Below are 57,671 nucleotides of genomic sequence, written 5' to 3' on the forward strand. Positions count from 1 at the left end.
AAAGGCGGCTATCAGGCGAAAGATATCTACCAGACTGATGACAGGCTGAAGACGATTTTAAATGGCCTGAAAGATGGCAGCTATGCAAAAGGTGAGACGTTCAGCGATATTTATTACCGCATACTGACGAATAACGATCCTTACTTCATTCTGAAAGATTTCACCTCTTATCTTGAGACGCACATTAAAGCAGTGACGTTGTACGAAGAGCAGAAGCAGTGGAATAAGATGAGTCTCGTCAATATCGCGCAATCTGGTAAGTTCTCAAGTGACCGTACAATCAATGAATATGCAACCGATATCTGGAAACTGATATAAATTGACTAGACAGTCTATGGACTGTCTTTTTTATTAGAGAGGAGGCGGACATGCGAATCTTTTTAGTAATAGTCGGTCTGATCGCAATGGTACTCGGACTCGCCGGGGTCATCCTGCCGCTTCTACCGACAACGCCGTTCCTGCTGCTTGCCGGTGTCTGTTTCGCAAGAAGTTCTGAACGATTTCATGACTGGCTTATTTCAACGAAGGTCTACCAGGCTTACGTGCTTGAATTTCAGAAGAGACGTGGATTTACGCTGAAGCAGAAATTCAGAGTGCTGCTCAGTCTCTATATCATAGTCGGATTTTCCATCTGGATGGTTGATCACCCCTATATCAGATTGGGACTTCTAGTCATGGTCATCTGTCAGACAGTGGTGCTTCTCGGCTGGGTCAGAACTCTGCCGGATGAACGTTAAACAAGCATCTCCTTTATAAAGGAGATGCTTGTTTATATCCTATTTCACTCTCATTTTATCGACCGATGCTTTATCAGGGTCCACAAAGATAGTCGACTGATCAGTATAGGTCACAAAGCCGGGTTTGGCGCCGCTTGGTTTATGAACGTGTTTGATCAGCGTATAATCCACCGGTACGGTCGCTGACTGTCCTGCCTTTGAATAGTAGGCAGCGAGAAGTGCCGCGTCCATCAGGTCCTGGTCAGACGGCTCCTTTGACATGATCACCACGTGAGAGCCGGGTATGTCCTTCGTATGGAACCAGGTGTAGTCCTTACGGGCGACCTTATGGGTCAGATAATCGTTCTGCAGATTATTTTTGCCGACTAGGATCTCTATCCCGTCAGATGACCGGTATTTCTCGAGTGTGATCTTATTCGCTGCTTTATTTCTGTGTTTCTGACGTTTTCTGAGGAGACCTTGCGCCATCAGTTCCTCGCGCATGCCTTCAATATCGTCATAAGTGATATAGGAGAGCTGGCCTTCCAGGTTCTCCAGATAATCGATCTCCCGTTTCGTCTCTTCTATCTGGCTGGCCGCATGGACTTTACGGGTTTTCAGCTTATTATACTGTTTGTAGTAGTACTGTGCATTCTCTGCGGGCGATTTACGTGGATTCAGCGGAATCGTCACATGCTCGTTCGTATAATAGTTGAATGCTTCAAACTCTGACATCCCTGACTTCAGCTGATACATATTTGCAGTGATCAGTTCGCCGAAGAGCCGGGTATCCTCCATCGAATCCGTCTCCTCCAGCTCATTGATCAGTTTCGCGAGCTTCTTTCTGTCCTTCTGCAGCAGCTGTGAGATATGGCGGCTGAGGTCAATACTTCTTGATTTAATCCGTTCACGGTCACCGCGTTCATTGAAGTAATCATCGACCAGGGCGGATAATGTATCGAATGTCTTAACCGGCTCGCCGAGTGTCTCGAGCGGCATGAAGTAGAAATATTCCTTCGGCCCCTGGTTATAGTAGACAGGCGTCACGTCCTCAGCTCTCTGCATGAACTTGCGGAAGGCTTGATCGATATCATCATCTGCTGCGAGCAGTTCGTCTATGGCGAGGGGACTGAAACCTTCAAGCAGGTTCTGCAGCTGCCGTCTGACGGGATGGGCCTCCAGCAGGTCAGAGATGGTCTCCAGCTCATATGGATTCTTTTTCTTTGCTGTCGGCGGTTCCTCATATGTGAAGCCCGGCATGATGGTTCTGGCCGCATTCGTATTGGGCGTCAAGTGCTTCATGCTGTCCAGTATTCTGTTATCATGGTCGGTCAGGATGACGTTGCTGTGCTTACCCATCAGTTCGATGAAGAGGCGACGTTTGACGGGGTCACCGATTTCGTCCGTATTATCGATATCCATTCTGATGATCCGGTCGTTGCCTTTCTGGCTGAAAGCTTTGACGATGCCCCCTTCCAGATGCTTACGCAGGACGCGCAGGAACATGGGCGGTTCGAATGGGTTCGGCGCTTTGTTCTCTGTTAAGTGTATTCTAGCAAAATTCGGGTGGGCAGAAATCAGCAGCTGCTGATTCTTTCTGTTTGCACGGACAGTCAGAATGATGGTCTGTGTATCCGGCTGCGTAATTTTATTGATACGTCCTGAGACGAGAAATTCCAGTTCTTCGAGCATCTTGCCCGTAAATAATCCATCAAAAGCCATGTCATTCACCTCATTATTCTATTTACCTAGTTTAACACTTGAACATCATAATATGAAATGAAGCATGTATTTTTGAAAATATTTGTGTTACTCTTAATAATAATCAATTTAATGTAGAAAGGTCGTAACAATGGATATTGAAAAAGGTTTACTAATCGTTCTATCTGGCCCTTCCGGTGTGGGGAAGGGTACTGTCAGGAAAGCTATATTTGATGACCCGGAAACGGATTTCGAGTATTCTATATCTATGACGACACGCACGATGCGTCCGGGGGAAGTTGATGGACGCGATTATTTCTTCAAAAGCCGGGATGAATTTGAACAGCTGATAACCGATGATGAATTCATCGAATATGCTGAATATGTCGGCAACTACTACGGCACGCCTGTGCAGTACGTCAGACAGACGATGGATGCCGGTAAGGATGTCTTCCTCGAAATAGAGGTGGAAGGTGCAAAACAGGTCCGGAAGAAATTCCCGGAAGCGCTTTTCATCTTCCTTGCGCCGCCGACACTTGCTCATCTTGAAGAGCGTCTGATCGGACGTGGCACTGAATCGAAGGACGTCATCGCTTATCGTATTTCAGAGGCACGTAAGGAAGTGGAGATGATGAATCTCTATGACTATGTAGTAGTCAATGATCAGATTGAGCAGGCGAAGAAACAGATTCAGACGATTGTTGAAGCGGAACACCTGAAACGTGAGCGCATTGAAGCGCGTTTCAGAAAAATGTTACTGGAGGCTAAAAAATAATGTTATATCCACCCCTTGATAAACTTAAGGAACATGTCAATTCAAAATATCTTATCGTGACCCTTGCAGCAAAACGTGCGCGTGAACTTCAGGATTATCCTGATTCTAATTTACTTGAACGCTACGTTTCATACAAACCGGTCGGCCAGGCTTTAGAAGAGGTAGCTGCCGGACGTATCCACATTGAAGAATAAGTCGGCTGCTGCCGGCTTTTTTGTTTGACGAAATTTAAGGTATAATGGAGATATTATTTATTAGGAGGCAATCATGAAGATTCTATTATGTGTAACGGGTGGTATAGCAGCCTATAAAGCAGTCGACCTGACAAGTAAGCTTGTCCAGAGCGGGCATGAAGTGAAAGTAATCATGACGCCTTCTGCCAGAGAATTCATTACACCGCTGCCGTTCCAGGCGCTCAGCCGGAATGAAGTCCACATCGATGTCTTTGATGAGACGAATCCTGCAGTCATCAAGCATATCGACCTTGCAGACTGGGCAGACATCAACATCATCGCCCCGGCGACAGCATCGACCATCGGCAAGCTGGCGGGCGGCATTGCGGACAATATGGTGACGACGACTTTAATCGCTTCAGTGAAGCCGACGTTCATTGCGCCTGCCATGAACAGCAATATGTACCGTCATCCTGCAGTTCAGCGCAATATGCAGCTGTTAAGGGAGATGGGGTATCATTTCATCGATCCGGGCAGGGGTTTCCTGGCATGCGGCTATATTGCTGAGGGCCGAATGGCTGAACCGCTAGAAATCATCGATGTCATTCTGCAGTTTCAAGCAGCTGAACATTATCAGCATGACTTTGCAGGTGAAAAGATTCTTGTCACGGCAGGACCGACGGTTGAGCGTATTGATGCGGTGCGCTATCTGACCAATAACTCAAGCGGCCGCATGGGTTATGCGCTTGCTGAAGCGGCCCAGCTGCGCGGTGCCGACGTGACGCTGATTTCTGGACGTCTTGAGATTGATGTGCCTGAAGGTCTGACGTATGTACCGGTTGAGAGTGCTGCAGAGATGTTTGAGGCGGTGACGTCACGCATGGAAGAGCAGGATATCATCATCAAGGCAGCAGCCGTCGCAGACTATACAACGGAACAGATTGCAGGCAAAATGAAGAAAAAGGACGCTGATCTGACCCTGACTTTAAGCAGGACTCAGGATATTCTGAAATATCTCGGGACGCATAAGACGCACCAGTACCTCGCGGGCTTTGCAGCCGAAACAGATCATGTCGAAATGTATGCGCGCGGGAAACTTGAGAAGAAAAATGCCGACGTCATCATTGCCAACAATGTAGGTGATAAATCGATCGGCTTCAAATCAGAGGACAACGCGGTGGAGATGTTCTTCAAGGACGGTACATCCCACGTCATTCCTAAAATGCCGAAGAAAGAAGTCGCGCATGAGATATTAAGTCAGATTAAGCGTGACCGGCATGTACGCTAGTGTAGTCGTTGATGTCAATGCAAAACGCGTTGACAAGTTGTTTGATTACGAGGTACCCGCTGAGCTCGCTTCGATTATGAAAGTCGGCATGCGAGTCGTTGTGCCTTTCGGTCCCCGTAAGATACAGGGCTATATCATTGAGCTGGTGGACAGGAACCACGAGAAGGCATTGAAACCTATTCTCCATATCCAGGATATGACGCCTGAACTGAATACGGAACTCATCAGGCTCAGTGAATGGATGCAGACGACCCATATCGCCAAACGGATTGCTGTCCTTGATATTATGCTGCCACGCGCCGTGAAGGGCAAGTATCATAAGGTGTACCGGCTGGAGGAGCCTGAGGAGGTCAGTGATGAACTGTATCAGCTGTTCAGCCAGAACAGGGTCCGCATCAGTTCACTGTCAGCTGATCAGCTTGCGGCACTTAAGCCTTATGTGGAAGCGGGCGTCATCACTGAAGACGTGGAGGTCAGACAGCAGCAGAAAGTGAAGACACAAAAAGCAGTGGAACTGTGTGATATCAACCTGGATACAGCGCTTGAAGCTCTGCGCAGCGATAAGCAGAAAGCCTGTTTATTGATGCTCGCAGACGAGGGTGTTCTGACGCTGAAAGAACTGAAGGAACGTGATTTCTCAGCTGCAGTGGTGAACGGCCTCGTCAAGAAGGAACTGGTAAGAAAAATCGATATCGAAGACACCCGCGACCCTTACCAGCACCGTGAATTTCTGCAGGACGGGAAAAAGGTCTTAAGAGACGAGCAGCAGACCGCCTATGATGAAATCAGCGGTGCGGTAGCTGCCGGGAAAAATGAGGTCTTTCTGCTGCACGGTATTACGGGCAGCGGTAAGACGGAAGTCTATCTGCAGACGATTGCGGATGTGCTGGACAATGGGCAGACGGCCCTGATGCTGGTACCTGAGATTGCACTGACACCGCAGATGGTCGAGCGTTTCAAAGCACGTTTCGGTGACCGGGTCGCTGTTATGCATTCAGGTCTTAGTATGGGAGAACGCTACGATGAATGGCGCAAGATCAGAAAAGGCGAAGCACGTGTCTGTGTCGGTGCCCGCTCCAGTGTCTTTGCGCCGTTTGAGAATCTCGGCCTGATCATCATCGACGAGGAACATGAGGCAAGCTACAAGCAGGAGGATTACCCCCGCTATCACGCCAGGGACATTGCAATGTGGCGCGGCGAATATAACAGCTGCCCGGTTATCCTGGGGAGTGCAACACCGTCACTCGAGAGTTATGCCCGCGCAGAAAAAGGGGTCTATCGACTGTTGACCCTGTCCAGACGTGCCAATCAGTTTCCGGTGCCTTCTGTCAATGTCGTCAATATGCGTGATGAACTGGCAGCGGGCAACCGTTCCATGTTCTCAGCGGAACTCACGCAGGCGATCAATGACCGGATACAGAAAGGGGAGCAGATTGTGCTGTTTCTGAACAGACGGGGGCATGCTCAGTTCCTGCTCTGCCGTGACTGTGGTCATGTGCCGAACTGTCCGAACTGTGATATCAGTCTGACCTATCATAAAGTCACTGATGAACTGAAGTGCCACTACTGCGGGCATAAGGAATATAAACCGGTCACCTGTCCGAACTGTGACAGCGAGCATATTCGTGAGATGGGGGTCGGTACGCAGAAAGTAGAGGAACTGATCTATCAGCACTTCGACGGCGCGAAGGTCATCCGTATGGATAATGACACAACGTCTCGCAAGGGTGCCCACGAGCAGCTCCTGGATAAGTTCAGGGATCAGGAGGCGAATATTCTCCTCGGTACACAGATGATCGCCAAAGGACTGGACTTCCCGAATATCACACTTGTCGGGGTACTGAATGCGGACACGATGCTGAACCTGCCTGACTTCAGAAGCAGCGAGCGGACGTTCCAGCTGCTGACACAGGTTGCGGGCCGTGCGGGACGGGCTGACAAAGAAGGACACGTCATCATCCAGACCTATAACCCTGAGCATTATGCCATACAGTACGCGAAGAACAACGATTACACCGGTTTCTATAAGGAAGAGATGAACTACAGAAGAATCGGTAAATATCCGCCTTACTATTATCTCGTCAATCTGATCTTCAGTCATACAGATATGAAGGAGGTACTGCTGGAGAGCAAGCATATTCATCAGACGCTGCTCCATCATCTGTCCCCCTCCAGCTATGTTCTCGGTCCGGCACCGTGCGCCATAGCAAGAATCAACAACCAGTACCGGTTCCAGATCATCATCAAGTTCAAGAGTGAGCCCGAACTGCTGCAGGCACTCACTTATCTGGATGACTATTATTATGAGAAGTTCGTCAAAAATAAATTCAATTTAAGCATCGATATCAATCCTCAGATGCTGATGTAAGAATGCCTTGTTCATAGAACAAGGTGTTTTTGTTTACTTGCTATCGTGCTGCACTTTACCTTATACTAATATGATGCATATATAACGGTAGGAGGTCATAAGATGACTATTAAAAAAATGATCGATCAGAATCATCAATTACTGCACCGGGAAGTGAAGGATGTCACGAAATTTGATCACTCTCTTCGTCAGCTGATCACAGATCTGGAAGACACGATGTTCGATAAGGACGGTGTAGGGATTGCAGCGCCTCAGATCGGTGTCGACCTGAAAGTGGCGCTTGTTGATATGGAGGAGGACGGCATTCTGCAGCTGGTGAATCCGGTCATCACTTTCTACTCAGAGGAGATGGAGACGGACATTGAGGGTTGTCTCAGCCTGCCTGATGTTTTCGGAGAAGTACCGAGAAGTGTTAAAATAGAAGTGAGAGCAAATGATCTGCATGGCAACATAGTGGAAATGACGGCATTCGATGATATCGCCCGTGTGATTCAGCACGAGGTCGACCATCTGTATGGACACCTGTTCACGGAGAAAATGACCCGCACCGTCAGTCTTGAGGAACTGGAGGAGATGTATAATGACTAGAATCGTCTTTATGGGAACACCTGATTTTTCATGTCCGATACTTGAAGCAGTAGCACGTGCCTATGAGGTGACAGCCGTTGTGACACAGCCTGATAAACCCGTGGGCCGCAAAAAAATCATGACGCCGCCGCCGGTCAAGCAGACAGCTGAGAAGCTTGGTCTTGAAGTACTGCAGCCGGTGAAACTGAATGGTTCAGAGGAGATGGAACGGATTATCGCCTTGCAGCCTGACCTGATTATTACAGCTGCTTACGGACAGCTGCTGCCGGAACGGCTTCTGGAGGCGCCTGAACTCGGCTGTATCAATGTTCATGCGAGTCTGCTGCCGAAATACCGCGGCGGGGCACCGATTCATTACTCCATCATACAGGGAGAAGAGGAGACCGGCGTCTCCATCATGTATATGGCGAAAAAACTGGATGCAGGCGACGTCATCAGTCAGCGTGCTATTCCGATTGAAGAAAAAGATAATGTCGGGACGATGCATGATAAACTGTCATCTTTAGGTGTTGAGCTGCTGCTTGAGACATTACCGAGTATTAAAGACGGCACAAACGAACGTACAGAGCAGGATGACAGTCAGGCTACATTTGCGTCCAACATCAGCCGTGCCGATGAACGGGTGACATTCGACCGTCCCACAGCCGTTGTTCATAACCACATCCGAGGACTGTCACCGTGGCCGGTCGGTTATGCAAAGCTGTGCGGCCAGAATATGAAATTCTGGGCGGCAGAGCGGGCAGAGGGACACGGAGAACCGGGTGTCATTCTTGAAGCGAATAAAGAAGGACTGCTCGTTGCAACAAGCGACGGCGCTGTGCGGCTGACGGAGATTCAGCCCGCCGGTAAGAAGCGGATGCGTGCCGGAGATTTTGCTGCCGGCCGCCAGGACCTGAGAGGAATGGTGTTCAATGGATAAGAACGTCAGATATGTCGCACTGGAGATTCTGGATGATGTCCTGACAGAAGGCGGCTACAGCAATCTGCTGATCAACGATGCCATCAAGCATGACAAAGTGGAGGAGAAGGATAGAGCTCTGCTCACTGAACTGGTCTACGGCACGCTGCAGCACAAACTGACACTTGAATACTATATCGAACCGTTCATCAAAGCGAATGTGAAAGGATGGATGAGACGACTGCTGATGATGAGCGTCTATCAGGCCATCTTCCTCACTAAAATTCCGGACCATGCGATCATCAACGAAGCGGTGGAGATCACAAAAAGACGGGGCAGTGTCACGGGTGCGAAGACGATGAACGCAATTCTGCGCAACTTTCAGCGCAGTGAGCTGCGTCCGCTGAGTGATATCAAGGATGACTTGAAACGCCTCAGCATTGAGACGAGTACACCGCTCTGGCTGGTCAAGCACTGGAAGACGCATTTCGGTCTGGAAGTGACCGAGAAGATCTGTCGTAATCTGCTGGAACGTCCTGATACAAGTGTCCGCGTCAATACGACCCGGCTGTCAGTGGACGATGCCATCAATCGTCTTGAAGCTGATGGCTACCAGGTGACACAATCCGCTGTCGTTCCTGAATGTCTCTTTATCGAGGGACCGCCGATTGTCCAGACGAGACTGTTCAAAGATGGTCTCGTGTCGATCCAGGATGCATCGAGTATGCTTGTGGCCCATATCATGGCGCCTGAGCCGGGAGACGAGATTCTTGATACCTGCAGCGCACCGGGCGGTAAGACCTGTCATATGGCGGAGAAGCTGAATGGCACCGGCCATATCGATGCGCATGATATACATGAACATAAGCTGGATCTGATCGACTTCAATCTGCGCAAGCTGCGTCTTTATAATGTCGATATCTCGCTGCATGATGCAAGGGCGCCGTTTGAAAAGGTGTACGACAAAGTCCTGGTCGATGCACCGTGCTCCGGCCTCGGCGTCGCGAAACGCAAACCTGAGATCAAATATGAGAAAACAGCGAAGGATATCGATAATCTGTGGCCGCTGCAGCTGGATATTCTGAAAAATGCAGCTGCAGCAGTTAAACCAGGTGGCCTGCTTATCTATTCGACGTGTACAATAGAACAGATGGAAAATGAAAATGTCGTCTACTCATTCATTAAGGAAAACAAGGACTTTGAAATAGAACCGATCGAGCTCGGAGGAGAAACGCATAAGACGCTGCAGATATTGCCGCATGACTTCAATGCTGATGGTTTCTTTATCGCGAAGCTCAGAAGAAAGGACGTGTCATAATGGCATTGCTTGAAAAAAAGAAAAATAAGTTTTTACCGAATTTTGAAAAACCGTCCATCTACTCTCTGCAGCTGGGTGAGCTGAAAGACTGGCTCGCTGATCACAGCCAGCAGGGCTTCCGTGCGAAGCAGATCTTTGACTGGCTTTACGTCAAACGTGTCTCTTCATTTGAAGAGATGACGAACTTATCAAAGGAACTGCGTGAATTACTGGCGGACAACTTCGTGATGACAACACTGAAAACTGTCGTCAAACAGGAAAGTAAGGACGGGACGATTAAATTCCTGTTCGAATTACAGGATGGTTATACGATTGAGACCGTACTTATGCGCCATGACTACGGGAACTCAGTCTGTGTGACGACTCAGGTCGGCTGCCGTATCGGCTGTACATTCTGCGCAAGTACGCTAGGGGGACTGAAACGTAACCTGGAAGCGGGGGAAATCGTCGCGCAGGTCCTGAAAGTGCAGATGGCACTTGACGAGACAGAAGAACGTGTCAGCCATGTCGTCATCATGGGTATCGGCGAACCTTTTGAGAACTACGATGAGATGATGGACTTTCTGAAGATCATCAATCATGATAACGGGCTGAATATCGGGGCACGTCATATCACTGTATCGACTTCAGGTGTCGTACCGCGTATCTATGACTTCGCTGATGAGGAGCTGCAGATCAACTTTGCTCTCAGCCTGCATGCAGCGGATAACGATGTGCGTTCAAGACTGATGCCGATCAACCGTGCCTATGACCTGGATAAGCTGATGCCTGCCATTGAGTACTATACTGAGAAGACCGGCCGCCGTATCACATTTGAATACGGTCTGTTCGGCGGTGTCAATGACCAGGTGCATCACGCCCGTGAACTTGCGAAGCTGATTAAACATCTCAACTGTCACGTCAATCTGATTCCGGTCAACCATGTACCCGAACGTGATTATGTCCGTACACCGAAGGAAGATATATTCAAGTTTGAGAAAGAACTGAAGCGTCACGGTATCAATGCAACCATCCGACGTGAGCATGGATCAGATATCGATGCAGCATGTGGACAGTTAAGAGCGAAAGAACGTCAGGAAGAAACGAGGTAGAGAGGATGGAGGCACGCTTTTTTACAGAGCTCGGATATGCACGTGACCGCAATGAAGATGCAGGGGGTGTCTTCATCAATCATACGGGTCAGAAAATGCTCGTCATCTGTGATGGGATGGGCGGTCATAACAGCGGCGATATTGCGAGTCAGTTTGTTGCCGCGCGACTGAAGCAACATTTTGAAAGTGAGAATCTGATTGAGTTTCCTCAGGCAGAGGATTGGCTGAAACGGCATATCGCAGACATCAACCGTGAGCTGTTTGACCAGGCGCATCGTCAGGATGAGAATAAGGGTATGGGGACGACACTTGTGGCTGCCCTGCTCTTTGATGATCATGTCGTTATCGCGAATATCGGTGATTCCCGTAGTTATCTGATCAATGAGCGCGAAATGCGACAGATCACCATCGATCACACCTTCGTGCAGCATCTGGTGATGGCCGGAGAACTGACAAAAGAAGAAGCGGCCGCACATCCACAGCGCAACATCATCACTAAAGTGATGGGCACAGACCGCCATGTGATCCCGGATATCTTTACCTTCTCCCTTAGACGCTATAACTATCTGCTGTTATCGTCAGACGGTCTGACGGACTACGCCCCTGAGAAACCGCTGCATCAGCTGCTGATGCATGATATGCCTATCAATGATAAAGGACAGGCACTGATTGATTTCGCACTGAACAGTCAAGTAAAAGACAATGTCTCTTTTGTGCTTTGTGAACTGGGAGGTCGTTATTGATGCTTGGACAGATCATTGGTGAACGCTATCATCTTATCCAGCTGATCGGCGGCGGTGGGATGAGTCAGGTCTATCTGGCTGAAGATATGATTCTGAAGCAGCAGGTCGCTGTCAAAGTCATCTCAATTCCTGTGCATGACCGTGAACGCACGATTCAGCGATTCGAGCGTGAAGTTGAGAATGCGACGACGCTCAGTCATCCGAATATTGTCAAGGTGCTGGATGTGGAAGAGGATGACCGTCATTACTACTTGGTCATGGAATATATTAACGGACCGACTCTATCTGAGTATATACGCAAACAAGGACGGCTCACTGTTGAGGAAGCGATTCTCTTCACGAAACAGATATTAAGAGGAATCGGTCATGCGCATCAGCATATGATCATTCACCGCGATATCAAACCGCAGAATATACTGATGACGGAAGATAAGGTGCTCAAAGTCACTGATTTCGGTATTGCCCGTGCACTGAGTGAGACAGCGATGACCCAGACGAATCATATTATGGGTTCAGTCCATTATCTGTCTCCCGAACAGGCGAAGGGCAGAGATATTGATGAGTCTTCAGATATCTATGCGATCGGTGTCGTCGTGTATGAGATGCTGACCGGCAGCCCGCCGTTTGAAGGCGAGTCAGCAGTCAGCATCGCCATCAAACAGATTCAGGAGCCGGTGCCGCTTGTCACTGAATTGCGTGATGACGTGCCGCAGAGTCTTGAGAATGTCATCATCAAGGCAACGATGAAAGAGAAATACAGCAGATATCGTACGACAGACGAGATGTACAGTGATCTTGCGACAGTGCTGGACACGAAACGTCAGCAGGAAGAGCGCTTTAAAGTTGTTGAAGATCATACGATGGAGATACCTGTCGTCAAGACGCCGGTAACTGTCAGAGCGGCGCCTTCTGTTGCCGAACCGGTGAAGAAAGAGCCCAAAAAGAAAAATAGATTCCTGCTGCTCTTGCTGCCGCTCCTCACGCTCCTCTTACTGATGGGCGGTATTGTTGCCTATATGATGACACCGAAATCCAGCTTCATTCCTGAGGTCAGCGGAAAAACGGTTGCTGAAGGTGTATCTATGCTTGAAGAGGAGAACCTGAGAAAAGGCCGTGTAACAAGAGAATTCTCTGAGCAGTTTGCTGACGGCACGATCATCTCAACCACACCATCCGTCGGAGAAAAGGTCAAGGAATATACGAAAATCAATCTTACCGTATCCAAAGGCAAAGAGACGTATGTCATCAAAGACTATAAAGGCCAGTATATAGAAGCTGTCAAAGAAAGTCTCTATAAAGCAGGTTTCAGTAAGGTGGTTGTTAAAGAAGAGACAAGCGACAAAAAGCCAGGTACGATTCTCAGTCAGGATGTGCCTGAAGGTCAGGAAGTGGAACCTGAGGACACGTCGATTGAATTCAAGGTCTCTAAAGAGCCTGAGGATGTCTATATCGGCGATTTCGTAGGCCAGAACTACCGGACAGTCAAAAGTCAGCTGGAAGGACAGGGATTCAGTGTCAGCATGAGTGGCTCATATTATGACGATGATATTGCAGCGGGCAATATTATCAGTCAGAGTGCCGGCAATACGAAGATGCAGAAGGGATCAGCCTTGAGCTTCGTCGTGTCTAAAGGTGTGAATCCTGAAAGTTCAACTGAGGAACCGGCAACAGAAGCACCCGCAACAGAAGTGCCGGAGACAGAGAAGCCGGCAACAGAAGCACCGGCAACCGAGAAACCGGTGACTGAGGCACCATCAGGTACTGTGAAAAATTATTCATCAACCGTTGTGGTACCGTACGGAGGCACATATGGCCAGACCTCAAAAAAAGGGAAACAGCAAGTCAGAATTTTTGTCGATGATAGAGATCACAGCAAGAATGAGGTCTTTCAATCATTTAACACGGCTGAAGACCGTACTGTAACAATACCCATGGTCATTAAAGAAGGTGAACAAGCTTCTTACCTCATCGAAGTGGACGGCAAAGTATTCCAGAGTGAAACAATCAGATATGAAGATATATAAAAAATGGCTGTCAGCTGACAGCCATTTTTTTAATATTCATCGGGATGGACTTCGGTCTCTGCAGGCACAAAAAATGAAATGATGAAGTAGAGAAAGAATGTCGGAATATGCACTGTTAAAAATGAGACAAGTAGGAAAATGACGCGGACCATTGAAGAATCCATATTCAGATAACGGGCCGTTCCACCAAGCAGGCCGGTCAGGTAACGGTCAGATGTTGAGCGGGTCAGTCTTTTCTTCATTCGTAATCCCTCCTTTTTGTTTAGTTTAGATCAAATAGATTGATTTTGCGAATGTTTACTATTTTTCAGAAAGATAGCGAAATGGATGTATGATAACGCGGACATTAGGGTAGTAGTTTATAGATATAAAGTAGGTACTATAGGGGAGGTCAGCTATGCAGCAATATCTAGCTATTTTTAAAGAAGTGAGATATATTCTGGCAGAACAAGGTTTAAAGGATGAGGCGATCAGTGACAATTATCAGTCTGTGTTCAGCAAACTCAATCCGAATCCTTTTACCTTTCAGCAGGTCATGGTCGATTATCTCGCAGAGTTCAGTGTGAAGTCCCTCGACTTTGTCGACCAGCATTTCTGGTCAAATGGCATCCGTGTCAGACGATGCGGTGATGAACTGATGGTGACTTCAGTGACGGCAGATATGAGATTCGTAGTGGGGGATAGAATCACCCATCTCTCCGGCGATGCAGTCAGCGCCCTGGCTGAACGCTACAGAAAGCTTCTATTTAACGAGCCGCCTGACAGACAGGACTGGCATCCGATTCTGAAAAAACAGCACCAGGCAGTAGTCAGGCGAGGTGAGGAGACGTACGAGTTTGATCTTAAGGCATTTGAAGAGAACGGTGAAACTGAGCCGTTTTGCCGCGGTGCTTACAGTGAAGTCATCGTGCAGCATGTCAGAGGTCTTTTTCACTACTTGAACGAGGCAGAAGGACCCCAGCTCATTGATATCAGAGACGCGTACGGTGTGATTCCTGAGGATAGGATTGACGGGATGGTACAGAATCTGCCGGCCGGGTCCGTCGTGCTGATTGATGCTCTGACTAAGGGCAGCGCAGAACGGTTTGCTTCGAAACTGAATCCCGCGCAGCTTGTCGGACAGGAAACGTACGGTCAGGCTGAACCATTGACTAAGAAACCACTTGGTGAACAGTTCTTCATCTATTCATCAGGTAAAGATTCGACGGTAATACCCGGTACTATGGTAAAATTAAAGGGCGAAGCAGATGTTGTGAGAGAGACAGGTATTGAGTTACTGAATAATCTTGGGGAGGAAATTTAAATGTCAAAAAGTATACCAAAAGAACAAGGACTTGATCAGACACTTAATATATTGAAAGAAGGTTACGAGTTTATTCCTAACCGTACTAAAAAGTTTAATTCCAATGTCTTTGAGATACGCGTCTTAGGCGGCAAACGTGCTATTGTCATCAGTGGTAAAGAAGCGGCGGAACTCTTCTATGACAACGAAAAAATTGAACGTGCCGGCACACTGCCAAAGCGTCTCGTCAATACTTTATTCGGTAAAGGCGCTATTCATACTACAACGGGTGCCACTCATAAAGATAGAAAATCATTGTTCATGTCTCTGATGACAGAAAATAATCTCGAATATCTGCGTAAACTAACCCGTAACTACTGGTACACAGATACAGAACGTCTGCAGATGAAGGAGCAGACTAACGTCTATCTTGAATCTACACTCGTGCTTCTTAAAATTGGTTTCCGTTTCGCGGATGTGCCGTTTGATACACCGGAAAGAATGGAACAGTATGCGAAGGATATGAATGCAATGGTGAATTCATTCGGTTCAATCGGCACTGTATACAGCGGCTATAAAAAAGCGCTCGATGCACGTTCTCGTGTAGAAGACTACTTAGAGAAGCAGATCAAATTGACGCGTAAAGGTAAACTGAATCCTGAAGCAGGTTCAGGTCTGTATGAGTTCAGTCACTGGAAAGATATGAACGGCAACCACATGGATGCAAGACTTGCAGCTGTTGACCTGATGAATACTATTCGGCCACTTGTCGCTATCAACCGCTTCATCTCATTCGGTGTCCTTGCGATGCATGAATATCCGGGTGAACGCGCGAAAGTAGCGAAAGATGAAAACAGCTATGCCTATAAATTCGCTCAGGAAGTACGTCGTTATTATCCGTTCGTACCCTTCCTGCCAGGTAAAGCGAAAACTGACTTCACTTTTGAGGGCTACAAGTTTGACAAAGAGACAATGATCATCCTGGATATCTTCGGCACATTGCACAGTGAATCATTATGGAACAATGCTGAACAGTTCTATCCAGAACGTTTTGAACATTGGGATGGCAGCCCGTTCGACCTGATTCCTCAAGGTGGCGGTGATTATTATACAAACCATCGCTGTGCAGGTGAGTGGATGACGATCATCATCATGGAAGAAACGATGAAATATTTCGCTCGTGAAATCCAGTATGATGTTCCGGCTCAGGACTTCACAGTTGACCGTACGAAGTTACCGGGTCAGGTTAAAAGCGGCATGATCATAGAAAACATACGCAATAACTTCGACCGCCGACAGTAAAAAATGAGAAACACCGCTGATATGTCAATCAGCGGTGTTTTTTAATTCAGTCTTCCACTTCACCATGCCAGTTGTTCATGCCGCCTTCAACATTCGTAACATCATATCCTAGATCATGAAGGTAGTTCGCTGCTTTTTCTGAGCGTCTGCCTGCCTGACAGATGATATAGTAGCTGCTATCCTTCTTGAGATTGCCCGTCAGTTCTTCCAGTTCTGACAGGGGATAGTTAAAGGCTTCCTTGATATGACCTGCTGCATATTCATCTTTTTCACGGACATCCAGAACGACATCATCTGTACCAACCTGCAGTGTCTCCTGCAGTGCATCTGTAGTAACTGTTTTTAAAGTCATTGTTTTCACCTCTTCATTTTATATGGTGCTGCTACAAGTATACATAAATGTGTTTATCATTATCAAAAAAGGGGATTGAACATTGTTTAGGACAGGCGTATGATATGTAAAGTACTTTAAAACGAATAGAAGAAGGTTTGACATGAAGACTGAAAGTAAAAGTAATCGATTCAAATTAGCGATGATGCTGATTGCCATCGGTATTGTTTACGGTGATATCGGTACATCGCCTTTATACGTCATGAAAGCGGTCGTGGAAACGAACGGCGGAATGGAGGCGATAAGTGAGACTTATATCATCGGCTGCCTGTCGCTCATCATCTGGACAATCACACTGCTGACAACCGTCAAGTATGTTCTGATTGCGATGCGTGCTGATAACCACGGTGAAGGCGGAATCTTCAGTCTGTACACCCTCGTCAGGAAGAGAAGAAGCTGGCTTCTTGTCCCTGCCATCATCGGCGGGGCAGCACTTCTGGCGGATGGTATTCTGACACCGGCCGTTACTGTGACATCTGCCATAGAAGGGATTCAGGAGATTCCCGGTCTTAAAGAGAGTTTTCTTGCTCAGCAGAACTATATTCTGCTCATCGTTATTACGATTATCTCCCTGATTTTCTTTGCTCAGCGTTTCGGGACAGGCAGTATCGGCAAGATTTTCGGACCCTTTATGATGATCTGGTTCAGTATGCTGGGTATTTTCGGCCTGATGAATCTTGTTACGGATGTCAGCGTGCTACGTGCCTTCAATCCGCTCTATGGGATTGAGATACTCTTTGATGACAGCAACAAGGCAGGTCTGATGATTCTAGGGACTGTCTTCTTATCGACAACAGGTGCTGAGGCACTTTACTCAGATATGGGTCATGTCGGCAAGGGTGCCATCTATAAGACATGGCCATTCGTCAAAGTGATGCTGCTGCTCAACTACTTCGGTCAGTGCGCATGGCTTATTGGACGCATCAGAAACAGAGACTTTGTTCCGGGTGAACCCATCAATCCGTTCTTCCAGATCATGCCCGACTCATTTGTTGTGGTCGGTGTCATCATTGCAACAGGGGCAGCGATTATCGCATCTCAGGCGCTGATATCCGGTTCATATACACTTGTCTCTGAAGCCATCCACTTGCGGCTGATGCCGAAAGTGGACATCAAATATCCTTCAACGGTCAAGGGTCAGATGTATATTCCATCAGTGACATTCCTGATCTGGCTGTTATGTATATTCGTCGTGCTGTACTTCCGTACTTCCGTCAATATGGAGGCGGCATACGGTTTAAGTATTACGGTGACTATGATGATGTCAACCATCCTGTTATGGCATTATCTAATCAGCCGAAAACACAGTGCGGTACTCGTCACGCTCGTCATCGGCTTCTTCCTGCTGCTTGAGGCGGCTTTCTTTATCTCCAGTCTTGCGAAATTCATGCACGGCGGTTATATCGCCGTCATTATCTCACTTGCCATCGCGCTTCTGATGGTCATCTGGTACAAAGGTTATCAGATCAAGGACCGCAGAGCATACGATATCAATATCGATCTCTATAAGAACCAGCTGCGGGAGCTGTCTCAGGATAAACGCTTTCCGAAATATGCGACTAATCTTGTCTATCTCTCTACTACTTCTGATATGAGGATGGCGGAGAAACAGATCTTCAAATCCATTCTTGATGGCCGGCCGAAGCGTGCTGATGTGTACTGGCTGGTCAACGTCAGAGTATCGGACCAGCCCTTCCAGGTCAATTATCAGATAGAGGACTTTGGCACAGACAATGTTTTCAAGGTGCAGCTTGTTCTCGGCTTCCGGATTCATCAGAACGTCAACCTCTACATCAAGCAGATTGCAGAGACCATGCTGCAGAAAGGCTGTATCGCAGAACAGAAGCGGACATATGGCACGAATCCGGCGATGAAAGTCGCGGATTTCACCTATATCATTCTGCAGGATGAGCTGCCGATTGATGCGAAGATTGCCTGGCGTGACCGTCTTATCGTCGAAGCGAAGATATTCATCAAGCGTTTCACCGCATCACCGATACGCTGGTTTGAACTGCCATCCAACGAAGTCCACTATGAGGTTATCCCGATTTCAATGCCGACCTATAAGACGCCGCCGATCAAGCAGATCAGACATATGAAAAAATAGCAAAAGAGATATCCAGCAGGCTGGATATCTCTTTTTAGTTGAAGGAATGAATCTGATCGGTCTGATCAGTCAGTTTACCGTCATCAAGCATGAACAGACGGTCTGCTTTCGGGAAAAGGCGCTGGTCGTGAGTGATCATGATGCACACGGTGTCTGCCGATTTGACACGTTTCTTCAGCATGTCTACGACTTCCAGTGCCCGTGCCTTATCAAGACTTGCTGTCGGCTCATCGGCCAGAATCATCTTCGGTGAGTTCATGAATGCCCGTGCAATCGCTGTTCGCTGTCTTTCACCGCCCGACAGACGGTTCGGATAGGCCTGTGCCCGGTGACTAAGTCCAAAGTCAGCGAGCAGGGCATCTGCTTGTTCAGATGCCGTCCTCTTATTCATACCGTTTTCAGTTGCGACTTCTGTCAGCTGATCTTTGACATTTAAGTACGGGAGCAGGTGAGCGGACTGGAAGATGAAACCGATATCGCTGAGCCGCATCGCTGTCATCTTGCTATCCGACAAATCACTCCATGAGCGGCCGTCCAGGACAATCTCCCCTGATGACGGGGTCAGGAGTCCGCCGATGATGGTGAGCAGGGTACTTTTTCCTGAACCGGAAGGACCGTAGAGCATGACGATTTCACCATCGTTCACGTCGAGATTGATTCCCTTTAAGACTTCTGTTGCCTGTTCTCCTGAACCAAATGTTTTTTTGATATCCTTGATTTCCAGCATATTATTCGCCTCCTAAAGCAAGTTGCGGGTCGATGCGGATGACTTTGATGAGTGACAGCAGTGCGCCGATCAGACCGACGACGAAGAAGAGACCCGCCAGTAATGTGATGAGCTGTGTACTTAAGTAGAATGGCATCGAGACCGGCAGCTGGCCTGCTAGCAGGAATGTCAGTCCGATGGCAGCGGCAACACCGATTGTCGTGATAATCAGGATCTCAATCAGGATCATACCGGCAATCTTGCTGTTCTTGAAGCCGATTGCCTTTAAGATACCGTACTCAGTCGTTTTCTGGATGGTGATGACATAGAAGAAGGCAGCGATGACGATCGCTGAGATGACGAACAGGAAGATGACCATCAGATTGAGAGGCATCTGTTCTGCACCGTAGCTTGCGATGCCATTTTTCAGGTCATCAGATGTGATGACTTCTGCGTCTGTCAGACCGTTAACATGATCCGCTTCCACGAGACCGACATTCGGTCCGATCTGCATGTTGAGACGTTTGATGCCGTCTTCTGTCATATAGCCGACCGCAGTATGGGCATACATATTGTCCTCTACATAACCTGTTACTTTATATTCGATGTCTTTGTTTTTGACTTTGATCGTATCACCGATTTTCATATCTTCCTGCAGATAGTCATCGATGGCGACCTCGTTTTTATTCTCCGGCATACGGCCTTCAGTGATAGTGGGTTCCGCATCTTTCATATAGACGGCGGCAAGTGCCTTATTGTTATCAAACGATGCCATCTGCATGGAGAGGAGCGGAATATTTCTGTCTTTCAGTGTCTCAACATCTGCATCAGTCAGCCGGGACGCAGTGAGTGACTGTTCTGCGTCGCTGTTGATGACATAGTGGCTTGCGTTCAGATCATCAATCAACGAGATATTATCTTTTGCAAGTCCTTGTGCTAAACTTGAGACAAAGAGGACGAGAAATGCGAGCAGGAAGAGAATAGCGGTAATCATCGCATATTTGAATTTGTAGTATTTGAGTTCCTGTAGTGCGAGCTTCATAATAAGAACATCCTTTCGTTTATGGTATACACTGATTATAGAATGCTAATATGAACGGAATATGAACAGGAGGAAAAAGATGAAAAGGATTCTGGTGGTCGATGATGAGCGGGCGATCCGTGAGATGGTGGCGCGTGGTCTCAAAACGTATGATGTGACTCTCGCGGCAGATGCAGAGGAAGCGATTCAGGTGCTGGATCATGACAGGATCGATCTCTGCATCGTTGACGTCATGATGCCCGGCATGGATGGCTTCACGTTATGTGACCACATCAAGTCCTATTACGAGAAACCCGTTATCATGCTGACGGCGCGCAGCGAGCTGAGCGATAAACGGTCAGCATTTGAAGCGGGGACGGACGATTATGTGACGAAACCATTTCTTGTGGAAGAGCTGGTCTTCAGAGTGAACGCAGTCCTGAGCCGTTATCAGCAGCAGTCAGCACTTACTTTCGGCCGTATGCACCTGGGCGTGGACAGCTACGAAGTGACGGTCGATGACAAGACGCTCTATCTGCCGAGAAAAGAATTTGAGCTGCTTGTCGAACTGGTCAGAATAGCACCGAAGGTCGGTACCCGTGAACAGTTGATCGAGAAAATCTGGGGATTTGATTTTGACGGAGATGAGCGGACGGTGGATGTCCATATCAAGCGGCTGAGAAAACGCCTCTCGATTTATCCTGAGATGGAGATCTCGACAGTCCGAGGTGTCGGCTATAAGGTGAACCATGTTTAAGCGTCTGTCGACACATTTTGTCGTCTCAACGCTTGGTGCACTCTGTATCAGTGCACTCCTCAGTTTTATCGTGGCGAACGTCTACTATCATCTCTTCCTGAAGCCGGCCAATGACGCACGTATCACCCATATCGTCACTGAGCAGAAGACCTTTATTGAGAACCATCCGGAGATTCAGGCAGATGCATTCTTCAGACAGCTTGCGACGCTGAACTTTCAGGTGCTGACCGTCCATAACGGTGTAACGAACTATTACGGCACCCCTTTTCGTCTGGAGAATCTGGAGGATGAGGGGCATGCAGTCTATCACGGTATCAAGGAACGGCCGTTCAGTCTCTTCATCACCGGTTTCTTTGATAACGAGACGCGCAATACCGTCGGGATGGATATGACGGTGAATGGTGAGAAATACAGAGTCTACATGCGTCCTGACGTCGGGCAGAGCATGGGGGAGTTCAGGATATTTCTCGCGATCCTGCTTGTCTATATTCTGATTTTCACCGTCTTTCTCATACTGCTAAGTGCAGGTTATCTTGTTACGCCGGTCAGAAAGCTGCAGCAGTTCGCCAACAGAATACGCCGCGGTGACTACAGCGATCAGTCCTCCATCAAGAGACACGATGAAATCGGTGTCCTCGCCCGTGAGATGGAGGAGATGTCGCGTGCTATCCGCCATCATCAGGCCACAAATGAGCGGTTTGTGGCGAATGTCAGCCATGAGATTCAGTCACCGATCACCAACCTGATCGGTCTGACGGATCAGCTTGAAACCCATGTAACCGATGAGACCATCCAGGCAATCCGGCATCAGTCAAGACGGCTCAGCGGTCTGACGAAGCAGCTGCTGACACTGGCGTCCATCGAGAATGAGGGTCATAAGCTGGTGACGGAGACATTCAGCGGCAAGGAGATGCTGAAAGAAGTCATCCAGACGTTTATGTATCAGCTGGACGAGAAGGAACTGCTTCTTGTGACACACTTTGATGGTAGTCAGCTGACAGCTCACCGTGCCCTGCTGATGCAGCTGGTGACCAATCTGCTGTCCAATGCCATCAAGTATTCGAGACAGGAAGATGAAATCCACCTGACTCTGAAAGAAAGTGTGATAACGGTGGAGGATCAGGGTATCGGCATGGATGAAAAGACTCAGGAGCATCTATTTGAACGCTTCTATAAATCAAAGGCTAAAGAAGATGATACACCGTCAAATGGTCTTGGCATGGCCATCGTCAAGGAGATAGCGGACCTGCACGGTATGACGATCGAAGTGGAAAGTCGCATGAATCAAGGGACGAAGATCAGTGTTGTATGTTAAAATAGGACTAATCTAGTAAAGAGGTGACTATGTGAGAGAAGGATTAATATATAAGGCGTTAAGCGGGTTTTATTATGTAGAGAGTGAAGGCATGAGTTTTCAGTGCCGGGCACGCGGTGTGTTCAGAAAGAGAGGCTTGACGCCGCTTGTCGGTGACCGTGTCAGATTTCAGATTGAAAACGAGACGGATGGCTATATCACAGAACTGCTGCCAAGAAAAAATGAGCTGGTCCGGCCGCCTGTCGCAAACATCGATCAGGTGCTGGTCGTCATGAGCGCGAAGGAACCTGAATTCAGTCTGAACCTGATTGATAAGTTTCTGGTGATTGTGGAGAGCTACGACATCACACCGAGCCTCGTCGTCACTAAGAAGGATCTGCTGACCCCTGACGAAATCAGCTTCCTGGAGAATAAACTGGATTACTATCGGTCTATCGGTTATCAGACTCACTTGATCTCCAACCTTGAGGATCAGCGGGTGATGCTGGATACACTGGTAACCGGTATCAATGTCCTGAGCGGTCAATCGGGTGTCGGCAAGTCGTCACTCATCAATGCGGCCAGGCCCGATATGAACCTTGAGACAGGTGTCATCTCGAATGCGCTGAACCGCGGGAAGCATACGACCCGTCACGTCGAACTGATCAGAAACGGCAAGGCCTATATTGCTGATACACCCGGCTTCAGTTCGCTTGAATATGCGCATATCGATAAGTATATGCTGAAGAACTGTTTCCCTGAGTTTGTGGCCGTCGAGCAGAACTGTAAGTATCGTGAATGCCTGCATGTCAATGAACCGAAGTGTGCGGTCAAAGAAGCGGTGGGTGACACGATTCTTGAGACACGCTACGACCATTATCTGCAGATGATGAACGAAATTGAGACGAGAAAGGTGAGATACTGATGAAAATTGCACCGAGCCTGTTATCATGTGATTTTACGGAGCTGAAAGAAGAAGTAAGGAAACTGGAAGCAGCAGGTGTGGATTATCTCCACTTTGATGTGATGGATGGTCGATTCGTGCCGAATATATCATTCGGGCTGCCGGTCCTGCAGCAGTTACGAAAGATAACGGACCTGACGATCGACAGCCATCTGATGATAGAGGAACCTGAGAAATATGTGGAGGCCTTCGCGGAAGCGGGTAGCGATATCATCACCGTACACGTGGAATCAACGCGGCATCTGCATCGTGTCATCCAGCAGATCAGATCGACCGGCAGAAAAGCGGGCGTCACGCTCAACCCCGGCACAAATATCCAGCAGCTGATACCAGTTCTGAGCGATGTTGATCTCGTACTGGTCATGACGGTCAATCCGGGATTCGGCGGGCAGTCATTTATCGCGAAGATGGTGGATAAAATCAAGTTTTTGGATAACTACAGAACGCAGCACAAGCTGAATTTCGAAGTCGAAGTGGACGGCGGCGTCAATAGTGAGACGGCAGTCTTATGCCGGGCAGCTGGCGCAGATGTGCTGGTTGCGGGCTCCTACTTCTTCAAACATACTGATTATGCTGAACCGACAGCAATCTTAAGAGGTGAATAACGATGGACCTACACTTATTATGCACATCACATCAGTTTAATACGGATAAGCTGGAGGTTCTCCGCGATGCAGACTGGATCGGTATCGATTACGGCACACTGATGCTTGTCGAAGCAGGTATCACGCCGATTGCGGCATTCGGTGATTTTGACTCTCTGACGCCAGAAGAACTGGAAAGAATTCAGTCGACCCTTGAAGTGGATGTCCTGCCTGCAGAAAAAAATGAGACGGACCTTGAAGTGGGGGTGCAGTATGCGCTGACACTCGACTATGACCGGGTCTTTATCCACGGTGCGACAGGCGGCCGGATGGATCATTTTCTCGGCAACCTGCAGACTTTGCTGAATGAGGATATCCTGTTGTCACCGATGGAATTCTATATCGTGGATGAGATGAATATCATTCAGGTGCTGCCGACGGGTACCCATATTATTGCCAGGAATGCTGAAATGAAATATGTCTCGTTCATTCCAGTAGAAGCGGGTGTCATCCTGACGATTGAAGACCTGAAGTATACGCTGCCGAGAACGCAGCTTGCGATGGGAACGACCCGTACGGTCTCAAATGAATTCGTGACAGACCGGGCAGAAGTGACCGTTGAGAACGGCATGGTCTACATGATTCAGAGTAAAGACGCATAAAAAAAAGACCTTCCACACAAAGGTCTTTTTTTTGTATCTATATATTCATTAAACGCGAGTGACTTTACCTGATTTAAGTGCACGGGCAGAAACCCATACACGTTTAGGTTTACCGTCAACAAGGATTCTAACTTTCTGTAAGTTAGCGTTCCAGCGACGTTTGTTCGCATTAAGAGCGTGTGAACGGTTATTACCCGTCACAGCTTTACGACCCGTAACGTGACATACTTTAGCCATGTTATTTCCTCCTTTAATGACATATAGAGATACACTTATCTTTCCACACCATAGTAATTTAACACAATGATGAGAGAAATGCAAATCATTTTTCAGGTCATTCTAATAAGTTGTCACTTTCGCTACAATGCTTGTATATTATTCTGTTTATTGCGTATAATAACATGATGAATCAATTAATGGAGGAGGTTTATTATGACTTTAGAAATTAATAATGAATTCGGCAGCATCGACATTTCAAATGATGTCATCGCGATCATTGCAGGTGGAGCCGCTGTTGAGTGCTATGGTATCATTGGTATGGCGAGTAAACACCAGGTAAGAGATAATATCGCTGATATCTTAAGAAGAGATAATTATTCAAAAGGCGTAATCGTCACGCAGAGTGACGGGACACTTGATGTCGACATGTATATCATCGTGGCTTACGGCACGAAAATCTCTGAGATTGCAAGCAACGTTCAGAGCGTTGTCAAATATACGTTAGAGAAAACATTAAACTTAAAAATAAATTCAGTGAATATTTATATCCAGGGTGTTCGTGTCATTAAACTGGATGAGGAAGAATAAGGAGGATCATTGGAATGAACAAAATAGATGGCAAGCTATTTGCTGAAATGATTGCTGCGGGGGCAAATAACTTATCACAGAATGCAGAGTATGTTGATTCTCTGAATGTCTTCCCGGTACCGGATGGTGATACGGGGACGAATATGAATCTGTCGATGTCGTCAGGTGCAAAAGAAACAAAGGCGCATGTTGAGGCGCATATCGGTAACGTCGGCAAAGCGTTCTCTAAAGGACTGTTAATGGGTGCGCGCGGTAATTCCGGCGTAATTCTGTCACAGCTGTTCCGAGGTTTCTCCAAATCAGTTGAAAACTATGACGAGATTGATGCGAAGCGATTCGCAAAAGCCTTTGATTCTGGTGTCAAAACGGCGTATAAGGCGGTTATGAAACCGGTTGAAGGAACAATCCTGACTGTCGCACGTGAGGCGAGTGCATATGCGAGCGAAGTCGCGCAGTCGACTGATGATGTGATCACAGTAATGGAAGCAATCGTTGAAGCGGGGAATGCCTCACTGCAGCGTACACCGGACCTGCTGCCGGTTCTAAAAGAGGTCGGAGTAGTGGATAGCGGCGGACAGGGTCTTGTCTATGTCTACGAAGGATTCCTTGCGGTAATGAAAGGTGAGAAGATCGCTGAACCCGTCAATGTGAAGATGGATGATTCATTCATCAATGACGATCATGATTTCGGTGATGTCGTCAAGACTGAGGATATTGTGCCTGGTTTCTGTACGGAATTTATGGTGCGTTTCAAACCGGGCATGAAGTCTTTCAATGAAGATGACTTCAGAAATGATATGTCTGAATTCGGTGATTCACTGCTTGTTATCTCCGATGATGAGATCGTCAAGACACATGTTCATTCAGAAACACCGGGGGAAGCCCTAACTTACGCGAGCCAGTACGGTGAAATCATCAAGATCAAAGTGGAGAATATGCGTGAGCAGCACCGCGAAGTCCTGCGTAAACGTGGCAATAAGCAGCAGGCGAAAGAAGTAGAAAAAGCAGTTATCACGATTTCAATGGGCGATGGAATCACCAAACTCTTTGAATCTATCGGCGCCACGCATATCATCAGCGGGGGCCAGACGATGAACCCTTCAACTGAAGATATCGTTAAAGTCATTGAATCCTCTAAATGTAAGGAAGCCATCATTCTGCCGAATAATAAGAACATCATCATGGCAGCGGAACAGGCAGCCTCAGTCGTGAATATCCCCGTCATCGTCATTCCGACGAAGACCATTCCGCAGGGGATGACAGCACTACTGAGTTATACGCCTGAAGCTGAACTGAGTGACAACAAAGAAGAGATGACTGAAGCGATTCAGCATGTGAAGTCTGGTTCTGTGACTTATGCGGTCCGGGATACATCTATTGAAGGTGTTGAGATTGAAAAAGGGGCGTATATGGGACTCTTCGAAAGCAAGATCAAAGTCTCTGACCGTGACCAGCTGACAGTCTGCACTTCTTTACTGGATGCGATGATTGACGAAGACAGCGAAATTGTGACCATCATCGCCGGTGAGGAAGCAGATGCCCAGCAGGTGGAGACACTGACCGCTTATCTTGAAGAGCATTACGAAGATGTAGAAGTAGAAGTACAGGAAGGGCAACAACCGATCTACAGTTTTATCTTCGCTGTAGAATAATCCTAGCGCTGTTTCGATCTGAAACAGCGCTATTATACTATTTAAAGAGGGATGGCATGAACAGACAGCATTTAATAGAAACAGAGCAGCCGCTCACGGAGCTGAAAGGGGTCGGGCCACAGACCGTGCTCAAGCTGAATGATCTCGGGCTCTTCACGATGAGCGATATCATCCTGCATCTGCCGTATCGCTATGAGGATGAGACGGTCGTCAATATCAACGATGCGACTGACGGTGAGAAGATAACGGTCAGCGGTGAGATATACAGTACGCCCCGGATCAGCTACTTCGGCCGCAGTAAATCCAAGATTATGTTCCATATGCTCGTCGATGGCGTGGCGATACGTGTGGAATATTTCAACCAGCCTTATCTCAAGCACCAGGTGGTCATGGGGGAGACGGCGACAGTGACCGGCAAATGGCAGCGTTCAAAACAGATCATCCAGGGAGTGAAGTTCCATAAGGAGGTCAGTTCTGACGACATCGCCCTCGTACCGCAGTACAGTCTGAAAGGGCTGATCAAGCCGCGTCAGTTCCAGAAGTTCGTCGAGCAGGCCATGCAGTCTACAGAAATCACGCCGATGATTCCGAAGTATCTGGCTGATAAGTATAAGCTCTGGGATCTGAAGGAGTCACTGGAAGTGCTGCATTTTCCAGCTGATCCGCATGCGCTCAGACAGGCGAAGCGGACATTCGCTTTCTGTGAGCTCTTCTTATTTCAGCTGAAGATGTGTATGCTGAACCAGACCGAACATCAGGCCGGCCTTGCTGTCAGTATCGATTATGATATCGATGCGGTCAAAGCATTCATAGAGACGCTGCCGTTCGAACTGACGGCTGCCCAGAAGCAGGTGGTCAATGAGATATTCCGGGACATCAAGCTGCCGATGCGTATGAACCGTCTTCTGCAGGGCGATGTGGGTTCCGGTAAGACAGTCGTCGCGGCCATTGCAATGTATGCGCTGAAGACAGCAGGCTACCAGAGTGCCCTGATGGTACCGACCGAGATTCTGGCAGAGCAGCATGCTGAAAGTCTGGCCGGTCTCTACGGTAATCAGGTCCGGGTAGCCCTTCTGACCAGTTCAGTGAAAGGGAAAAGACGCCGGCTGTTACTGGAGCAGCTTGCCGCCGGTGAAATTGATATCATGGTCGGTACGCATGCCCTGATACAGGAGGAGGTCATCTTCCATCAGCTTGGGCTTGTGATTACAGATGAGCAGCATCGCTTCGGCGTCAACCAGCGCAAAAGACTGCGCGAGAAAGGTGACGATGCGAATGTGCTGTTCATGACGGCGACACCGATTCCGAGAACGCTTGCTATATCAGTCTTCGGTGAAATGGATGTCTCCAGCATCAAGGAGCTGCCGAAAGGGCGTAAACCGATTGAGACGAGCTGGGCGAAGCATGAAGAGATGGGCACCGTACTGGCAAAGACTAAAGGGGAGATCACGAAAGGGCGCCAGGCTTATGTCATCTGTCCTTTGATTGAAGCATCTGAAAAGCTCGATGTTCAGAATGCGGTGGAAGTATATGAGACATTCAAGGCTCACTTCGGTGAACGTGTCGGACTTCTCCATGGGCGTATGTCCTCAGAAGACAAAGATCATGTGATGGAGCAGTTCAGCAGCCATGAACTGGATGTTCTCGTCTCAACGACAGTCGTTGAAGTGGGTGTCAACGTACCGAATGCGACGATGATGATCATCATCGATGCGGAACGTTTCGGCTTATCGACACTGCATCAGCTGAGAGGACGGGTCGGCCGAAGCGCCCATCAGAGTTACTGTATCCTGATCAGCGGCCCATCAACGGAAAGTGGCATCGAACGGATGCAGATCATGTGTCAGACGACGGACGGGTTCCTGTTATCGGAGAAAGACCTTGAGATGCGTGGACCCGGAGACTTCTTCGGCGTCAAGCAGAGTGGTCTGCCGGACTTCAAGGTGGCGAATATCGTTGAGGATTATCGCATGCTTGAAGTCGCACGGGACGAGGCCAGTGAAATCATATTAAGCGGGAAAATTGATGAGCCGGAGAATATCTGGCTGAAAAAGCGTATGCTGCTTGAAGTCAGCACGCTTGAAATCGATTAAGGAGTGGAGCGATGAGAATCATCTTAAGATTACTGGGCGTCCTGTTGATCCTGGCAGCTGCCGTGCTGTTCTTCTGGCAGGATATCCGGGCGTATATGACAGACCAGGTGAATGCAAAGGTTATTCAGGCTTACGAAAAGAAAGAGGAGACACCGACAGTCAATGAGCTGGAGAAGTGGATCACAAAGACGGAACCTGATAAGCTGCAGCTGAAGGACGATATGCTCGGCTACCTGAAGATTCCGGCAGCAGATATCAATGAACCCCTGCTGAACGGTCCGGCCACGCAGGCCAACTTGAAGAACGGTGTCTCGCTTGTGGAGGCCGGTGAGGAGCTGACCGAGCAGAATATAGCGATTGCAGGTCACCGGGTGGAGGGCGCAGGCATCAGATTCAATTATCTGGACCGCGCGAAAAAAGGGGATATCGTCACGCTTGTCACTAGAAGCGGTGCGCAAGATTATAAGATCTATGATATCTTCACTGTCAATCCGTCACAGGTGGACGTTTTACGTGAGCAGCAAGGAAAGCCGCAGGAGCTGACACTGATTACCTGTGAAAGCTATAATCCCGAGACCTTACTTTTTGAAGAAAGAATGATTGTAAAAGCCAGAATCCTAAAAGCAGGATAAGTGTCAAAAAGGGCGCTTTTTAGTTATTGATTAACAAGACACAAGGTTGTATGATAAACTAGTTAGTACCAACTACTAAAAGGATGTACTAGGATGAAGAAGTTGATTAAAAATGATCGGCAGCTGCAGCTGGCAGCTAAGCTGCGGGAGAATCCGTTTCTGACTGATGAAGATCTAAGTGATTTATTCAACGTCAGCATCCAGACGATTCGCCTGGACCGTCTGGAACAGAATATACCCGAGCTGCGTGAGCGTATACGTGATGTCGCAGCACAGAACCATGATGAAGTGAAGGCGCTGCCGCTTGATGAGGTCATCGGTGAGATCATCGAGCTGCAGCTGGATAAAGTGGCTATCTCGCTTCTTGAAATCAAGGAGGAGCACGTCTTTTATCGCAATAAGATCGCCCGTGGCCACTTCCTGTTCGCACAGGCGAACTCACTATGCGTTGCGCTGCTGGATGATGAACTGGCGCTGACCGTAAGCAGCGAAGTCAAGTTCATCAGACCGGTTAAGGAAGGTGATAGAGTCGTGACGAAAGCTGTATTGAAAGAGAAACGAAAGAAACGTGCCACAATCGAAGTGACGAGCATGGTTCAGCAGCAGGAAGTCTTCAAAGGCAAGTTTGTAATGTATTATTTTGGTGAGGGGGAAGAAGCATGATAAAAATAGCAGTCGACTTGATGGGTGGCGATAATGCACCTGAAATCGTCATAGATGGCGTCAGAATGTTGCTTGAAAAAGACGCGGATGTTGAGATTCTCCTGTTCGGAGACGAGAAATACAAGTTTGAACATGAGCGCGTGACTTTCCAGCACTGTACGGAAGCGATCACGATGGAGGATGAACCGGTCCGTTCCATCCGCCGCAAGAAGGATGCATCTATGGTCCGCATGGCTGAAGCCGTCAAATATGGCGAGGCTGACGCCTGCGTTTCAGCGGGTAATACCGGTGCACTGATGTCAGCAGGCCTGTTTATTGTCGGTCGTCTGCCGGGTGTGGAACGTCCTGCTCTGGCACTGACACTGCCGACAGTGGATGATAAAGGATTCGTCCTGCTCGATATGGGAGCGAATGCAGATGCAAAACCTGAACATCTTGAGCAGTATGCAGTGATGGGCAATATCTATGCGAAGGCCATCCGTAAAATCGACAAGCCGACTATCGGGCTTCTCAACATCGGTACTGAGGACAAAAAAGGGAATGCGCTCACGCGTGAGGCTTTCACCTTGCTGTCTCAGCACAAGGCGCTGAACTTCATCGGTAACATTGAATCAAAAGGTCTGCTGTCATCAGTGGCAGATGTGGTGGTGACTGACGGCTATACAGGCAATATGGTGCTGAAGACGCTGGAAGGTTCTGCTCATAACATCTTTAAGATGCTGAAAGCTGAAATGACCAAAAACACAAAGAATAAACTAGCGGCAGCTGTGCTGAATAAAGACCTGAAAAATATTAAGAACAAGATGGATTATTCAGAGTACGGCGGCGCGGTTCTCTTCGGTCTGAGCGGCATCGTGATCAAGGCCCATGGTTCATCGGACGGTGTTGCCTACTACAACGCGCTCCGCCAGGCAAAGGAATCGGTAAAAGAAAATGTCATCGCTGCGATGAGAGAAGAGATTGCCCATGACTAAACGTGTACTGATGTTTCCGGGACAAGGCTCACAGAAGGTCGGCATGGCAGCAGATTTAACGGAACAGGTGCAGGAACTGACAGCGGGTCTGGCATTCGATGTGCCAGAAATTATGGCGCAGGACGAAGCCAGGCTGAACCTTACACAGTATACGCAGCCTGCGATCGTCAGTCACAGTGCAGCACTCTTCTCTGAATTCAGGGGTGACTTCGACTATACGATCGGTCATAGTTTAGGTGAATATGCCGCACTCGTCGCAAGCGGCGTACTGAAGCCTGAAGATGCAGTGAAGATTGTTGCCAAGCGCGGTGCGCTGATGGCCTCTGCATTTCCTGAAGGTGTCGGTTCCATGGCAGCTGTACTCGGCTTGACCTTGGAGGAAGTTGAAGCGATCTGTCATGAAATTTCGACTGAAGACGCTGTGATAGAACCTGCCAACATCAACTGTCCCGGACAGATTGTGGTCTCAGGCCATAAGACGAAGATTGATGAGCTGGTGACAAACGGCAAGTCACTCGGTGCCAAACGGGTATTGCCTCTGAATGTCTCAGGACCGTTTCATTCATCAATGATGCAGGTGATTGCTGATGAGTTCAGTGACTATATCGATCAGTTTGACTTCAGTGATGCTAAGGTTCCGGTCATACAGAATGTGTCAGCCAGCCCTGAAACTGCAGCTGATACCATCAAGGAGCAGCTGATCAGACAGCTGTATTCACCGGTCCGTTTTGAGCAGTCAGTCAGAAACCTGATGGATGCGGGCGTGTCAGAATTTGTTGAAGTCGGACCCGGCAAGGTGCTGGGCGGATTAGTAAAAAAAATCAGCCGTGATGTGACAATCACGTCTATTGAAACACTGGAAGATATCGAAGGGTGGAATAAATAATGGCAACAGCTCTAGTAACAGGTGCATCGCGCGGTATTGGTCGCGCCATCGCACTGCAGCTCGCTGCAGATGGCTATGATATCGTTGTGAACTATGCAGGCAGCAAAGACAAAGCGGAGGAAGTCGTCTCCTTAATTGAAGAGTCAGGCCGTAAAGCCATCGCCGTTCAGGCGAATGTCTCTGATAAAGAAGCGGTCAAGACGATGATCAATCAGGCGATTGAAACATTCGGCTCAATCGACGTCGTGATCAATAATGCCGGCATCACACGTGATAATCTGATGATGCGGATGAAGGAGAACGAATGGCAGGACGTCATCGATACCAATCTGACAGGTGTCTTCAACGTTGTGCAGGGTGTCACGAGACAGCTCCTGAAGCAGCGTTCCGGTACAATCATCAATATCTCAAGTATCGTCGGCTCAATCGGTAATGCGGGGCAGGCCAATTATGTCGCAGCTAAGGCAGGTGTCGAAGGGCTGACGAAGACCTTTGCCCGTGAGCTTGCTTCCCGGGGTATCACCGTCAATTCGATCGCACCCGGTTTTATCGTCTCCGATATGACGGATGAACTGAACGCAGATATCCAGGCGGCGATGAAGGCGCAGATTCCGCTGGCCAGGTTCGGGGAAGTAGCTGACATTGCACATGCTGCTAGCTTTTTAGCGTCTGATAAGGCAAAATATATTACAGGACAGACCATTCATGTCAATGGCGGCATGTTCATGCAGTAATCATTTCAAGGAGGTGAAAACAATGGCAAATTTCGATAAAGTAAAAGACATCATCGTAGACCGTTTAGGTGTGGATGCTGATAAAGTAACACCTGAAGCTTCTTTCAAAGATGACTTAGGTGCTGACTCTTTAGACATCGCGGAACTCGTGATGGAACTTGAAGATGAATTCGGTATGGAGATTCCGGACGAAGAAGCTGAAAAAATCAACACAGTTGGTGACGCAGTTAATTTCATCGAATCTTTAAACAAATAAGACGAAGTGGTCTCAGTCGAGACCACTTTTTCTTTTTTTTCGTCTCTTTTTAACGTAAAATAGTATAGATAACGTCAAGGAGGACATTTATGAACAAAAAGCATGCGATCTTATATCAGTTTCATCAGAAATTCGATAACAAAATGAAGGAGCTATCAATTATACCTCGCAACCCGAAAATCTATGAGCAGGCATTCTCCCATTCAAGTTTTATCAATGACTTTAAAATGAACAAGATCACGGATAATGAACGTCTCGAGTTTTTAGGTGATGCGGTGTTAGAATTGGTGGTTTCTCAATATCTTTACAGAGAACATAGCGATATGTCAGAAGGACAGCTGACAAAATTACGGGCGTCTATCGTCTGTGAACCATCACTTGTGACATTTGCCTCACATCTGAATTTTGCTGATCTCATCCTGTTAGGGAAGGGAGAGGAAAAGACAGGCGGAAGAACCCGGCCATCACTGATTGCAGACGTCTTTGAAGCCTTTATCGGTGCACTGTATCTGGACCTCGGCTTTGATGCGGCGGTCACTTTTGCCGAAAAAGCCATCTTTCCTTATATCGCTGATGAACTATTGACGGGAACGCTTGACTTCAAGACTTATCTGCAGGAATATATGCATAAAAACGGAAGAGGACAGATTACTTACCGGCTGATCAATGAGAGCGGTCCCGCTCATTTCAAGGAGTTCACTTCTGAAGTACTTGCAGGCACGGCTGTCATTGGTGTCGGTACAGGCCGGACTAAGAAAGAGTCAGAGCAGCAGGCTGCACGTCTTGCGCTTGAAACCGTGCAGTTAGGAGAATAAGATGGTTTATTTAAAGGCAGTAGACGCATATGGATTCAAATCATTTGCTGACCGTACAACGGTTGAATTCGACAAAGGACTGACGGCGATTGTCGGACCGAACGGATCAGGTAAAAGTAACATCACGGATGCTATCCGCTGGGTGCTGGGGGAACAGTCTGCCAAGAGTCTGCGCGGCGCACGCATGGAAGACGTCATTTTCTCAGGTACTGAGAAGCGGCAGCCGCTCAATTATGCGGAGGTCACTTTGAAGCTTGAGGATGCATTCGTCAGTGACAGTAAGCTCAATATCACCAGAAGACTTTACCGTTCCGGAGAAAGTGAATATTTTATCAATGGGACGAAAAGCAGGCTGAAGGATATTACGGAGCTGTTCCTGGATACGGGTCTCGGCAAGGAATCGTTCAGTATGATCTCACAGGGTAAAGTCGATGAGATACTGAACGCCAAGCCGGAGGACAGACGTCATCTGATAGAAGAGGCAGCAGGTGTTCTGAAATACAAGAAGCGTAAGAAAGAAACAGCATCAAAGCTGGAGGAGACGATGCTGAATCTATCACGTGTCAATGACATCATCTTCGATCTGGAAGCACGTGTTGAACCGCTTCAGATGGAAGCCGCTGCTGCTGAGGAATATAAGGCGCTCACACAGGAGATGAAAGAGGCGGATATCCAGGTCACAGTGACGGATATCAGAGAGCTGAAGACAGAATACACACGTCTCGGGCAGGAGATCAAAGAGTTCACTGAAATGATTGAACTGAAGCAGGCGCGAGCGGGCAGACTGGAGACAGAGTTAAGTGAGATGAATCATGACCGTGACCGTCTGACCGCAAGTCAGGAGGAACTGAACCGTCGGCAGCTTGAATTGTCGACAGGACTCGAACGACGTCAGGGCCGGTTATCTGTACTGTATGAAAAACAGGACAATCTCGCACAATCAGAAGCGCGTCAGCAGAAAGAACTTGAGAAGCTGACTGCTGAATTAGCAACCGTCAATCAGGCAGCAGAAAAGCTGGCATCAGAGCAGACAGAACTGCAGACGGAACTGAGAGACCTTCGTCAGGAAGAACGTGCATATGTACGTAAGCTGTCTGATCTGAACAGTGACGTCGTATCACTGATTGAAACAGCACGCGACAGTTACTATCAGATTCTCAGTGAGCAGACTGCCGCAAGAAACGAACTGAAATATATTGAAAAAGAGCTCGCTCAGCTAGCGCAGTATTTTTCAAAAGAGAGCGCGGAGGATGCTGAGGCTTACGATCAGACGGTAGCTGAACAGGCTGATATGAAAGACCGACTGACAGCGCTTGAGCGCACGCTTGCTACCTGCCGGAAGGATTATAAAGAGTCTCTTGAAACCATCCGCAGTCAGCGCAGCCGTTATCATGAACTAGATGAGCAGCTGCGTCAGGCCAACCGCTATATCGACAGACTGAAAGCGAAGCATCAGAGTCTGACAGCGATGCAGGCAGAATATCAGGGCTATTATCAGGGGGTCAGACTCGTACTGAAAGAACAGCTGGATGGTGTCCACGGTGCTATCGCTGAGCTTATCTCGATAGAACCTCGATTTCAGACAGCGCTTGATATAGCGCTAGGTGGTCAGCTGCAGAGCATCGTGACAAGCGATGAGAAGAGTGCTCGGACAGCAATCCAGTTCCTGAAGAAACAAAAAGGAGGCAGAGCGACATTTCTACCTCTGACAACGATTCAGCCGAGAAGTATGGCTGAAAGCATCCGGACCCGACTGGAAGATGAGAATGGCTATATCGGTATTCTCAGTGATCTGGTTCAGACTGAGAAACGTTATACTTCCATCATCAGCAATCTGACAGGACGCGTCATCATTGCCGCTGATATGGAGGCGGCGAACCGCCTGGCACAGCTCATCAGTTATAAATTCCGTATCGTCACGCTTGATGGTAATGTCGTGAACCCGGGCGGCTCCATGACAGGCGGCAGCGTGAATCAGTCGTCTGCACTGCTCAAGCAGAAAGAGGAGATCACTCAGCTGGCCGGTCAGATCGAGGTATATACCGCTCAGCTGACAGAGCTGGAGGCAGCCTTCGCTGCTCTCAAGAGCGAACTGACAGAGACAGAACTCAGGTCTCAGAAGCTTCGCAACGAAGGTGAGGCGCTGGCAGAGGAAGAAAGAGAGCTGAAGTCAGCGCGCGACGCTCAGAATGCCAGACTCTCTGAACTGAAAGCACGTCAGCAGCAGCACGCTGCCCGTGTCACTCAGAAGAAAGAGCTCACCACTACCCGCCAGCAGCTGACTGCAGCTGTCGCTGATAAAGAGAAGGAATTAAAGGAGATAGAGAGCCGAATCTCGGATTACCAGCAGCTTCAGACAGATGCCCAGTCAATTGAGCGGGAGACGACAGCAGCTCTGACAGAGGTTCGTCAGCAGCGGATGATACTGGAAGAGCGACAGAAGTATCAGCACGACAGAGAAAAGGAGAACTCTAAGCGGAGAACCCAGCTTGAGACGGCGATGAACGATATTGAATCAGCTGACAGCATAGAGAACCTGGAAGAGGCCATTAAAGCGCTGAAAGCTGAGATCAGCAGTGACCAGGGTGAACTGGATAGTGTCTCAGCACAGCTGGATCAAGCTAAAGCAGCAGGCGACGACATCACTGCCGCACTCGCTGACAGACAGGAGACCTATCACGAACTGATGCGGCAGATCAGCGGTCTTGAGAATGGTACCGGTGATATGAAGGGCAGATATGCCCGTATAGATGTACAGCTTGAAAACCTGATCTATCATCTGACGGAAGACTATCATATGACGTATGAGTCAGCTGAAGAGCAGTATAGTGAGCCACATGATATAGAATCACTTCGCCAGCGCGTCAAGCTGACGAAACGGGCAATAGATGAACTGGGACCCGTCAATCCCGGCGCCATCGAGCAGTATAAGGATGTCAAGGAACGCTATGATTTCCTGACAGAGCAGGAGACCGATCTGCTTGCTGCCAAGGAGACACTGGAAACCATCATCAGAGAGATGGATGATGAGGTGACGACCCGTTTCAATGACACGTTCAGCAAGGTGCAGTCGAACTTCGGGGAGGTCTTCCGGGAACTTTTCGGCGGCGGCAGCGGTGAACTGAAGCTGAACAACGACGATAGCCTGACCGCAGGCATCGACATCATGATTGAACCACCGGGCAAGAAGCGCCAGCACCTGACATTACTGTCAGGCGGGGAACGTGCCCTGACAGCGGTCGCCCTGTTATTCGCCATCCTGAAGGTGCGGACCGCGCCGTTTGTGATACTGGACGAAGTGGAGGCAGCACTGGACGAGGCGAATGTCATCCGTTTCGGCAGCTATGTGAAATCACTGAGTGACGATACACAATTCATTGTCATTACCCACAGAAAAGGTACAATGGAAGCAGCGGACCGCCTGTACGGGGTAACCATGCAGAACTCAGGTATCACCCAGATGGTCAGCGTGGACTTGAATCAATTAAATCATAATGACATAAAGGAGCTAACAGAATGAGTTTTTTTAAGAGACTGAAAGATAGATTTGCGCCGACTGAAGACAGACGTGAAGAATTGCCGCTAGACGAACTGGAACCACAGGAACATGACGATCAGCCTGCAGAGACCTATTCACAGCCAGCACCGAAGAATGATGACTGGTCATTTGACTTCGATGATGATGACCTGATGTCGATTGAAGAATTTGAGGAGCTTGAGGCACAGCAGATCGGTGCGAAGTTCCGCCAGGGTCTGGAGAAGTCACGTGAGAACTTCCAGAACCGGCTGAACGATCTGCTTGCTCATTATCGTACGGTCGATGAGGACTTCTTCGAGGCACTTGAAGAGATGCTGATTCAGGCAGACGTCGGCTTCAACACAGTGATGGAACTGGTGGAATCCCTTCGTTTCGAGGCGAAACGCCAGAATATCACTGAGACCGCAGATCTCCGTGAAGTCATCGTCGAGAAGATCGTTGAAATCTACGAGCAGGAAGACGACGAACTGCAGGCGATGAATATCCAGGAAGATGATCTGACGGTCATCCTGATGGTCGGAGTCAACGGTGTCGGTAAAACGACGACCATCGGTAAGCTCGCACACCGTTACCGTCAGCAGGGCAAGCACGTGATGCTGGCAGCAGGGGATACATTCCGTGCCGGCGCCATCGAACAGCTGCAGGTATGGGGAGACCGCGTCGGTGTCGAAGTCGTGACGCAGGCTGAAGGGTCGGACCCCGCAGCTGTTATGTATGACGCCATCAATGCCGCTAAAAATAAAGGGGCGGATATTCTGATCTGTGACACAGCAGGCCGTCTGCAGAATAAGGCGAACTTGATGAACGAACTGCAGAAAGTGAAGAAAGTTCTATCAAAAGCCGTGCCGGGCGCGCCGCATGAAGTTCTGCTCGCACTGGATGCAACGACAGGGCAGAACGCACTCGTTCAGGCTAAAGCTTTCAAGGAAGTGACAGATGTGACAGGTATCGTCCTGACGAAACTGGATGGTACAGCGAAGGGTGGTATTGTCCTTGCTATCCGTAACGAACTGCATATCCCGGTTAAATTTGTCGGACTCGGTGAGAAACTGGACGACCTGCAGCCATTCGATGCAGAAAGTTATGTCTACGGTTTATTCGCTGACATGATTGAGAACAGCGGCGTTGAAACAACTGACGAAGATACAGAAGAGAGCAACCATGCAGGATAATATCGATAAGACGATGCGGATGAACTATCTGTTCGATTTCTATCAGGGACTGCTGACGGATAAGCAGCGCAACTACCTTGAGCGCTATTATCTGGAGGATGAGTCACTGTCAGAGATTGCAGAGGCTTTTCTCGTGTCGAGACAGGCCGTTTATGATAATATTAAACGGACTGACGAACTGCTGGAGGACTACGAGGTCAAGCTCGGACTGTACCGTAAGTTCGAGGAGAGACAGCAGCTCATTACAGAGATGAAGGACATGACAGACAGTGAAGCCTTAATCGAAAAATTAGAACAGTTAGAAATGATTGAATAGGGGGTCATAGCGTGGCATTTGAAGGATTATCAGACAGACTCCAGGCGACCATGCAGAAAATCAAAGGTAAAGGGAAGGTAACAGAAGCGGACATCAAAGTGATGATGCGCGAAGTGCGGCTGGCACTTCTTGAGGCCGATGTTAACTTCAAAGTCGTGAAGCAGTTTGTGGCGACAGTTTCAGAACGTGCGCTCGGCAGTGATGTCATGACGTCACTGACACCGGGACAGCAGGTCATCAAGATTGTTCAGGATGAACTGACCCAGCTGATGGGCGGCGAGAACACACAGATCAATATGAGTAAGAAGCCACCGACAGTCGTGATGATGGTCGGTCTGCAGGGGGCAGGTAAAACCACCACTGCCGGGAAACTGGCGCTCCTTATGCGGAAGAAATTCAACAAGAAACCACTTCTCGTGGCATGTGATATCTATCGTCCCGCTGCGATTCAGCAGCTGCAGACGGTCGGTAAACAGATCGATATCCCGGTCTTCACGTTAGGCGACCAGGTCAAACCGGAAGAGATCACGCGTCAGGCGCTTGCACACGCGAAAGAAGAACATCTGGATTTCGTCATCATTGATACGGCAGGTCGACTGCATATTGATGAGGCGCTCATGAATGAACTGGTTGATGTCAAGGAAGTATCCAAACCGGACGAAATCATGCTCGTCGTCGATGCCATGACCGGCCAGGATGCGGTCAACGTAGCGGAGAGCTTCGACAACCAGCTTGACGTCACAGGTGTCACACTGACGAAACTGGACGGCGACACTCGTGGGGGTGCCGCACTCTCAATCCGTAGCGTGACGCAGAAACCGATCAAGTTCGTCGGTATGAGCGAGAAGATGGACGGACTTGAGCCGTTCCATCCGGAGCGTATGGCTTCACGTATCCTTGGCATGGGTGATGTGCTCAGCTTGATTGAGAAAGCACAGGCATCTGTTGACGAGACGAAAGCGAAAGAGCTTGAGCAGAAGATGAAGACTTCTTCATTCACATTCGATGACTTCCTGGAACAGCTGGATCAGGTCAGAAACTTAGGACCGCTGGATGACCTGCTGAAAATGATTCCAGGTGCGAATAAAATGAAGAACGTCCAGTCGCTGAACATGAACCCGAAACAGATTGACCACGTCGAGGCGATCATCCGCTCGATGACAGCGAAAGAACGGAAAGATCCATCGATCATCAACGTCTCACGCAAGAAACGTATCGCAGCAGGCTCAGGCCGCAGTATGGCAGAAGTCAACAGGCTGATCAAGCAGTTCGATGAGATGAAGAAAATGATGAAACAGTTCTCAGGAATGAAAAAAGGCAAAAAAGGCCGTAACCCGTTCCAGGGCATGAACCTACCGTTTTAAATTATGAGAAAGACTACTTTATTATAAAAATAGTCTCAGATTGAAGACAAACTCATTTTTATACTGAGTTTGTCTTTTTTTCTTTGAAAAAATATAAAAAAAGTAATAATAGAATCCTTTATTATAAAAGTAGTCTTTTTTAATGCCTAATAAAGCTACCAATAATTTCTATGAATTCGCTTGCATGAGAGGAACTTGCAAATTATACTAGAAAAGGGAAGGAAATTTTTATTAAAATTGTATTTTGTTATTTATTTTCAGGGAGAAAATGAGGTATAAACTATGAAGCTGATTGCTCATATTGATCAAAATCTGAACAAAGTACAATTATTAGAAGAACACTTGATAAATGTAGCTAAAAATGCTTCGCTTGAAGCTGATAAAGTAGGATTAAAACATTCATTGTTCTTGCTTGGACTTCTCCATGATGCCGGAAAATCAGATCGATTATTTCAACATAAACTTAAGGTGGAGCCATCTCTTCATGTCAATCATTCTTCAGCAGGAGCTAAGTATTTATTGGAATACATAAATAGAGAGAAGGCAGTCTGGCCAGAAGAGGCTGATTTCAAACTATTTCAAGAATACTTTGATGTCCTATTGTATGTCATCACTGCTCACCATGGGCTTTATGATATTTTACGGACCGATAGTCGGTGTAACTTCCTGGAGAAACGAGTCTTCTACGACACGAATGATGAGCATGAACCTAGTATCAAATCACTTAAAAATAAGATAAAAGATTATCATTATTCTGAGGATGTTCAAACCTTCGTGAATAGTCTTTTAAAGAGGTATCAGATTGATTTAACATTATGCATAAAAAAATCATTCGAAGAATATAAGAAGTTCAGTAAAACACTGGAAACTGAAGATGTCAAAGAAGCGGCTTTTTATAGTAGTCTAAAAGTGAGACTGATGCTATCATACCTGAAAAACGCTGATATTGAAGACACCATAAATGCGTACGGCAAAGTGATAGAGCCATTGAAAAAAGAAGCTATTGATGAAAAGAAGCTTACCTACTTAAATGCAGTTGAAACGCACTACAGAATGTTCGGTAAGCCGACATCAGAAATTAATAAGATTCGTAGTAGCTTAGCAGAAAACGCCTTTATCCGAGGACGAAGTGATCAGAAAGGTATTTATCAGCTTAATTTACCTACCGGTGCCGGCAAGACTCTTATTTCATTGAGATATGGAATGCAACAGTTAGTCCATCAGAATAAAGATCGCTTTATTTATATTACGCCTTTTCTATCAGTACTTGAACAGAATGCGGCTGAAATTAAGAATATATTAAAAGATAAGGATATTACTGAGCATCATTCTAACGTCATCCAAACAAAAGATAATGACACTGATGAAAAAGATGAAATTTTAAAACAGTATCTTCAAGATACGTGGTCAAGTCCTGTTATATTAAGCACAATGGTTCAGTTCTTTCAGACTCTTTTTACAGGTAAATCAAATAATATAAGACGATTCTCCTCACTGGCTAATAGTGTCATTATTCTGGATGAGGTTCAGTCGTTGCCAGCTGAAACGGTGCATTTATTTAATATGACACTTAATTTTATAGCTTATACTATGCAATCGACTATTATCCTTTGTACCGCTACACAGCCTCTCTACAATTCACAGTATATTCAGTATAAAATCAGGTATCAGGACGAATCAATTAAAAATATTGTTCACTTAACCGGTGAAGAGAGACAGATTTTTGACCGTACAGAAGTGCATAACTTAAATCAAGGAGAACCCATAGATGAATCAGTGATAATTGATTACGTCAAAAGATATGAAAATGACAGTATTCTGGTGATTCTGAATACAAAAAAAGCAGTAAAAAAAGTGATAGATGCACTTGAAGGAACTGAACGTCCGCTATACTACCTGTCGACCAATTTGTGCCCGAAACACCGGCAGAATATTATAGCGCAAGTTCAGTCGGATTTAAATCAGCAACGACCTGTTATCTGTGTGAGTACACAGCTGATTGAAGCGGGAGTAGATGTTGATTTCCAAAGATTAATCAGATCTTATGCCGGAATCGATTCTATAGTACAGTCAATGGGACGCTGTAATCGAAACGGTAATTACTCTAAAGGATATGTACAACTGGCAAAAACAGTGGAAAGTTTTGAAAATCTAGAGTCGAGTGCACTTAGAACCATTCGGGACAAAGTCCAGATAACAGAACGACTAATTGGTGACTATACTGGGGCAATAGATATGGCAAGGTTCAACGATGTCTTCTACGAATATTATTACGCGAATCACCAGTCACTTATGGACTTTCCGCTCGGTAAAGACCAGCGGACAGGCGTATCTCTATTATCTACAAATGAAAATCTAAGTCAGAAAAGCAAGATTTTAAATGGTCTAAGACAATCTTTTCAAACAGCTGGATCTAAAATCAGGCTTATTAACAATCAAACTACCGGTATTATTGTTTATTATCAGAATAGTAAAGAGTTGATAGAAGATTTGATTAGAGCAATTGAACTCTATGAACAAGGTTATGATTCAAGCAAACTAGTTCAGATTAAAAATCTGCTCAATCAGCTTCAACCATATACCATCAGTGTATATGATTTCAATGCTGTCAGGGACAAGACAATGTCATTTCTGGATGATCAGGTATATATTCTTACAGAAGGTTATTATAACGATGAAGTTGGTCTTGTCGAAATTAATGATGACTTTATTTTTTAGGAGGGAAAAGAATGTCATTTCAATCAAAATCATTTTACTTTAAGGTGAGCGGAGACTATGCCCTCTGGACATCTGTTGAATCAAAAGGGGGAGGAGAAAGGTTTAGTTATTCCGTTCCGACTCGTCAAGGCTTACACGGTATAGTAGATGCTATATATTTTAAACCTACATTCACTAACATAGTTGAAGAAGTAAAAGTGATGAAACCCATTTTAACAGACACAAAAGGAGTTCGTGCAATGGTTGGTAAAGGCAAAGCGGATTTAAATTATGTCACCTATCTTGAGGACGTAGAGTACTTGGTTAAATATCATTTTATATGGAATGTAAACAGGGAGGACTTAAGCTACGACCGCAATGCGAGGAAGCATGAAGCGATAATGGAACGTTCAATTCTAAAAGGGGGGCGACGTGACATTTTTTTAGGAACTAGAGAATGTTTAGCACATGTCGAAGCAATAACTGAAGAAATGTATGAAGAAGCGGAGAGTTATTACAGCAATCAGACCATCTCGCTTGGTATTATGTTTCACTCATTTAAATTTCCATCAGTCACAGCCGGACGACTTGAGTCATACTTTGCAAACACCATTATGAAAAATGGTGTGATTAAGTTTAAGACTCAAGAGGAATGCGAGTTTAAGAACGAACTGTCTTCTTACATAGTTAAAACACCCAAAGAAATAAAGGACGTTGCGACAGAACTGATGGAGTACGAAAGAAAGGAGTGAAAATATGAGTTTTATGACTGCGTTGCTTAAAGCATACGAAACAGCTGAGAATTTAGGCATTGCTGGAGAATATGATCCAAACAAAACAATACTTTTACCGCTTTATCATAGTAGTATGAAGTCCAAAAATAAAAATATCATCTGTATTTATCTGAGTAAAGAAGGGCAATTCAAGACAGCTGAGTATCTCCCAGATGATGAAGTGATCATTTTCCCGGTTACTGAGCAATCTGTTTCCCGTTCTGGATCAAATCCACCCCCGCATCCCCTGTCTGATAAAATGCAATATATAATACCTGACTTCACCGTTAAACATGAATCGTATCTAAGAGGACTTAATCAGTTTTATGAAAATGCTGAAACGGAAGAAAGTCGTATCTTTCTTAATGCAGTTCTTTGTCTTCTAAAAAACGACAATCTAATGAAGTTGGTTATCGATGAGTTATATCTTGGGATGAACGCCGAAGTAGAGGACTCAGTAATTAAGTTTTATGATGAAAAAGGAAAAGCGCAAAAAATAGAAATGGCCAGTGTATTCGTCACATTTGCTGTGGTTGACTTCCGAGGAGAAAAGACAGCAACTGTATCAAATTTAAGTCCGCTTCACAATGATTATGTTCAATATGCAGATTCACTTTTACCTTCTAACGGAATCTGCAATATTAGTGGTAAAGAAGACTATATGACTCAGAAACATCGAGGTTTGCTGGGGAATGCTAAACTTATTTCTGTCAGTAATAATAAAGAAACTTATATAGGTCGTTTCAAAGAGAAATCTGACATTGTGCGTATTGGCTACCGGACAACAGAAAAAGTTCATCTGATGCTGAAATATCTATTGGAAAATGACAATAGTCATAAATGGCTTGGTGAGCAGCAGTATTTAATCAACTGGTTTTCGGATGATATATCTAATAAGCGGAACGTGAATATTACACAGCAGGGCGGAGGTATTCTGGCTCTGATGAACCAGCATTTAGAAAATGAAACTCTCAGTCAGCCGGTCACTGAACATAATCGTCAGATTGGCAAAAGTTTTATTAGAGGAAATGTCAAGTTATCTGAAACTGAAAATTATTATGTAGCCATTATTGATAAGGCGAGTAATGGGCGAATATCTTTAAAATATTTTAAAGAACTTAAAGTCTCACAACTGCTGGCAAATCTAGAAAAGTGGCAAGCCACAAATTCATGGTGGCGCTTTAAGAAAGAAGCGGATGGAACTATTCTTCAGACGCCAGATATCTATAATATGATGATAACAACTTTTGGAGTTGAACGTGAAAATCAAATGGTAATGGATAACGGTAGTTTCAAAAAGATGCAGATCAGAAATTTAGTGACCTCTATTATAGATGGTAAAGTCTTACCGACCAATTACTTTCTCACTGCCGATCTTAATTGTCGCAATAGGCTGCGCTATAAAAATACATGGTCTAACCAGTTATTTGTTTCACTAGCGATACTAAATAATCAAAAGGAGACTTTCAGTGAAATGGTAAACAAAGAAAAGACAGATCGATCATACTTATATGGACGTCTACTAGCTGTATATGAACGAATTGAGGCCAGTACTTTCGACTCTGAGACAAAAAGAGTTACTAATGCAGAGAAATTCTGGACATCCTATACAAATAATCCTGCAACGATTATGCAAACTTTAGAAAGCAAGCTTAAAAGCTATGAGAAAAAGCTCAATCAAACTAAGCCAGGTATCTATCACACACTCATTAAAGAAAAGAATGAAATCATTAATATGCTACACGATAGCTCAAGCGAAGATCTTAACAGTCAGTTAAATTATGAATTTATTTTTGGCTATTATGCTGAAATTAAATATATATTCACTAAAAAAACAGAACCGGGGGAATTAGAAAATGCTGAATAATAAAATTGATTTCATCGTTACAGTTACAGTTAATAATGCCAATCCTAATGGTGATCCACTAGCAGGTAATATGCCTAGAACAGATTCAAAAGGATTCGGTGAAATCAGTGATGTCTGTATTAAACGAAAAATACGTAATCGTATGCAGGATCAGGGCTATTCTATATTCGTGCAGTCACGCGATCGTATCGATGATGAGAAGAATTCACTTGAGGAGCGTTACACGGATGCAATCGGTGCAAAAGTAACAGATGAAGCGGCCGAAAAAGAAGCAAATGAAAAATGGTTGGATGTCCGCTCATTTGGTCAAGTCATCACTTACAATAGCAAGTCAATCGGTATTAGAGGACCTGTCTCTATTGGTATTGCGAAATCGCTGGATCCTATTGAAATCACTTCAATGCAGATTACTAGAAGCACGAATGGAATGAAACCAAAAGGAGATAAAACACGGTCATCTGATACTATGGGAACGAAACATTTTGTAGAGTTTGGTACCTACATTATATACGGAGCGGTCAATTGTTTTTATGCAGAAAAAACAGGGTTTAGTAAAAAAGATTTAGCCGTGATCAAAGAATCACTCAGAACGTTATTTATCAATGATTCATCTTCTGCAAGACCGGAAGGTTCAATGGAAGTCAAAGATATTTATTGGTTTACGCATTCTTCAAAAATAGGAGATGTATCCAGTGCGAAAATTAAATCTCTAATCAGTTATAATAGCGATAATTCAATGAAATCAACATATGAAGATTACGCTATGGGACTCAATGAGGAAAAATTAAATGAATATAAGCAGTTAGGTCTTCAGGTCGAGCATTTCGCAGGCATATAATTATGTATGCTGAAAATGATTATCTTATGCTCAGTGGAATCCAGCATTTTTATTTTTGTAAAAGACAGTGGAGTTTGATACACGTTGAGCAGCAGTGGGAAGAGAATCGTTGGACAGTTGAAGGTCAACTTATTCATGAGAAAGCAGATAATCCATATATTAAAGAGAAAAGAAAAAATTATTTTATTTCGAGAGCAATGCCAGTATCCTCAGCAACGCTGGGGTTATCCGGTATTCTTGATGTGGTTGAATTCGAAAAGAGTGAAAAGGGTATTCACGTTGAAGGAAAAAGAGGAAAATGGCAGCCGACGATTGTTGAATTCAAACGAGGAAAAGAAAAGAAAGATAACCGGGATGTTGTTCAATTGATTGCTCAGGTCATCTGTCTTGAAGAAACACTTAATATTAAAATATCTTACGCTTATCTATACTATAATCAGACTAATAAGAAGAAAAAGATAGAAATAACCACTGAATTAAAAGACGAAGTAAAGTTTCTTGCGGATCAGATGCATAAGATATACCAAGCGGGCGTTACAATGGAAGCAGAAATGTATAAGAACTGCCAGGAATGTTCATTAATAAACATCTGCATGCCACGCCTGACTAAAAAGAAAGTCAGTATCAGCAATTATATGTCTAATCACTTAGATGAGGACTTAGTATGAGAAAACTATTGAATACCCTATACATTACAAACGAAAATTTCTATTTATCCAGAGAACGTGAGAATTTCGTAATAAAAGAAGACGGAAAAGTTTTTAAAAGATTTCCTGCGCATATAATTGAAAGTATTGTTTGTTTTAGTTATATCGGTGCTAGTCCTTCAGCTATCGAACTTGCGAATACAAATCAAATATCGCTTACATTTCTGACGCCAGAAGGAAGGTTTTGCGGAAGATATATTGGCACCACAAACGGGAATGTGCTGCTTAGAAGAGAACAATACAGGATAGCAGACGATGGAAGGTCGCTGCAGATTGCTAAAAGATGTATTGAAGCTAAAATTATCAATAGCCGTAAAGTATTGCTGAGAACTTTAAGAGATCATCGAGATAAAGTGAATGCTACTCGTCTGGAAGTAGCTGAAACTTATCTCAAAAAACAGTTATTTCTCTGTAAGCAAGTAGATAACAAAGATAGCTTGCGTGGCATTGAAGGTGATGCTGCTAGAATGTACTTTCAATGTTTTGATGATATCATTTTATATCAGAAAGAAGATTTTGTTTTTGTGACAAGAAGCAAAAGGCCCCCTTTAAACAGAGTTAACGCAATCTTATCTTATTTATATACACTTCTAACTTATGAAGTCCAATCAGCACTGGAATCTGTAGGATTAGATAGTTATGTGGGATTCTTCCACACGGACCGACCAGGAAGGGCAAGTCTTGCACTTGATATGATAGAAGAACTGAGACCTTATCTCGTTGATCGATTCGTTATCACTTTGATCAATCGAAAACAAATAGCACCTCAAGATTTTGAAATAAAAGAAAATGGAGCGGTCTTATTGAATAAAAAAGGACGCGATAAAGTTCTGACATTATGGCAAAAACGAAAGCATTCTGAAATTATACATCCATTCATAGGAGAAAAAGTGCCGATAGGACTTATACCCTATGTACAAGCTCAGTTACTTAGTAGACACATAAGAAAAGACCTTGAAAGTTATCCACCATTTCTGTCATAAGGAGAATATTATGCTTGTATTGGTTACCTATGATGTAAGTACGATTGAGAAAAGTGGCAGAAAGCGACTCAGGCAAGTTGCTAAAAAATGTACAGACTATGGTCAAAGAGTTCAGAATTCAGTGTTTGAGTGCAGCGTAGAACCAGATCAATATGTAAGAGTCAAGGCTGAATTAGAAAAAATTATAGATAATGAAACAGATTCATTACGATTCTATCTATTAGGGAAAAACTGGGTGAGACGAGTGGAAAATATAGGTAAAAGTGATGCGTATAATCCAGATACAGATGTCTTCATTCTATAAAGAGCGAACCGTGGTCACTCATAAAAAGTAGGAGTAGTCGCACATTTTATAGTTAAATAAGAACGATTTTAAATCAAAAGTAGGTGTAATATTTCGCTTATGTATTACTCTGCATTTTTATTTGCTCTAAAATAAGCAGTCGCACCTCACATAGGTGCGTGGATTGAAATTGACTCATCGGATTTTCGGTGTTATTGTGATGCGTCGCACCTCACATAGGTGCGTGGATTGAAATCTCCTATGATTTTAAAATTAAATGCCCATCAGCCGTGTCGCACCTCACATAGGTGCGTGGATTGAAATAGCTGTCATGACCCCTGTCGTATAGCCGATAACCGTCGCACCTCACATAGGTGCGTGGATTGAAATTTTGCAATTTATATTGAGAGGAGGTGAAACTAATGTCGCACCTCACATAGGTGCGTGGATTGAAATTTATAAGCGCGGTTCAGGTCAGATTTAGATGCTGCGTCGCACCTCACATAGGTGCGTGGATTGAAATAGATAGCTGCCTTCAGAAAACCCTTTTTCTACTCGTCGCACCTCACATAGGTGCGTGGATTGAAATATCGTCGCTGCATCTAACACAATCCAGACTCAAAGTCGCACCTCACATAGGTGCGTGGATTGAAATACGGTATGAAAAATAATGCTATGGATGGCATTGGCGCGTCGCACCTCACATAGGTGCGTGGATTGAAATTTAAACTGAGTTCTAATTGAGTTAGGATGCGGAGGGTCGCACCTCACATAGGTGCGTGGATTGAAATTCACGTAATTGTCTGCCTTGTCTTCCAGGGCTTCGGTCGCACCTCACATAGGTGCGTGGATTGAAATTTTTCAGCCGGTTTAGGGTTATCAATCCTACCACCGTCGCACCTCACATAGGTGCGTGGATTGAAATGATATCTTTCAGGAATACATTATCTACACTGGCGTCGCACCTCACATAGGTGCGTGGATTGAAATAGAAGGGGGATCGTGTTACTGCAGGTCAGATTGTCGTCGCACCTCACATAGGTGCGTGGATTGAAATTTATCTGTCATGAGGTATCGTCTGAGCCGTATGCGTCGCACCTCACATAGGTGCGTGGATTGAAATGTTAACACCTTTGTCGCAAAGAGTCTAAAGTTTGTCGCACCTCACATAGGTGCGTGGATTGAAATCTGAGAAGCGGTTGCTATTATTTTTACGCTGCTCCGTCGCACCTCACATAGGTGCGTGGATTGAAATTGATGACACCGTGCATGGTCTCGCGGTCAATGTCAGTCGCACCTCACATAGGTGCGTGGATTGAAATTTAGTATCATTAGAGGACAGGATATTAGGGAAGTAGTCGCACCTCACATAGGTGCGTGGATTGAAATAAGTCATACTTTTTAAACTTATCACTAACTCGAGGTCGCACCTCACATAGGTGCGTGGATTGAAATCTTTCGCACGTATTTTTCGAATTTTTCTTTCACGTCGCACCTCACATAGGTGCGTGGATTGAAATTGTTTTAACGATCTGTCTTTCTTCTTCCAGCATCTGTCGCACCTCACATAGGTGCGTGGATTGAAATAGTTGCCTTCTGAAACTCTTTACCAGTTAGATTAGTCGCACCTCACATAGGTGCGTGGATTGAAATCCTTTATCTGAAGAAGAAGGTACAGGATAAGCTGTGTCGCACCTCACATAGGTGCGTGGATTGAAATAGATTGACTTTACTATTATCAATCTCCTCCTGCGGTCGCACCTCACATAGGTGCGTGGATTGAAATTATTTGATTCTTTCTCTTATTCTGATGATGTCATTGTCGCACCTCACATAGGTGCGTGGATTGAAATAGATGTCGGAATCGTTTTAGTCGGAATAATAGCGTCGCACCTCACATAGGTGCGTGGATTGAAATGGCTGTGGCAGCTCCATACCATCGCTGACAGTCGTCGCACCTCACATAGGTGCGTGGATTGAAATTTTGTAGCCTGTCTTTGTTTCCTTGACGTCTCCTTGTCGCACCTCACATAGGTGCGTGGATTGAAATATTCAGCTGTTTGAATACCGCCTGACGAGATGCAGTCGCACCTCACATAGGTGCGTGGATTGAAATATAAGTCAACCTCCTTGATTAAGATGTTTTGCCTGTCGCACCTCACATAGGTGCGTGGATTGAAATATTGATTAAGAATCCGAAATGTTTTTTTAGTTCAATCGCACCTCACATAGGTGCGTGGATTGAAATAATACTATCCGTACAGGCATCCAACTTGCTGCAGGTCGCACCTCACATAGGTGCGTGGATTGAAATGTACTGCTTACGCATCTTTGCGAGCGCTCTTGTACGTCGCACCTCACATAGGTGCGTGGATTGAAATAGTGATTATTACAGTCTTATCCATTCTCCACTCGTCGCACCTCACATAGGTGCGTGGATTGAAATAGAAATGCTGTTAATACATTCGTTTCTGGATGGCTTGTCGCACCTCACATAGGTGCGTGGATTGAAATCTCGGACGCCTGAAAGATGGCTTTCTGTATATCGTCGCACCTCACATAGGTGCGTGGATTGAAATCTCGGACGCCTGAAAGATGGCTTTCTGTATATCGTCGCACCTCACATAGGTGCGTGGATTGAAATACAAATCTGTATAAAGGTACAAACACAATCTTTACGTCGCACCTCACATAGGTGCGTGGATTGAAATGAGTACAGGTGCTAGCTTCATAAAAATGCCCATCGTCGCACCTCACATAGGTGCGTGGATTGAAATAATTCATTGAATGCATAACCCTTATCTGATTTAGTCGCACCTCACATAGGTGCGTGGATTGAAATTACTAAGAACATCAATCATATTTTCTGTACTAACCGTCGCACCTCACATAGGTGCGTGGATTGAAATAAATCATCATGTCTGTACTACTGCCGATTCTGGGTCGCACCTCACATAGGTGCGTGGATTGAAATAATCAGCTCGATGACTTTCGTCTTGAGCGTCTCTGTCGCACCTCACATAGGTGCGTGGATTGAAATACCAACTGGATCTTGAGAAATAACACGGTAAGCGAATGTCGCACCTCACATAGGTGCATGGATTGAAATTTAGGCTCGACTACTTTAGGTGGTGCGATAACAATCGTCGCACCTCACATAGGTGCGTGGATTGAAATGATGTCGTCGAGTGTGAAGGAGTAGTGGTCGAGGTCGCACCTCACATAGGTGCGTGGATTGAAATAATGACTACGATGTCAATCTGTTTGCCTGCGTCCGTCGCACCTCACATAGGTGCGTGGATTGAAATTTGATGTCATCAGTAAAACCTTTAAGTATCGGCGTCGCACCTCACATAGGTGCGTGGATTGAAATTGCACTGACATGAAGGCCGTCTCATAAGTTAGAGTCGCACCTCACATAGGTGCGTGGATTGAAATAGAAGATAGCCTATGACCGCCATAACGCGTACAGAGTCGCACCTCACATAGGTGCGTGGATTGAAATACCTTGCGGTACGCCGTTACGAATAACAACGTTTACGTCGCACCTCACATAGGTGCGTGGATTGAAATGATAAAAGATAAATTAGTTATCTCTTTTTTAACGGGTCGCACCTCACATAGGTGCGTGGATTGAAATAATAGTAACGTAGCCGTAATTAATACAGTTGTTTTGGTCGCACCTCACGTAGGTGCGTGGATTGAAATATAAAACATGTTTTCCACCTCTTCTTTTTCTTCTTGTCGCACCTCACGTAGGTGCGTGGATTGAAATCTTCAGGTGTATATAATCCGATGATAAACATTTCGTCGCACCTCACGTAGGTGCGTGGATTAAAATTGTTGTCGTCTGTGATTAAAAAGGATTACCTGTGATGATGAGCGGACGTCGTCCTGATCTGATATGATTTTTCATAATATCTGTCCTGTGCCATATCGGGTGATTAAACAGTTTGATAGTAAGTATAACTCTGATTGTTCTGTACTTGTTGATTCTTTCTTGTCTAGAATCCACGCTTTATCTCATTGTAGATTGTCTGAGGAGCTCTGCCCAGTTTTCTGGTGATTTGTCTGTTAGAATAGTGCTCATTAATCAGGGTCTGAATAATGATTCGTTCATCCCTGGAAAGATGTTTGCCCTTGAGTAATATCGTGGTACCATTGATATGCGTCATGCGAATTCATTCCTTATTGTTGGTATGAGAGCTTCAATATTAAAATGACTTCGTCATGGCATTTTTTCGTATCATTGTGTAGGAAGGGTGATGAATTTAATTCATGCCCTTTCTACAAATCATTCAAGCGATAGCGCGGAAAGATAGAAAGCGAATTTATTTTTCACCAGAGATGACTAACTTGATTGTAAAAATTACCTAAATAAAATTGTGCTTAAATAAAATACACTGAATATTCAAGCATTTAATTTGCTATTTCTTCCATTCTTTTTTTATAATTGAATGAGCACATAAGAGGAGGAATGAGAATTGACTAACAATGTAATTGATGATTCTTACAGCTTATTTATCAACGGTGAGTTTGTTGAGGCAGAGAACGGTGAAACGTTAGAAGTAACCAATCCTGCGAACAGTGAAGTGTTAGGAAAGATCGCTAAGGCTGCTGAAAAAGATGTGGACAAAGCAGTTCAGGCAGCTAAAGAGGCATTTAAGACATGGCGCTATACTTCTCCGACTGAGCGCGCTGAATATTTGAATAAAATTGCGGATGCGATTATGGCGCATAAAGATGAGATCGCTCAGATTGAATCACTGAATACAGGTAAGGCATTACGTGAGTCTTCAATGATCGATATTCCGACAGCAGCTGATCATTACCGCTACTTCGCGAGTGTCATCCGTCTTGACGAAGGAACGGTTCAGGATATGGATGCGAAGACGATGAGTATTATCCGTCATGAACCGATCGGTGTCGTCGGTGCAGTTGTTGCCTGGAACTTCCCGTTCCTGCTTGCTGCATGGAAGCTTGCACCTGCTCTGGCAGCGGGTAACACAGTCGTGATTCAGCCGTCTTCTTCAACACCATACAGCGTACTGAAACTCGCTGAAATCATGCAGGATATTCTGCCGGCTGGTGTGGTGAACGTCTTAACCGGCAAAGGATCAGAATCGGGTAATGCTATTTTCAACCACGAGGATGTCGCTAAGTTATCATTTACAGGTTCAACTGAAGTCGGTTACTCCGTTGCTGAAGCCGGGGCTAAACGTCTAGTGCCTGCAACGCTTGAACTGGGGGGTAAAAGTGCCAACATCATCTTTGCGGACTGTAATATCGATCAGGCGATTGAAGGTGTGCAGCTTGGTATTCTCTTCAACCAGGGCGAGGTCTGCAGTGCCGGTTCAAGATTGTTTGTAGAGGATAAGTTCTATGATGACTTCATCGGCAGACTGAAGACAGCATTTGAAGCTGTAAAAGTAGGCGATCCGATGGACATGGAGACACAGATGGGTTCTCAGACCGGCCAGGCTCAGATTGATAAGATTGAAAGCTATATCAAACTGGCAAAAGAAGAAGGGCAGAACATTGTCACAGGTGGTAACCGCATCACTGAGAACGGTCTTGATAAAGGTCACTTCTTCCAGCCGACTATCATCGAAATCAATTCGAATGACAGCCGTCTCGCGCAGGAAGAAATCTTTGGCCCTGTCCTGGTCGTTCAGAAGTTCAGCGATGTGGAAGAGGTCATTCGTCTTGCCAATGATTCACAGTACGGCTTAGGTGGCGGTGTCTTCACGAAAGATATCAACCGTGCCCTGAATATTGCGAACCGTATCGATACAGGCCGCGTCTGGATCAACACTTACAACCAGATTCCGGCAGGTTCTCCGTTCGGCGGCTACAAGAAATCAGGTATCGGCCGCGAGACGTACAGAGAAACCATTCGCAACTATCAGCAGGTCAAAGGGATCTATATTGATTTAACTGATGATGTCAAAGGCTTATATTAATAGTGAAGAGTCTGTTCTGATGAACAGGCTTTTTGATTTGTCTTAAAGTTTCCTTAAAAGTTTGTGTGCAGGCTGTCTATCTCCTATGACTTTGCTTATAATGAGTAGGTAACTACTCAACTAAAGGGGAAATGATATGAAGAAACTTCTGTTACCGATTATTGCAGGTGCAATGATCACAACTGCTTCACCTGTGATGAATCCTCAGGCAGAGGCCGCGACTTATTCAATGACTTCAGCAGTAAGTCCGGCACTTACAACGTCGGATATCAGTGCCATGAAAAAGGGGACCTACGCGTTTAAAGGGGTCAGGTTAGGTACTACATTTGGGTCTGTACAGAAATTATGGGGCGTATCAGGTTCAGAGAATGTCTATCGTGATGCAGATGGAACAATGGTGGACTGGTGGTACGGTAAGCATGATGACATTACCTTATCCGGCTATCATTCCAAGCGCAGTGCCAGCGTCTCAGGCACAAAAGTATCTACAATAGACTTCACTTATGACACCAAACTGCCGCAACTGACGTCAACACTGAGTAAAGCTCTCGGTAAACCCACTTATTCAGAGACAACAGAACCGGGCTGGATCTCGCGGGAATATGGCCGTTATATATCAATGGAACTGGTCAAAGAGAATAACAAATGGTATGTCTTTGAGCTGACATACGGCAAGCATGACTAAGAGCAAAGTAAGTGACCTGTTTTTTTAATGGGCACAGAAAAATAGTCAGACTCTCGAAAAACTATACGATGGCTGAATCCTTATATAAGTGTCAGGAAGACAAAAGCGCAGAAACTAGTTCTGCGCTTTTTTAAATTTTATTATGTTCACTGTAAAATTTAATCGAGTAACAGTATTGTTAAAATCTTAATTATCTGTAAAATGATAATGAATAGAGGTATTAAAAATATCAGAATATAAAGGGTGTTTAAATGGCCGGTCAGGTTCTGCCGATCATACTCGGTGCTAATATCAATGCTTATGCAGTTGCCGCAAGTTTCCACGCGAATTATCATATAAAACCTGTCATTGTGGCTGGAGGGTTCCTTCCCTTTACGCAGTACTCCATCATCATGAAGGAAATCATTTCTGATGAGGAGATCTATGACAATCGTCATTTTCTGGCACGATTAGCGGCTGTCAAGAACAAATATAAAGGTCATACCTTACTACTTATCGGCACCACTGATGAATACGTACAGCTGATCATCAGAAATAAGGTACATCTGGAGAAGGATTTTCTGTTCAATTATCCTGAAGAGGACTTGTTTGAACAGCTTTATTATAAACATAACTTCTATCAGATCTGTGAGCAGTTCGGTCTGGATATTCCAGCTACCTTCACCATTGATGCAGCAGACTATCAGGAGCCTTTTAAGGAGGATATTCAGTTTCCGGTAATACTGAAAGCTGACGACGGGACAGCTTATTTTGACATCCATTTCGAAGGCAAGCAGAAAATATATCATCTGAACAGTTATCAGGAAGTTGATCAGACGATCAGACAAATCAAGCATGCAGGTTACGAGGCTGACCTCATTATCCAGGAATATGTGGCGGGACCGGACCAGAATATGTGGGATATCGTTTATTACGGCGATACGTCAGGTAAAGGACAGTTAGTGACCTTGGCGCAGGTACTGCTGCAGGAGCCGCAACTGACAGCTGTAGGGAATTATACGTCATTGATTACAAGGTTCAACTCAGAACTGATGAATAAGGTCGTGCATATGATGGAGACACTTCACTATACGGGCTTCGCTAACTTTGACCTGAAATACGATGCACGTGACGATAAGTTCAAATTCTTTGAAGTCAATACACGTGTCGGACGTTCCAGTTCCTATATCAAGGAGAGCGGTTATTCAATAGCGAGATGTTATATGGATGATTTAGTGAATAAGCAGCAGCATGAACTCGTCTATTTAAAAGAAGAGCATTTATTCAGTGTGATACCTAATCGTCTGCTGCTGAGTCAGCTGGATGCTGGCGCGTTAAAAGAGGAAACGAAGAAGCTGATTGCAAAAAGAGATGTCTTCAATCCGCTGAAGTACAGACTGGATACGCATTGTAGAAGAAAAGGTTACTTGATGTTAAGGGATCTGAATTACTATGTGAAATTCAATCAGAATGAATGGAAGAATGCTGCTAAAGATAAGTAAGCGGCGCAGACTGAATAAGGCTATCTTCAGCAGTGACGGTCCTGTCTCCAGATGACCCGGTCCCTGTCTATCAGCGTTTCGCGACGCTCGGCACTATCTGACAGCCGAGCGGAGAGCATGGCTGAATGACGACAATCAGCTTTACGATGAGAAACTCTATCTGCTGATACAGATCAACAGGAATGACGGCGAAATGGTAAAACCGATTGTCGATGAATATTTCAGAGATAAATAGTATGTCCTATAAACGGGGAATAAGGGACCTCCTGCCTATTCCATCCGGACCAGGACCCACCAGAAAAGCAGCCTACCTATACGGTAAGCTGCTTATTTTAGTCTTCCATCGTACTTAAGTCACCTGTCGGCAGATCCAGTTCCCATGCCTTCAGAACGCGGCGCATGATTTTACCGGAACGGGTCTTCGGCAGTTTATCCTTGAACTCGATTTCGCGGGGTGCTGCATGAGCGGCGAGTCCGTTCTTGACAAAGACGCGGATCTCTTCTTTCAGTTCATCCGTCGGTTCACAGCCTTCGCGCAGTGCAATAAAGGCTTTGATGATTTCTCCGCGGATCGGATCCGGTTTGCCGATGACACCGGCCTCGGCGACTGCCGGGTGTTCAACGAGCTTCGATTCGACTTCGAACGGACCGACACGTTCACCAGCTGTCATGATGACGTCATCCACGCGGCCCTGGAACCAGAAGTAGCCGTCCTCATCCATATAGGCAGAGTCACCTG

The 57,671-nt window shown here is 45.9% G+C and carries 51 protein-coding genes, 1 pseudogene and 1 CRISPR repeat array (2 of these 53 only partly in view); of the genes and pseudogenes, 44 read left to right on the forward strand and 8 right to left on the reverse strand.

Features of this window, described 5'->3' with window-relative positions:
• A protein-coding gene (locus ERX40_RS02015; protein WP_133416827.1) for a glycogen/starch/alpha-glucan phosphorylase crosses the window boundary here: on the forward strand, positions 1-318 show its end. It extends 2,085 nt beyond the left edge of the window; only the last 318 of its 2,403 coding nucleotides appear in the window; its start codon lies off the left edge, out of view; it ends in the stop codon at positions 316-318.
• Between the two features lie 50 nt (positions 319-368).
• On the forward strand, positions 369-737 hold the full coding sequence (locus ERX40_RS02020; RefSeq protein ID WP_133416828.1) for a YbaN family protein: 369 nt from the start codon (positions 369-371) through the stop codon (positions 735-737).
• 39 nt (positions 738-776) lie between these two features.
• On the opposite strand, the gene ERX40_RS02025 is transcribed toward ERX40_RS02020, so the two are convergent.
• Positions 777-2,438 carry an Rqc2 family fibronectin-binding protein gene (locus tag ERX40_RS02025; protein WP_133416829.1) on the reverse strand — a complete coding sequence of 554 codons (1,662 nt, stop codon included), beginning with the start codon at positions 2,436-2,438 and terminating at the stop codon, positions 777-779.
• Positions 2,439-2,568: 130 nt separating this feature from the next.
• On the opposite strand from ERX40_RS02025, the gene gmk reads away from it, so the two are divergent.
• From gmk to pknB, 10 genes are all read left to right on the forward strand, one after another.
• A complete protein-coding gene (gene gmk / locus ERX40_RS02030; protein ID WP_133416830.1) occupies positions 2,569-3,192 on the forward strand; it encodes a guanylate kinase in 624 nt (207 codons plus the stop codon).
• Positions 3,192-3,386 carry a DNA-directed RNA polymerase subunit omega gene (rpoZ, locus tag ERX40_RS02035; protein WP_133416831.1) on the forward strand — a complete coding sequence of 65 codons (195 nt, stop codon included), beginning with the start codon at positions 3,192-3,194 and terminating at the stop codon, positions 3,384-3,386. Before gmk ends, rpoZ begins: the two co-directional genes overlap by 1 nt.
• 70 nt (positions 3,387-3,456) lie before the next feature.
• A complete protein-coding gene (gene coaBC, locus ERX40_RS02040; protein ID WP_133416832.1) occupies positions 3,457-4,653 on the forward strand; it encodes a bifunctional phosphopantothenoylcysteine decarboxylase/phosphopantothenate--cysteine ligase CoaBC in 1,197 nt (398 codons plus the stop codon).
• Complete coding sequence (priA, locus tag ERX40_RS02045) at positions 4,643-7,021, forward strand: primosomal protein N' (RefSeq protein WP_133416833.1); 2,379 nt, start codon at positions 4,643-4,645, stop codon at positions 7,019-7,021. The genes coaBC and priA overlap by 11 nt, the downstream gene beginning before the upstream one ends.
• A 102-nt stretch (positions 7,022-7,123) precedes the next feature.
• A complete protein-coding gene (def, locus tag ERX40_RS02050) occupies positions 7,124-7,609 on the forward strand; it encodes a peptide deformylase (protein ID WP_133416834.1) in 486 nt (161 codons plus the stop codon).
• Positions 7,602-8,528, forward strand: a complete 927-nt coding sequence (gene fmt / locus ERX40_RS02055; RefSeq protein WP_133416835.1) for a methionyl-tRNA formyltransferase — start codon at positions 7,602-7,604, stop codon at positions 8,526-8,528. Before def ends, fmt begins: the two co-directional genes overlap by 8 nt.
• On the forward strand, positions 8,521-9,825 hold the full coding sequence (rsmB, locus tag ERX40_RS02060) for a 16S rRNA (cytosine(967)-C(5))-methyltransferase RsmB (RefSeq protein WP_133416836.1): 1,305 nt from the start codon (positions 8,521-8,523) through the stop codon (positions 9,823-9,825). The genes fmt and rsmB overlap by 8 nt, the downstream gene beginning before the upstream one ends.
• Positions 9,825-10,916, forward strand: coding sequence for a dual-specificity RNA methyltransferase RlmN (gene rlmN, locus ERX40_RS02065; protein WP_424960713.1), 1,092 nt, complete (start codon positions 9,825-9,827; stop codon positions 10,914-10,916). Before rsmB ends, rlmN begins: the two co-directional genes overlap by 1 nt.
• Before the next feature lie 5 nt (positions 10,917-10,921).
• Positions 10,922-11,659, forward strand: coding sequence for a Stp1/IreP family PP2C-type Ser/Thr phosphatase (locus ERX40_RS02070; RefSeq protein ID WP_133416838.1), 738 nt, complete (start codon positions 10,922-10,924; stop codon positions 11,657-11,659).
• The gene (pknB, locus tag ERX40_RS02075) at positions 11,659-13,683 is read left to right on the forward strand and encodes a Stk1 family PASTA domain-containing Ser/Thr kinase (RefSeq protein WP_133416839.1); all 2,025 of its coding nucleotides are present in this window, start codon (positions 11,659-11,661) and stop codon (positions 13,681-13,683) included. The genes ERX40_RS02070 and pknB overlap by 1 nt, the downstream gene beginning before the upstream one ends.
• 29 nt (positions 13,684-13,712) lie before the next feature.
• Here pknB and ERX40_RS02080 read toward each other — a convergent pair whose 3' ends face one another.
• A complete protein-coding gene (locus tag ERX40_RS02080) occupies positions 13,713-13,925 on the reverse strand; it encodes a PspC domain-containing protein (RefSeq protein WP_133416840.1) in 213 nt (70 codons plus the stop codon).
• 155 nt (positions 13,926-14,080) lie between these two features.
• On the opposite strand from ERX40_RS02080, the gene ERX40_RS02085 reads away from it, so the two are divergent.
• Together ERX40_RS02085 and ERX40_RS02090 are read left to right on the forward strand one after the other, a co-directional pair.
• The gene (locus ERX40_RS02085; RefSeq protein ID WP_133416841.1) at positions 14,081-14,986 is read left to right on the forward strand and encodes a S41 family peptidase; all 906 of its coding nucleotides are present in this window, start codon (positions 14,081-14,083) and stop codon (positions 14,984-14,986) included.
• Entirely contained in the window at positions 14,987-16,267 is a 1,281-nt protein-coding gene (locus tag ERX40_RS02090) for a cytochrome P450 (protein ID WP_133416842.1), read from the forward strand.
• Positions 16,268-16,313: 46 nt separating this feature from the next.
• Here the strand turns inward: ERX40_RS02090 and ERX40_RS02095 are convergent, their stop codons facing one another.
• A complete protein-coding gene (locus tag ERX40_RS02095; RefSeq protein ID WP_133416843.1) occupies positions 16,314-16,619 on the reverse strand; it encodes a rhodanese-like domain-containing protein in 306 nt (101 codons plus the stop codon).
• Positions 16,620-16,761: 142 nt separating this feature from the next.
• Between ERX40_RS02095 and ERX40_RS02100 the strand changes: the two genes are divergently transcribed.
• Positions 16,762-18,765, forward strand: coding sequence for a KUP/HAK/KT family potassium transporter (locus tag ERX40_RS02100; protein ID WP_133416844.1), 2,004 nt, complete (start codon positions 16,762-16,764; stop codon positions 18,763-18,765).
• A gap of 34 nt (positions 18,766-18,799) precedes the next feature.
• On the opposite strand, the gene ERX40_RS02105 is transcribed toward ERX40_RS02100, so the two are convergent.
• The gene (locus tag ERX40_RS02105) at positions 18,800-19,492 is read right to left on the reverse strand and encodes an ABC transporter ATP-binding protein (protein ID WP_133416845.1); all 693 of its coding nucleotides are present in this window, start codon (positions 19,490-19,492) and stop codon (positions 18,800-18,802) included.
• Between the two features lies 1 nt (position 19,493).
• Positions 19,494-20,513, reverse strand: a complete 1,020-nt coding sequence (locus ERX40_RS02110) for an ABC transporter permease (RefSeq protein WP_133416846.1) — start codon at positions 20,511-20,513, stop codon at positions 19,494-19,496.
• Positions 20,514-20,592: 79 nt separating this feature from the next.
• Between ERX40_RS02110 and ERX40_RS02115 the strand changes: the two genes are divergently transcribed.
• Genes ERX40_RS02115 through ERX40_RS02135 form a run of 5 tightly spaced genes read left to right on the forward strand, consistent with a single transcriptional unit; the run spans position 20,593 to position 24,753 of the window.
• Complete coding sequence (locus tag ERX40_RS02115; RefSeq protein WP_133416847.1) at positions 20,593-21,249, forward strand: response regulator transcription factor; 657 nt, start codon at positions 20,593-20,595, stop codon at positions 21,247-21,249.
• Complete coding sequence (locus ERX40_RS02120) at positions 21,242-22,564, forward strand: sensor histidine kinase (protein WP_133416848.1); 1,323 nt, start codon at positions 21,242-21,244, stop codon at positions 22,562-22,564. The genes ERX40_RS02115 and ERX40_RS02120 overlap by 8 nt, the downstream gene beginning before the upstream one ends.
• A 31-nt stretch (positions 22,565-22,595) precedes the next feature.
• On the forward strand, positions 22,596-23,468 hold the full coding sequence (rsgA, locus tag ERX40_RS02125) for a ribosome small subunit-dependent GTPase A (RefSeq protein ID WP_133416849.1): 873 nt from the start codon (positions 22,596-22,598) through the stop codon (positions 23,466-23,468).
• On the forward strand, positions 23,465-24,112 hold the full coding sequence (gene rpe, locus ERX40_RS02130) for a ribulose-phosphate 3-epimerase (protein WP_133416850.1): 648 nt from the start codon (positions 23,465-23,467) through the stop codon (positions 24,110-24,112). The genes rsgA and rpe overlap by 4 nt, the downstream gene beginning before the upstream one ends.
• Positions 24,113-24,114: 2 nt before the next feature.
• On the forward strand, positions 24,115-24,753 hold the full coding sequence (locus ERX40_RS02135; protein ID WP_133416851.1) for a thiamine diphosphokinase: 639 nt from the start codon (positions 24,115-24,117) through the stop codon (positions 24,751-24,753).
• Positions 24,754-24,801: 48 nt separating this feature from the next.
• On the opposite strand, the gene rpmB is transcribed toward ERX40_RS02135, so the two are convergent.
• A complete protein-coding gene (rpmB, locus tag ERX40_RS02140; RefSeq protein WP_133416852.1) occupies positions 24,802-24,990 on the reverse strand; it encodes a 50S ribosomal protein L28 in 189 nt (62 codons plus the stop codon).
• Between the two features lie 195 nt (positions 24,991-25,185).
• Between rpmB and ERX40_RS02145 the strand changes: the two genes are divergently transcribed.
• The 21 genes from ERX40_RS02145 (at position 25,186) to cas2 (ending at position 48,824) form a co-directional block, all read left to right on the forward strand.
• Complete coding sequence (locus tag ERX40_RS02145; RefSeq protein WP_133416853.1) at positions 25,186-25,560, forward strand: Asp23/Gls24 family envelope stress response protein; 375 nt, start codon at positions 25,186-25,188, stop codon at positions 25,558-25,560.
• Between the two features lie 14 nt (positions 25,561-25,574).
• Positions 25,575-27,212: a DAK2 domain-containing protein gene (locus tag ERX40_RS02150; protein WP_133416854.1), complete on the forward strand. Its 1,638-nt coding sequence runs from the start codon at positions 25,575-25,577 to the stop codon at positions 27,210-27,212.
• 56 nt (positions 27,213-27,268) lie between these two features.
• Positions 27,269-29,305 (forward strand): ATP-dependent DNA helicase RecG, encoded by a 2,037-nt coding sequence (recG, locus tag ERX40_RS02155; RefSeq protein ID WP_133416855.1) that lies wholly within the window; start codon positions 27,269-27,271, stop codon positions 29,303-29,305.
• Positions 29,306-29,316: 11 nt separating this feature from the next.
• Positions 29,317-29,937, forward strand: coding sequence for a class A sortase (locus ERX40_RS02160; RefSeq protein WP_133416856.1), 621 nt, complete (start codon positions 29,317-29,319; stop codon positions 29,935-29,937).
• A gap of 93 nt (positions 29,938-30,030) precedes the next feature.
• The gene (fapR, locus tag ERX40_RS02165; RefSeq protein ID WP_133416857.1) at positions 30,031-30,600 is read left to right on the forward strand and encodes a transcription factor FapR; all 570 of its coding nucleotides are present in this window, start codon (positions 30,031-30,033) and stop codon (positions 30,598-30,600) included.
• A complete protein-coding gene (gene plsX, locus ERX40_RS02170) occupies positions 30,597-31,574 on the forward strand; it encodes a phosphate acyltransferase PlsX (protein WP_133416858.1) in 978 nt (325 codons plus the stop codon). Before fapR ends, plsX begins: the two co-directional genes overlap by 4 nt.
• Positions 31,567-32,460: an ACP S-malonyltransferase gene (gene fabD / locus ERX40_RS02175; protein ID WP_133416859.1), complete on the forward strand. Its 894-nt coding sequence runs from the start codon at positions 31,567-31,569 to the stop codon at positions 32,458-32,460. The genes plsX and fabD overlap by 8 nt, the downstream gene beginning before the upstream one ends.
• On the forward strand, positions 32,460-33,194 hold the full coding sequence (fabG, locus tag ERX40_RS02180) for a 3-oxoacyl-[acyl-carrier-protein] reductase (RefSeq protein WP_243712894.1): 735 nt from the start codon (positions 32,460-32,462) through the stop codon (positions 33,192-33,194). The genes fabD and fabG overlap by 1 nt, the downstream gene beginning before the upstream one ends.
• Before the next feature lie 22 nt (positions 33,195-33,216).
• Positions 33,217-33,450 carry an acyl carrier protein gene (locus tag ERX40_RS02185; protein WP_133416861.1) on the forward strand — a complete coding sequence of 78 codons (234 nt, stop codon included), beginning with the start codon at positions 33,217-33,219 and terminating at the stop codon, positions 33,448-33,450.
• An 89-nt stretch (positions 33,451-33,539) separates the two neighbouring features.
• On the forward strand, positions 33,540-34,265 hold the full coding sequence (gene rnc, locus ERX40_RS02190) for a ribonuclease III (RefSeq protein ID WP_133416862.1): 726 nt from the start codon (positions 33,540-33,542) through the stop codon (positions 34,263-34,265).
• Position 34,266: 1 nt separating this feature from the next.
• Positions 34,267-37,785, forward strand: a complete 3,519-nt coding sequence (gene smc / locus ERX40_RS02195) for a chromosome segregation protein SMC (RefSeq protein WP_133416863.1) — start codon at positions 34,267-34,269, stop codon at positions 37,783-37,785.
• Positions 37,782-38,975: a signal recognition particle-docking protein FtsY gene (ftsY, locus tag ERX40_RS02200; RefSeq protein WP_133416864.1), complete on the forward strand. Its 1,194-nt coding sequence runs from the start codon at positions 37,782-37,784 to the stop codon at positions 38,973-38,975. Before smc ends, ftsY begins: the two co-directional genes overlap by 4 nt.
• Positions 38,965-39,291: a putative DNA-binding protein gene (locus ERX40_RS02205; RefSeq protein ID WP_133416865.1), complete on the forward strand. Its 327-nt coding sequence runs from the start codon at positions 38,965-38,967 to the stop codon at positions 39,289-39,291. The genes ftsY and ERX40_RS02205 overlap by 11 nt, the downstream gene beginning before the upstream one ends.
• A gap of 11 nt (positions 39,292-39,302) precedes the next feature.
• The gene (ffh, locus tag ERX40_RS02210; RefSeq protein WP_133416866.1) at positions 39,303-40,655 is read left to right on the forward strand and encodes a signal recognition particle protein; all 1,353 of its coding nucleotides are present in this window, start codon (positions 39,303-39,305) and stop codon (positions 40,653-40,655) included.
• A gap of 282 nt (positions 40,656-40,937) precedes the next feature.
• A complete protein-coding gene (cas3, locus tag ERX40_RS02215) occupies positions 40,938-43,373 on the forward strand; it encodes a CRISPR-associated helicase Cas3' (protein ID WP_133416867.1) in 2,436 nt (811 codons plus the stop codon).
• An 11-nt stretch (positions 43,374-43,384) separates the two neighbouring features.
• Entirely contained in the window at positions 43,385-44,104 is a 720-nt protein-coding gene (cas5c, locus tag ERX40_RS02220) for a type I-C CRISPR-associated protein Cas5c (RefSeq protein WP_133416868.1), read from the forward strand.
• 4 nt (positions 44,105-44,108) lie between these two features.
• The gene (cas8c, locus tag ERX40_RS02225; RefSeq protein ID WP_133416869.1) at positions 44,109-45,992 is read left to right on the forward strand and encodes a type I-C CRISPR-associated protein Cas8c/Csd1; all 1,884 of its coding nucleotides are present in this window, start codon (positions 44,109-44,111) and stop codon (positions 45,990-45,992) included.
• On the forward strand, positions 45,982-46,830 hold the full coding sequence (gene cas7c, locus ERX40_RS02230; protein ID WP_133416870.1) for a type I-C CRISPR-associated protein Cas7/Csd2: 849 nt from the start codon (positions 45,982-45,984) through the stop codon (positions 46,828-46,830). Before cas8c ends, cas7c begins: the two co-directional genes overlap by 11 nt.
• A gap of 2 nt (positions 46,831-46,832) precedes the next feature.
• On the forward strand, positions 46,833-47,498 hold the full coding sequence (gene cas4 / locus ERX40_RS02235; RefSeq protein WP_208001640.1) for a CRISPR-associated protein Cas4: 666 nt from the start codon (positions 46,833-46,835) through the stop codon (positions 47,496-47,498).
• Positions 47,495-48,520, forward strand: a complete 1,026-nt coding sequence (gene cas1c, locus ERX40_RS02240) for a type I-C CRISPR-associated endonuclease Cas1c (protein WP_133416872.1) — start codon at positions 47,495-47,497, stop codon at positions 48,518-48,520. Before cas4 ends, cas1c begins: the two co-directional genes overlap by 4 nt.
• A 10-nt stretch (positions 48,521-48,530) precedes the next feature.
• On the forward strand, positions 48,531-48,824 hold the full coding sequence (cas2, locus tag ERX40_RS02245) for a CRISPR-associated endonuclease Cas2 (RefSeq protein ID WP_133416873.1): 294 nt from the start codon (positions 48,531-48,533) through the stop codon (positions 48,822-48,824).
• Between the two features lie 138 nt (positions 48,825-48,962).
• A CRISPR array of direct repeats spans positions 48,963-52,644; the repeat unit is 32 nt; unit sequence GTCGCACCTCACATAGGTGCGTGGATTGAAAT.
• Positions 52,645-52,813: 169 nt separating this feature from the next.
• Here cas2 and ERX40_RS02250 read toward each other — a convergent pair.
• A pseudogene (locus ERX40_RS02250) lies at positions 52,814-52,978 on the reverse strand (helix-turn-helix domain-containing protein); the annotation flags it as partial.
• A 309-nt stretch (positions 52,979-53,287) separates the two neighbouring features.
• Between ERX40_RS02250 and ERX40_RS02255 the strand changes: the two are divergent.
• The 3 genes from ERX40_RS02255 (at position 53,288) to ERX40_RS02265 (ending at position 56,932) form a co-directional block, all read left to right on the forward strand.
• Complete coding sequence (locus ERX40_RS02255; RefSeq protein WP_133416875.1) at positions 53,288-54,766, forward strand: aldehyde dehydrogenase family protein; 1,479 nt, start codon at positions 53,288-53,290, stop codon at positions 54,764-54,766.
• Between the two features lie 136 nt (positions 54,767-54,902).
• Complete coding sequence (locus tag ERX40_RS02260; protein ID WP_133416876.1) at positions 54,903-55,451, forward strand: hypothetical protein; 549 nt, start codon at positions 54,903-54,905, stop codon at positions 55,449-55,451.
• Between the two features lie 251 nt (positions 55,452-55,702).
• Positions 55,703-56,932 carry a carboxylate--amine ligase gene (locus ERX40_RS02265; RefSeq protein WP_133416877.1) on the forward strand — a complete coding sequence of 410 codons (1,230 nt, stop codon included), beginning with the start codon at positions 55,703-55,705 and terminating at the stop codon, positions 56,930-56,932.
• 332 nt (positions 56,933-57,264) lie between these two features.
• Here the strand turns inward: ERX40_RS02265 and acsA are convergent, their stop codons facing one another.
• Positions 57,265-57,671, reverse strand: partial view of an acetate--CoA ligase gene (gene acsA, locus ERX40_RS02270; protein ID WP_133416878.1) — the 3' portion only. Its footprint extends 1,306 nt past the window's final position; the window shows 407 of its 1,713 coding nt (coding positions 1,307-1,713); its start codon lies beyond the right edge, outside the window; it ends in the stop codon at positions 57,265-57,267.

The sequence above is a fragment of the Macrococcus carouselicus genome, assembly GCF_004359515.1.
Classification (GTDB): domain Bacteria; phylum Bacillota; class Bacilli; order Staphylococcales; family Staphylococcaceae; genus Macrococcus; species Macrococcus carouselicus.

Coding starts and splice junctions, on each gene's coding strand:
- ERX40_RS02020 (WP_133416828.1), top strand. CDS start 369: ATGCGAATCTTTTTAGTAATAGTCGGTCTGATCGCAATGGTACTCGGA.
- ERX40_RS02025 (WP_133416829.1), bottom strand. CDS start 2,438: ATGGCTTTTGATGGATTATTTACGGGCAAGATGCTCGAAGAACTGGAA.
- gmk (WP_133416830.1), top strand. CDS start 2,569: ATGGATATTGAAAAAGGTTTACTAATCGTTCTATCTGGCCCTTCCGGT.
- rpoZ (WP_133416831.1), top strand. CDS start 3,192: ATGTTATATCCACCCCTTGATAAACTTAAGGAACATGTCAATTCAAAA.
- priA (WP_133416833.1), top strand. CDS start 4,643: ATGTACGCTAGTGTAGTCGTTGATGTCAATGCAAAACGCGTTGACAAG.
- def (WP_133416834.1), top strand. CDS start 7,124: ATGACTATTAAAAAAATGATCGATCAGAATCATCAATTACTGCACCGG.
- fmt (WP_133416835.1), top strand. CDS start 7,602: ATGACTAGAATCGTCTTTATGGGAACACCTGATTTTTCATGTCCGATA.
- rsmB (WP_133416836.1), top strand. CDS start 8,521: ATGGATAAGAACGTCAGATATGTCGCACTGGAGATTCTGGATGATGTC.
- rlmN (WP_424960713.1), top strand. CDS start 9,825: ATGGCATTGCTTGAAAAAAAGAAAAATAAGTTTTTACCGAATTTTGAA.
- ERX40_RS02070 (WP_133416838.1), top strand. CDS start 10,922: ATGGAGGCACGCTTTTTTACAGAGCTCGGATATGCACGTGACCGCAAT.
- pknB (WP_133416839.1), top strand. CDS start 11,659: ATGCTTGGACAGATCATTGGTGAACGCTATCATCTTATCCAGCTGATC.
- ERX40_RS02080 (WP_133416840.1), bottom strand. CDS start 13,925: ATGAAGAAAAGACTGACCCGCTCAACATCTGACCGTTACCTGACCGGC.
- ERX40_RS02085 (WP_133416841.1), top strand. CDS start 14,081: ATGCAGCAATATCTAGCTATTTTTAAAGAAGTGAGATATATTCTGGCA.
- ERX40_RS02090 (WP_133416842.1), top strand. CDS start 14,987: ATGTCAAAAAGTATACCAAAAGAACAAGGACTTGATCAGACACTTAAT.
- ERX40_RS02095 (WP_133416843.1), bottom strand. CDS start 16,619: ATGACTTTAAAAACAGTTACTACAGATGCACTGCAGGAGACACTGCAG.
- ERX40_RS02100 (WP_133416844.1), top strand. CDS start 16,762: ATGAAGACTGAAAGTAAAAGTAATCGATTCAAATTAGCGATGATGCTG.
- ERX40_RS02105 (WP_133416845.1), bottom strand. CDS start 19,492: ATGCTGGAAATCAAGGATATCAAAAAAACATTTGGTTCAGGAGAACAG.
- ERX40_RS02110 (WP_133416846.1), bottom strand. CDS start 20,513: ATGAAGCTCGCACTACAGGAACTCAAATACTACAAATTCAAATATGCG.
- ERX40_RS02115 (WP_133416847.1), top strand. CDS start 20,593: ATGAAAAGGATTCTGGTGGTCGATGATGAGCGGGCGATCCGTGAGATG.
- ERX40_RS02120 (WP_133416848.1), top strand. CDS start 21,242: ATGTTTAAGCGTCTGTCGACACATTTTGTCGTCTCAACGCTTGGTGCA.
- ERX40_RS02135 (WP_133416851.1), top strand. CDS start 24,115: ATGGACCTACACTTATTATGCACATCACATCAGTTTAATACGGATAAG.
- rpmB (WP_133416852.1), bottom strand. CDS start 24,990: ATGGCTAAAGTATGTCACGTTACGGGTCGTAAAGCTGTGACGGGTAAT.
- ERX40_RS02145 (WP_133416853.1), top strand. CDS start 25,186: ATGACTTTAGAAATTAATAATGAATTCGGCAGCATCGACATTTCAAAT.
- ERX40_RS02150 (WP_133416854.1), top strand. CDS start 25,575: ATGAACAAAATAGATGGCAAGCTATTTGCTGAAATGATTGCTGCGGGG.
- recG (WP_133416855.1), top strand. CDS start 27,269: ATGAACAGACAGCATTTAATAGAAACAGAGCAGCCGCTCACGGAGCTG.
- ERX40_RS02160 (WP_133416856.1), top strand. CDS start 29,317: ATGAGAATCATCTTAAGATTACTGGGCGTCCTGTTGATCCTGGCAGCT.
- fapR (WP_133416857.1), top strand. CDS start 30,031: ATGAAGAAGTTGATTAAAAATGATCGGCAGCTGCAGCTGGCAGCTAAG.
- plsX (WP_133416858.1), top strand. CDS start 30,597: ATGATAAAAATAGCAGTCGACTTGATGGGTGGCGATAATGCACCTGAA.
- fabD (WP_133416859.1), top strand. CDS start 31,567: ATGACTAAACGTGTACTGATGTTTCCGGGACAAGGCTCACAGAAGGTC.
- fabG (WP_243712894.1), top strand. CDS start 32,460: ATGGCAACAGCTCTAGTAACAGGTGCATCGCGCGGTATTGGTCGCGCC.
- ERX40_RS02185 (WP_133416861.1), top strand. CDS start 33,217: ATGGCAAATTTCGATAAAGTAAAAGACATCATCGTAGACCGTTTAGGT.
- rnc (WP_133416862.1), top strand. CDS start 33,540: ATGAACAAAAAGCATGCGATCTTATATCAGTTTCATCAGAAATTCGAT.
- smc (WP_133416863.1), top strand. CDS start 34,267: ATGGTTTATTTAAAGGCAGTAGACGCATATGGATTCAAATCATTTGCT.
- ftsY (WP_133416864.1), top strand. CDS start 37,782: ATGAGTTTTTTTAAGAGACTGAAAGATAGATTTGCGCCGACTGAAGAC.
- ERX40_RS02205 (WP_133416865.1), top strand. CDS start 38,965: ATGCAGGATAATATCGATAAGACGATGCGGATGAACTATCTGTTCGAT.
- cas3 (WP_133416867.1), top strand. CDS start 40,938: ATGAAGCTGATTGCTCATATTGATCAAAATCTGAACAAAGTACAATTA.
- cas5c (WP_133416868.1), top strand. CDS start 43,385: ATGTCATTTCAATCAAAATCATTTTACTTTAAGGTGAGCGGAGACTAT.
- cas8c (WP_133416869.1), top strand. CDS start 44,109: ATGAGTTTTATGACTGCGTTGCTTAAAGCATACGAAACAGCTGAGAAT.
- cas7c (WP_133416870.1), top strand. CDS start 45,982: ATGCTGAATAATAAAATTGATTTCATCGTTACAGTTACAGTTAATAAT.
- cas4 (WP_208001640.1), top strand. CDS start 46,833: ATGTATGCTGAAAATGATTATCTTATGCTCAGTGGAATCCAGCATTTT.
- cas1c (WP_133416872.1), top strand. CDS start 47,495: ATGAGAAAACTATTGAATACCCTATACATTACAAACGAAAATTTCTAT.
- cas2 (WP_133416873.1), top strand. CDS start 48,531: ATGCTTGTATTGGTTACCTATGATGTAAGTACGATTGAGAAAAGTGGC.
- ERX40_RS02260 (WP_133416876.1), top strand. CDS start 54,903: ATGAAGAAACTTCTGTTACCGATTATTGCAGGTGCAATGATCACAACT.
- ERX40_RS02265 (WP_133416877.1), top strand. CDS start 55,703: ATGGCCGGTCAGGTTCTGCCGATCATACTCGGTGCTAATATCAATGCT.